Below are 56,640 nucleotides of genomic sequence, written 5' to 3' on the forward strand. Positions count from 1 at the left end.
GGGGGGGCGGAGGGGGGGGGGGGGTGGGCGGGTGGGGGGACCGGGGTCAGTCGCGCGGGGAGAGGAGGTAGCGGTTCAGGTCGGCGGTGAGGGCGTGGTCGACCGGGAGGGCCTCGCCGTCGACGGCGGTGATGGCCGCGGCGAGGCGGACGCTCGACACCAGCCATGCGGCATCCGCCGTGGCCAGATCCGTCGCCGGGATGCGGTCGTATCCGACCTCGAAGCCCTGGTCGGCGAGATGCTCGTACACGCTGAGCTGCGTCGTGCCGTGCAGGATGCCGCCGTTGGGAGCGGGCGTGACGAAGCGATCACCGAAGCGGAGGATCAGCGAAGCCGTCGGCGCCTCCAGCACGAAGCCGTCGCTCGACAGGAAGATCGCATCATCCGCGCCGCGCCGTCGGGCCTCCCGCAGTGCAGCCATGTTCACCGCGTACGACAGCGTCTTCGCTCCCAACAGCAGCCACGGCGCCCGCTCGGCCGCGCCCAGGTCGTACCCGCGGTCGAGGGTGACCACGCGCACGCCGTTCTCGCGCACAGCGGAGAAATCGGATGCCGGCGCCGCCGTCACCCATGCCGTCGGTGTGGGCCCGTGCTCGACGCCCCGGCTGAGGATGAGCTTGATCACCGATTCCCCCGCACCCAGTTGTGCAGCCGCTCGGTCGATGGCCTGACGCCATTGCGCGAGGTTCGGCACCGGCAGGTCGCACAGGCGTGCCGAGTGCGCGAGACGCTCGAGATGCGGGACGACCTCCTGCGCGTGGCCGTCGACCACACCGATCGACTCGAACACGCCGTCACCGCGCTGCGTGCTCAGCTCCCCCACACTGAGCGCGGGAGCGGCGGCATCCACCTGGGTGAACGTGTCGGCATAGTCGGAGCGCGGCTCCTCGGCGGCCACGGGATCGATCATGAGTGCGAAACGCCCGGTCATGATCCGAGCCTAGAGGGCGGGAATACCCATGGCCGCATCGCGTTACAATTGAACGGCCGGGCCGCATAACCCCGGGCTCCATTTTTCGCCGCTACGAGCGGCCTTCCGCCGAGAGGCGTTTTTGCGGCCCGGTCTTTTCTTGCCCGGTTGCTTTCTGCCCGGCCGGGCAGATGCCGGTCTCAGCTCAGTGCGCCCGTGCGCCACAGCACGGCGGCGGCCGCCAGATCCTGCGCGTAGCTGCTCAGTCGCAGCGCTCGCGCCGTCAGCTCGCTGGCCCGCGCCGGTTCGGTCGGCTCGTAGTCATCGGCGGTGTGGGTCGCCCCCGAGGCCTGCACGCGACAGAACGCGGCGGCCCGGTCGAGAGCCACGGCGAAGTCACCGCGGAACGCCCCGCGCAGAATCGTGTCGATGAGCGCGACGAGCTCGTCCGGGCTCGCCGGCACCGGGGCTCCGGCGATCACGACGTCGGCAGAAGCCAGCTCCACCCGCCCGCGGTCGTACAGCAGGGCGGCGGTGCGGGAGTCGGCGTGGATCGCCAGCTGCAGCACGTACAGGCGCCACAGAGCCCCCGGAAGCGTGCGAGACGGCGCCTTGGACCAGAGCTCCGCGATCTCGTCGATGCCGTGCTCGGAGGTGAAAGCGACGAGCCGCTCCGCGCTGGCGCCGCTCTCGTCCGCGCGCACGCGGGTCAGCAGAGCGGATGCCGTGGCGTGCGCGACCCGGGTCTCCTCGGCGGGATCGTGCGCGCCGACGATGTTGTCGAAGGAGGAGGTCGGTCGACGCACAGGGCGGTGGTGCTGCTCGGGCATCCCTCCAGGGTACGCGCGATCAGCGGCGTTCAGGCCGTGGGGATGACGATCACCGGGTCGGACGTCGGCTGCCCCGTCGGCGATCCGCCGGCCTGCTCGACCGTGACCGCGATCGCATCGCCCGCCTGCATGTCGCCGTCGAGCAGGGCGGTCGCATCTCCGCCGTCGACATCGAACACGCCTGCCGAGACGGGAGCGTCACCGCGCACGAACCAGAGTTCGTAGGTCTCGCCCTCCCCCGGACTCGGGAGCCCGTCGGCCACGAGCACGGCCTTTCCGACCGAGCCCGACCAGTGCGCCGTCGCCGTCCCGCCGTCATCGAGCTCGACCGTCGCCTGCTCGGCGTCTCCGGCCGCTTCGATCTCCTGCAGGGCGACCACGCTCGCGGGGCGGTTGAGCTGTTGGTTCAGGGCGACCGCGCCGACGCCGACACCGACGAGGACCGCGAGGCATGCAGCCAACGCGAAGACCGCGCGACCCCAACGGCGCGGCTTCCGCGTCGGAACCTCGTCGACGGACTCTTCCGCCGCACGACTCTCGGCCGCGGGTGCGGGCGCGGGCGCGGGTATGGGTTCCGGTGCAGGAGCGGCCGCACGCGGCTCGTCTGCGTCCGGTGCGCTCCCCTGCGGCGTCATGGCGATCTGGGCGAGCAGAGCCGATCGGATGCTCGCGGGTGGATCGACCGTCGCGGCCGTCTCGGCGAGCAGACCGGCCGCAGCGGCATCCGCCTCGACGATGGTCTGCCACTCGGGGTGTGCCGCGAGCGCATCACGGAAACGGCGCTCGTCTTCTGCCGAAAGCGCGTGCAGGGCGGCACCTGCCGCGAGCTCTGCGAATTCGTTCTCGTTCATGCCGTCACCCCCATCGCCGTGCGCAGACGGGTCAGCCCGTCTCGCATCCGTGTCTTTATCGTCCCCAGCGGCGCGCCCACCAGGGCCGCGATCTCGTTCTGACTGTAACCGCCGTAGTAGGCGAGGACGAGTGCCTCGCGCTGCACCTCAGGAAGCCCCGAGAGAGCGTCGACGACCTTCTCGCCTTCGATCCCCAACTCCACCTGCTCTGCCACGCTGTCGTGTGCCACTCCGATGTCCTTGAACCCGGCCCGCACATCGCGGTCGGCGCTCGACTGCGATGCCCGCACCCGGTCGACGGCCCGACGATGTGCGATCGTCATGACCCACGTTCGTCCTTGACCTCTGTTCGGAGCGAAGCGGGAAGCGGATTGCCAGATCTCCAGGAAGACCTCCTGCAGGACCTCCTCGCTCTGAGCCCGGTTCACCAGCACGCGGAGGATCAGCCCGAAGGCACGGGAGGAGAGGGCGTCGTAGAGCGCCGCGAACGCAGCCTGATCACCGTCGGCGACGCGCACGAGGAGGTCGCCGACGGCATCCTGCGTCGCACCGTCCTCCGGGACGTCCATTCCGTCGATGACCATCTCCACAAGCATGCCGCATCTCCTCTCCTTACCCGCGCAGACGTCACCCGAATGTGAAGGAATAGACCTGGATCCCCGGTGGCACGTCGAGCGTGAGGGTGCCTTCGTCGATGTCGTCCTGCTTCAGCAGCTCGTAGGAGCGTGGAGTCCCGTCGACCGCGATGGTCTCCGTCGAGCCGTCATCGCGGCGGAGCTCGATGTCTCCCGTCCCGGCGACCACGACCCGCACCTCGGCGGCGTGATACTCGAGGCTGATCCGGCCGTCGTCGCCCTCGGGCGTCGCGAACTGCGTCTCGATCGTCCAGTCGCCGTCGAGCGCGAAGCTGTCGGCCGGCTGATCCTTCGGGATCGTGTACGCATTCGTCCCGGCGCGGTAGTCGCCGTCGCCGCCGTAGTTCACGTCTTTCGACGAGCCGAGGAAGGTCTCCCTCGTCGTCGACCCCACATCGGGCGTGTCATCCTCGACGTCCGTCGCATCGGGCAGATCGACGGACGGATCCGCATCCTTCAGCAGCTCCCGGATCATCGACTCGGTCGCGGCGTAGTTGCCCTCGCCGAACGAGATGTGGCGCACGGTTCCCTCGGCATCGATCAGGTAGTGGGCGGGCCAGTAGCGGTTGCGGTAGTTCGTCCATGTCGACAGGTTGTTGTCGAGGGCGACGGGGTACTCGATGCCGAAGTCACGGGCTCCGGCTGCCACGTTGCCCGGATCCTTCTCGAAGGCGTACTCCGGAGAGTGGATGCCGATCACCTGGAGCCCCGCATCGCGGTATGTCTCATCCCAGGCCACGACGTGCGGAAGGGAGCGCTGGCAGTTGATGCACGAGTACGCCCAGAAGTCGATCAGCACCACCTGACCGCGCAGATCCTTCAGGTCGAGGGCCTCGCCGTTCGGCGTGTTCTGCCACTCCTGGATGCCCTTGATCGACGGGGCCGTGCCGCACGATTCCAGCTCTTCCGCGCCGTTGGTGCACTTGTCGAGGTCTTTGTTCTCGTCGTTGACGAGTCCGCCGAGATCGAGGGCGTCCTTCACCTGGTCGGAGTCGGCGATCTGCTCCTGCAGGGGCGCGGTGTAATCCGGGAGCAGACGTTGCAGGGCCTGGGGCACGTTGAACACGAGGCCGACGGCCAGCGCGATCATCGCGACACCCGCGGCGATGCGCAGTCCACGCTCCTTCGAGCGGAACGAGCGGATGCGCTCGACGACGCTGCGACCGGCGAGCGCGAAGATCAGCAGCGGCACAGCCACCCCGATCGAGAAGGACACGGTGAGGAGCACGGTTCCGATGCCGATCTGTCCGGTGGAGCCCGCGACGATGATGGCGGCCAGGACGGGGCCGGCGCAGGGCACGAACACCGCACCGAGCGCGAGGCCGACCCCGAAGCCACTCCCCCGGTTCTTCACCTCGCGCTGGCCGAACCGCTGGAACGGCCGCTCGAGGATGTGCTGGAACCGCGGCACGATGAGCCCGACGCCGATGATGATCAGCACCGCGATGCCGACCCAGCGGATGATGTCCTGCGGCAGGTTCAGCAGACCGAGCAGCAGGGAGCCGCCGAGCGTGACGAGCGTGAAGCTCAGCACCAGTCCGGCGATCACGAAGTAGGGGCGGCTCCGCTTGGCGGGCACCACCTCGTCTTCGTAGCGTGCCGACTGCGCGCCCCCGGTGAGGAAGATCACGGGCAGCACGGGCAGGATGCACGGCGAGATGCCGGTGATGAGCCCGCCGAGCAGGCCGATGATGATCAGGTCCATGAGGTCCCCACTTCTGTCGGGAGCTGTTCGCTCCGGGGACGACAACGGATTGGATTCCGTCGATCTGAGAGAATTCTGAGATTTCTCCCATCCGATCTCGAAGGTGCTCCGAACAGCCCTCGACGCCACGGAGAGGCCGTGGCTCAGTTCTGAAGGAGCTCGACATGTTCAGCACCAAGAAGAAGGTCACCGCAGCCATCACCCTCGGCCTGGCGAGCGCGTTCCTGCTCTCCGCCTGTTCGATGGGCAGCGGCAGCACCGCGGAGGAGTCCACCGAGCCCAAGACTCCGGAGACGTCGGAGTCGACGCCGATGGAGGAGATGGACCCGGCGGCGAACCTGGTCGGACCCGGTTGCGCCGCCTACGCGGAAGCCGTTCCGGAGGGCGCAGGCTCGATCCAGGGCATGTCCCAGGACCCGGTCGCCGTCGCCGCATCCAACAACCCGATGCTCACCACCCTGGTCGCGGCCGTGAGTGGACAGCTCAACCCCGATGTGAACCTCGTCGACACGCTCAACGGAGACGAGTTCACCGTGTTCGCACCGGTGGATGACGCTTTCGCGAAGATCGACCCCGCCACGATCGAGGCACTCAAGACCGACAGCGAGACGCTGAGCTCGATCCTGACGTACCACGTGGTCCCCGGCCAGATCGAGCCGGCCGACATCGAGGGCATGCACACGACCGTGCAGGGTGCCGACGTCGAGGTCACCGGCAGCGGCGACGAATGGATGGTCAACGACGCCAAGGTCGTCTGCGGTGGAGTCCAGACCGCGAACGCGACCGTGTACCTGATCGACACGGTCCTGATGCCCCCGGCTTCCTAAGCACGGGATGGCCGGGAGGAGGACCCGGCCGACGACCTTCCCGGGGTAGGGGGAGCCACCCGGGAAGGAAAAGGGGCCGTCGGCGACGTTCTGTCGCCGACGGCCCCTCGTCGTGCGCACTAGACTTTGGGGAGGGGCCTCTAGCTCAGTTGGCAGAGCATCGGACTTTTAATCCGCGGGTCGTGGGTTCGAGCCCCACGGGGCCCACCGTGAACGCCGCACCTCGGCATCCCTCTCAGGATTCGCCGTCGTGTGTGCCTGCCAGCAGTTCCTCGCGGATGTCGGCCACCCCACTGGGCAGGGACTCGCCTTCGAGTTCGAATGTCGGTGCTTTCGGGGTGCCGCCGATCGCGCACACCGCGACGGTGTCCTGGTCGTCCAGCGTCTTGGGGATGACCACGAACCAGAGGGACTTCTCCCCGAGCCATTCGGTGGTTGCCATGTCGGCGAAGTAGGTCGCGTCCGGCGCGAGGCTGCGCGTCCTCTCGGTGCAGAGTTTCACGAGCTGGGAGCCGGTGAACTCCGAGGCGGCCTCCGTCGGGTCCGGCGTCGGCGTGGCCGTCTGCGACGGCGCGGGAGTCGGCGACTCCGTGCCGGATGTCTCCGATGCCGACGGCGACGGGCTCGGGGCCGGCTCAGGGGCGCAGGCAGCGAGCAGAACGAGCATCGGCAGGAGGACGAGAGCAGGACGAACGCGCATGTCTGGATGCTACTGCCGGAGCAGCGGAATGCGACGGGAGCGCTCCGGAGACGCGGGCTTCTCCTGTATCACCGGCGCTACATCCCGGCCACCCCCTTCACACTTCGAAGCGTTCGGGCGAGGGTCGACTCATCCGCGATCCGCGGACGACTCTCCACGAAAGGACGACGAACCATGGCTCTCACCGGCAACCGAGTGGCATTTCTGGCGACGGACGGATTCGAGGACAGCGAGCTCACCAGCCCGTGGGATGCGGTGACGGCCGAGGGAGCCAGCGCGACGCTGATCGCTCCCGACGGCGCGGCGATCACCGGGAAGAACGGTCATGAGCAGGCCGTCGATCTGCTCGCCTCCGAGACGACGGCCGATCAGTTCGATGCGCTCGTACTGCCCGGCGGCGTCGTGAACGCCGACCACCTGCGCCTCGACAAGCCGTCGATCGCCCTGGCGCGGGCCTTCTTCGAGCAGCACAAGCCGGTGGGTGTGATCTGCCACGGCGCCTGGATCCTCATCGAGGCCGGGGTCGTGGACGGGCGGACGCTCACCAGCTACCCGAGCCTGACGACAGACCTCCGCAACGCGGGGGCGACCTGGGTGGACGAAGAGGTCGTGGTCGACGAGGGCCTCGTCTCCAGCCGCACGCCCGACGACCTGCCCGCCTTCAACGCGAAGCTCGTCGAGGAGATCGGCGAGGGGAAGCACTCCGGGCAGACCGCCTGACGGGGGTCTCAGTCAGCCGGCTCCACGGTGGGCGGAGTCCAACCCGACAGCTCGTCGAGCCGCGGCCGGTACAGACGGATCAGCAGATTCCACCCCTCCGGCGTAGGGACCTGGTTGGGACGGTCGTCGTCGAAGTCTCCGAGCCAGACGGTCAGACCCCCATCCGGGTCCTTCACTCCGAACACGTCGTTGACGTTGGTGGCACCCGAAGGTCCGGGCTCGAAATAGCCGTCGCCGTTGTAGACGCTGACGGAGTAGAACGCGTCCGCCGGCACGTCGCGAAGGGTGATCCGGTACCGCCCCGGCGGGAGGTCCGGAAACACGGATACGTACTGAGCCTCGTCGTCGGGCAGACCGCCCCAACCGGACGCGGTTCCCAGCAGGTGGTGCACGGGGTCGACCTGATCGACGCTCCCGAAGCTCCTCGAGTACCCGGGAAGACCCCGCGCCAGCGCCAGCAGTAGATCCCGCGTCGTCTTGTGCGTGTTCGCGTCGAAGCCCGACGACGTGAAAGGCCTCGCCGACGCGGCTTCGAGCCGCATCCCATCCTGGATGGCGTGGACCTCGGCGATGTCATCGGAATCGGACGGATCGAACAGGGTTCGCGCGGCGACGACCACGAAGTCGGAGCCGAACTCCTCCGTCGTCAGGTCGTACGTTCCCGACTCGTGCAGCACTCGATTGATGTAGTGGTCCTGGTTGATGACCATGACCGAGACGTACCGGTCGCCGACCGGCGGAAGCGTGAACCGCGCCCCCTGGGAGATGTCGACGATCGCGAACGAGTACAGTGTGTCGCGGTTCTGCCGGATCACGGGCTGGTTCTCGAGCGGGGCGAGCTGCCGATCGTGATAGATCTCGTTCACCGCTCCGGATAGCTGCAGCATGCGGCTGATCATCGCGTCGGTCTCCGCGCGGGCGAAGTTGTCCACATTCACGATCACGTCGGTCACATCGTCTCCTCGTCTTTCCGGCAATCCTGGCAGAGGACGCAGCCGCGCGGTGTGGCCGAAAGTCTCGATCCCTCAGACGCGCGCCCGGTGGCGCCGGACGGCGGCGCGGTTGGCGCAGCGCACGGAGCAGAAGCGCTGGCGACCGTTGCGGGTCACGTCGGCGACGACGTTCGTGCACGGCTCCGCCTGGCACCTGCCGAGCCTGTTCATCCCCCGCGTGACGAGGTGGAGCGACGTGCCGAGGCTGATGATCGCCCGCAGCACGTACGGCAGCGACGGCACGTCGTCACGGTAGTGCAGGTGCCAGCCTTCGCCGTCGTGGTTTGTGAGCCGCGGATAAGCGGCCGCGGCCGCGAGCTGGCCGTTGAGCAGCAGAGCGCGGGCGTCGGGGTCGGGCTCATCGACGATTGCGAGCCAGTCGTCGATGACCACCCTGACCTGCTCGTGGTCGTCGTCGGCCGGCGGGAAGGTCTGGGTCATGCCCAGTTCGAGGGTGCGCTCCTCGATCCCGGCACGATCGGCCGGCCAGTCGTTGGCCAGCGAAGCAGCCAGCAGCACCGCGTATTCGCCGTAAGGGTTGAGATGCATAAGACCATTACATCACGCTGGAGGCATGACCTCGCAGAACACGCTCCCGATCCCCCGCGTCCGACCCTCGGCAGAGACGCACGAGCATTCCTGGGTCGTCGAGTCCCGGCATCCGACGAGTGAGGGCGTCGTCCTCTACGTGCGGTGTGGGGACTGCGGCATACGCCGCGTCGACCTGCAGTCACACCCGCACACACCGCCGGCCGCGCTGAGTACGGAGGCGGGCGCGGGACGGGGCTGAGACTCAGGCCTCGACGATCTCACCGTTCCGCGGAACCCACCGGCCACCGCCGAGCCGAGCGAACAGGATCGGGACGCCCCGGGCGCCGCGCGCGAGCGTGTCGGAGACCTGAACGTGCACGTGCGGTTCGGTGCTGTTGCCCGAGTTCCCGCACTCGCACAGCTGCTCGCCGATCGCCACGTTCTGCCCCACCCTCACGCGGATGCTCCCTCTGCGCAGATGGGCGAGAAGCACGAGTCCGCCGCCCACGCGGACGACCACATGATTTCCGGCGATCGCCGGAGCACCCCCGCGGATGCGCGACGACTGAGTGAGCGCGTACGGGATCAGCGACAGCGGGGAACGACGCGCGACGTGGTCGATCTCGCCGTCGTGGACAGCCACGACCTCGCCCTCCACCGGGCTGAGGATCGGGCGGCCGAACCCCGCGAATGATTCTGGAGCCTCCGTGCCGGTCAGACTCGCGAGTGTGCGGGGCGCGCTGCGCCCGTCCGGATCGACAGGCACGAAGTCGATCGCGTGCGATGTGCCGAACAATTCCGTGCCGTGGCTCGGAACGCGGGATGCGGGACTGTTCTGAACCAGCCACCGCCCCGTGAACGGCAGAGCCAGCTCGACGGCATCCGGTGCGATCACGCCGTCAGCTCGATGAGCTTCCGTGTCGTGCGGAGGTTACGGGCGGTCCCGGAGACTCCCAGCGCCCGATCGAGCACGGCCTTGGTGAGCTTGGTGGAGTGCACGCCGCCGCTCCCGTAGTCGATCCACAGGTCGCGCCCGACCAGCGCTAGACGCTCCTCGGGCAGGAGCCGCTCCTCCAACGCCTCGACCGCTCCGTCGGACGGCGGCCCCTCGAGGAACATCGCGTGCACGAACTTCACGTCACCCTCGGGGAACGGCTGGGTGGACTCCGACGCGACCAACTGCGCGTGCGTGCGATGGATGACCGGGGTGTCGACCCCGAACTCCTCCTGGATCGCGGCGCGCACGGCCGCGCATGCGGCATCCGGGTTCTTCGGGGTCGCGCAGATGATGTTGCCGCTCGCGATGTAGGTCGACACGTCGGCGAGTTCGGTCTCGGTCGCCAGAACCTCCCGCAACCGCACCATCGGAACGCTGTTGCGCCCACTGACGTTCACGGCTCGGAGCAGCAGGACGCTGCGGCTCACGCGTCGGCGCTCTCGACCAGTTCCGCTCCCGCGTGCACGAGTTCGGCGAGGGCCGCTTCGCTCGGTTCCGGAGCAACCCCGGCGATGAGGTCGGTCAGGATGCGGACGCGCACGCCGTGTGCGATCGCATCCAGTGCAGACGCGCGCACGCAATGGTCGGTGGCGATGCCGACCACATCGGCGCTGAGCACTCCCGCGGCAGTCAGCAGGGCGCCCACGGTCTCCCCCGTCTCCGTCTGTCCCTCGAACATCGAATACGCCGGCTTTCCCTGCCCCTTGCGGACGTGGTGGGTCACGGCATCCGTCGCCAGGAGCGAGTCGTAATCCGCGCCTTCGGTGCCGGCGACGCAGTGCACCGGCCACGAGTCGACGAAGTCGGGAGTCTCGGCGAAGTGCCCGCCGTTGTCGCCCTCCGCGTCGTGCCAGTCCCGCGAGGCGATGATCACTGCGTAGTCGGAGGAATGCGCGGCGAGGAAGCCCGTGACAGCGGCAGCGACCGCATCACCGCCCGCGACCGCGAGTGCCCCGCCCTCGGTGAAATCGTTCTGGACATCGACGATGAGAAGCGCTCTGCTCATGCTTCGAGGGTACGCCGCAGGAACGGGAAAGGCCCCGTGATGTTCTTCGCATCACGGGGCCTTCGGAGCCGCTTGTCAGAATCGAACTGACGACCTTTTCATTACGAGTGAAATGCTCTGCCGACTGAGCTAAAGCGGCGTGCGACGCGTGAGCGGCGCGATCACCGATATTACCCTGTCTCGTGCTCGCTCGCGAATCGAGCCCGCTTCACTCGCAGCGCAGGCCGTCTTCGGGCACCACGTCGTCGAGCAGGAACGCCTCGACGGCGTCGTCCACGCACACGTTGCCCTTGTTGTAGCCGGTGTGTCCCTCGCCGACGCGGGTGATGAGGACGCCTTCTTCGAGCTGGTCGGCCAGCGACTCGGACCACTCGTACGGCGTTGCAGGATCGTTCGTCGTGCCGATCACGAGGATGGGGCCCGCGCCCTCAGCCGTGATCTCCCCGCGCGTGCCGGTCGGCGGGTAAGGCCAGACCTCGCAGGAGTCGGGTCCGGTCCAGTACGGGGCGATCGTCGGAGCACCCTCGGCGATCTTGGCCTCGGTCGCGGCTTCGGCGGCCGGGTCGTCTTCGACCGGGTAGTCCATGCAGTTGTATGCCCGGAAGGCCTCGGTGGAATTGTCGGTGTAGACCCCGTCGTCGCCGCGCTTGTTGTAGAAGTCGGCGAGCAGGAATGCGGTGGTCGGGTCACCCTGAAGCGCCTCGTCGAGGGCCTGGGTGAGGATCTCCCAACTCTCCTGCGCATACAGCGCGGCGATGATGGCCGTCAGCAGGGAGTCCGCACCCATCATCCGTCCGTCACCGTTCTCGAGCGGCGTGCGGTCGACGCTCGCCAGCAGCGCCCCGAGGTCGGCCATCGCCTCATCGACGGTGCCGTTGAACGGACAGCTTCCCGAGTCGAGGCAGTTCTGCATGTAGGCGCGAAGCGCCGACTCGAAGCCCAGCGCCTGAGTGGCGCCCACCTCGAGTCCCGGAACCGCGGGGTCGATCGCACCGTCGAGCACCAGGCGTCCGGCCTTCGCGGGGTACAGCTTGGCGTAGGTCGCGCCGAGGAACGTGCCGTAGGAGTACCCGAGGTAGTTCAGCTGCTTGTCGCCCAGCACGGCGCGGATCAGGTCCATGTCGCGGGCGGAGTTGACCGTGGTGATGTGGGGCAGGATGCCTTCACTGTTCGCCTCGCACGCCTCGGCGAACGACTTGTGCGCGTCGAGCAGCTCGGCCTCCCACTCGGCGGTGCCGCGGGCTGCGGAGGGGATGCCGTAGAGGTAGTCGTCCATCTCGGACGCGTCGTAGCAGGTCACCGCGGTCGAGCCGCCGACTCCGCGCGGGTCGAAGCCGATCACGTCGTAGTTCTCGATGAGATCGGGCCCGACGGCGAAGTCGAGGCTGCTCTGGACGAGCTCCACACCGCTCGAGCCGGGGCCGCCCGGGTTCGTCAACAGGGAGCCGACGGGGGTCCCCTGCGCTCGGTGCCGGATCACCGACAGGCTGATGTCACCGGCTCCCGGGTTCTCCCAGTCGAGCGGCGCCGTCACGTCGGTGCAGTCGAAGCCGGGACCGCAGTCCGTCCACTCGAGCTCCTGCGAGTAGAAGGGCAGCAGGTCCTCGGCGACACCCTCGGTGTCGGGGACGATGGTGGTCGCCGGCCGCGAGGACTGCTCGGGGATCATCGCGTAGAGGCAGCCCGAGAGGGCGACGGATGCCGCGGCGATGCCGGCGATGACCGCGGCGGCGCGACGGAAGCGGGAAGTCGATCGGTGATTCACGGTTTCCTCCCGCTCGTGATCGTCACGAGCAAGCTCTCCAGCGCGAGCAGCGGAGCGACGTTGCGCTCCAGCGACTGCCGCGTCTCGGCAAGGTGGTCAAGTACGACAAGGGTACGGGCCTCGGGCCAGGCCGATGCCAGGCCCTCCAGCTCGGAGCGCAGCTCGCTGTTGATGAGGTCGTCTCCGCGGCCGAACTGGAGCATGATGACGTCGCGGAACAGCGACTGCATGTCGGTCAGCACGCGGTCGATCCCGTCACGCAGGCTACGCGTGGCACGCTTCTTCTGATCGTCTTCGAGGGCCGAGAGCTGCGTGCGCAGCGCCGGAGGTACGGCCTGCCCCTCGGCGATGCCGATCGTGCGCAAGAGCGAAGCCCGTTCCTGCGCGTCGCGCTCCGCGGTCAGTGCTTTCGCGTCGTCGGTCGCGGCCTGGATGATCCGCCCCGCCACGTCGACCGCATCGCCGACACCGCGGACGCCGATGACCGCGCGAAGGGTCTCGTCGCGCCGACGCCGCGCCGCATCATCGGTGGCGAGTCGCTGCGCCATGCCGATGTGGCGCTGCGCGTGCCGAGCGGCCTGCTCGGCGACGGCTTCGTCGACCCCCGTGCGCAGGCTGATGAGCCGGGCGACATCGGCGACATCCGGCTCACGCAGTCGCAGGGAGCGCACCCGCGAGCGGATCGTCGGCAGCAGATCGGCCTCGCTGGGCGCGCACAGGATCCACACCGTCTGCTCGGGCGGCTCCTCGAGGGCTTTCAGCAGCACGTTGGAGGTGCGTTCGACCATGCGATCGGCGTCTTCGACCACGATGACGCGGTATCGACCGGCGGAGGGTGCGAAGTAGGAGCGCTCGACGAGAGCGCGGGCCTCGGCGATCGTGATGATGACCTTGTCGGTGCGGAGCGCCGTGACATCCGGATGGGTGCCCGCGAAGACCTGGCGCATCACCGCCTCATCGTCGGGGTGGTCGGCGATCAGCGCCGCCGCGAACGCGTAGGCGAGAGTCGAACGGCCGGATCCGGGCGGACCCGTGATCAACCAGGCGTGCGAGAGCGCAGCCGGATCGGATGCGGCCGCACGGAGCGTGTCGACGGCGGCATCCTGCCCCCACACATCCGCCCACGGGAAAGGAGCAGGAACGGTGGGAGGCATGCACTCAGCCTAATCGGGACCACCGACGCCGAACGGCACGGGTGTCGTTCGACCCGGTCAGCCCAGAAGAGCGGCGACCCGAGCGCGGATCTGCTCCGCGATCATCGACGGCGCTGCGGCGGCGTCGAGCACGAGGAACCTGTCGGGCTCGGCCGCCGCGAGGGCGAGGTACGCATCGCGCACGCGGCCGTGGAACTCCGCCTGTTCTGCTTCCAGTCGGTCGAACGGCTTGTCGGCGGAGTCGAGGCGGGTACGAGCCACCGTGGGGTCGAGGTCGAGCAGCACGGTCAGGTCGGGCAGCGCGCCTTCGGCCGCCCACAGGGACAGGTCGCGGATCTCCGTCGCATCGAGCACACGGCCGGCGCCCTGGTAGGCCACGGACGAGTCGAGGTAGCGGTCCTGCAGCACCACGTCGCCGCGGTCGAGTGCGGGCCGCACGACCGTCGAGACATGATGAGCGCGGTCGGCCGCATACAGCAGCGCCTCGGCGCGCGGCGCGATGTCACCGCGATGATGCAGCACGATGTCGCGGATGAGCTGCCCGACTTCGGATCCGCCGGGTTCCCGCGTGCGCACGACCGTTCGGCCCGTGCTTTCGAGCCACTCCGCGAGAAGGTCCGACTGCGTAGTCTTTCCCGTGCCGTCGCCGCCTTCGAGCGTGATCCACACCCCGTGGCCCGGGGTCACGAGCCCGCCTTCTCCGCAGCCTTCGCGGCGGCGTTGGCGGCACGCGTGGCCGCAGCCTTCTTCGCCGCTGCCGAACGTGCGGCCGACGTCGCCGCCGTGGTCTTCTTCGCCGGAGTCTTCTTCGCGGGAGTCTTCTTCGCCGCGGTCTTGGCTGCGGGCTTCTTGGCGGGCGCCTTCTTGGCCGGCGCCTTCTTGGCTGCACCGCGCTTCGGGGCCGGGCCCTTGGCACGCTTGTCGGCGAGCATCTGCACGGCGATCTCGAAGGTGATGTCGTCGACGGTCTGGCCACGCGGGATCGTGACGTTCGTCTCACCATCGGTCACGTAGGCGCCGAAGCGGCCGTCGCGGATGCGGATCGGCTTGCCACTGACGGGGTCCGCCTCGAACTCGGCCAGTGCGCTGGATGCGCGGCGTCCGGCGCCGTACTTCGGCTGGGAGTAGATCTCGAGCGCCTGTTCGAGCGTGACGTCGAAGATCTGCGACTCGCTCTCGAGCGACCGCGAATCGGTGCCCTTCTTCAGGTACGGACCGAAGCGTCCGTTCTGCGCCGTGATCTCGTCACCGGATTCGGGGTCGACGCCCACCACTCGCGGCAGGCTCAGCAGCTTCAGGGCCGTGTCGAGGTCGATCTCGTCGACGGACATCGAGCGGAAGAGCGATGCGGTGCGCGGCTTCGGGGCCGCCTCCTTCTTCGCGCCGCGCTTCGGCTTCGGGGCCTCGACGACCTCGCCAGTCGTCTCGTCGACCGCGGCGTCCTCGGACACCGGGTCGTTCTCCTGCACATACGGTCCGAACCGGCCGTCCTTGACGACGACGATCTTGCCGTTCTCCGGGTTCTCGCCCAGCACGCGGTCGCCCGCGACGGGAGCATCGATGAGCTCCTGTGCCTTCTCGGCGGTCAGCTCGTCGGGCGCGAGGTCTTCCGGCACGTTGACGATGCGCGGCTTGGCGTCGGGGTTCTCCGGGTCGGTGACCTCGAGGTACGGGCCGTACTTGCCGAAGCGCAGCGTGGCCGTGTCGGTGATGCGAGTGGAGTTGAGGGCACGCGCGTCGATCTCGCCGAGGTTGTCGACGACCTGGCGAAGCCCCGTGTGCGAGTCGGAGCCGAAGTAGAACGACTTGAGCCACTCCACCCGGTTCTGCTCGCCGCGGGCGATCGTGTCGAGGTCGTCCTCGAGCGCGGCGGTGAAGTCGTAGTCGACCAGCTCGGCGAAGTGCTCCTCGAGCAGCCGGACCACGCTGAACGCGAGCCAGGTCGGCACGAGGGCCTGTCCGCGCTTGACCGCGTAGCCGCGGTCGAGGATGGTCTCCGGGATCGAGGCGAACGTCGAGGGACGGCCGATGCCCTTCTCCTCGAGCACCTTCACGAGCGAGGCCTCGGTGTAGCGCGGCTTCGGCGTGGTGCGATGCCCCTTCGCCTCGGCATCCGCCACCGCGAGCTGATCGCCGACGGCCACGGCGGGCAGCGACTGGTTCTCGGCGGCATCCGCATCGCCGCGCTTCTCGTCGCGCCCCTCTTCGTAGGCCTCCAGGAAGCCCTTGAAGGTGTACACGGTTCCGGACGCCGTGAACTCCGCCTTCTTCCCGGCGGCGTCGACGGCGATGGTGACCGTGGTGGTCTCGTACTTCGCGTCGGACATCTGGCTGGCGACCGTGCGCTTCCAGATCAGGTCGTAGAGGCGCTGCTCGTCACGATCCAGTTCCGACGACAGAGAGGCCGGCGTGCGGAAGTTGTCACCGGAGGGGCGGATCGCCTCGTGCGCCTCCTGCGCGTTCTTGCTCTTGGATTTGTAGACGCGCGGCTTCAGCGGCACCGCGGCGTCGCCGTACAGCGCGACCGCCTGGCTCCGCGCCGCCTGCACCGCCTGGGTGCTCAGCGACGTGGAGTCGGTACGCATATAAGTGATGTAACCCTTTTCGTACAGCCGCTGGGCCACACCCATCGCCTGCTTGGCGCCCATCGACAGCTTGCGCCCCGCCTCCTGCTGCATCGTCGAGGTCGTGAACGGCGCGTACGGGCTGCGCGTTCCCGGCTTGGCCTCGACCTTGGTCACGCTTCCGGTGCCGACGGCGTCGACCGCCTCGGCGAGCGCTGCGGCGGTGGCCTCGTCGAGGATGACGACGGCCTTCTTGAGCTTTCCGTCATCATCGAAGTCGGTGCCGCGGGCGAGCTGGCCGCCGTCGACACGCACGAGACGGATCTTGAAGGATGTGCCGGTCGCGGCCGCCTGGGCGTCGACGTCCCAGTATTCGGCAGAGGTGAACGCCATGCGCTCGCGCTCCCGGTCGACGATCAGGCGGGTGGCGGCGGACTGCACGCGTCCGGCCGAGATGCCCGTCTTGACCTTGTACCAGAGCACAGGCGAGACGTCCCAGCCGTACAGACGATCGAGGATGCGGCGGGTCTCCTGCGCGTCGACGAGGTCGTGATCGAGCTCACGCGTGTTGCCGACCGCGGCCTGGATCGCGTCCTTGGTGATCTCGTGGAACACCATGCGCTTTACGGGGACCTTGGGCTTGAGCGTCTCAAGCAGGTGCCAGGCGATCGCCTCGCCCTCGCGGTCCTCATCAGTGGCGAGCAGGAGCTCGTCGGCGCTCTTCAGGGCGCGCTTGAGTTCGGCGACCGTCTTGGTCTTGCGATCGGAGACGACGTAGTACGGGTCGAACCCGTTGTCGATGTCGATGGAGTACTTCCCATACGCCTGCTTGTCGGCGGCCGGGATGTCCTTCTTGTCAGCGAGGTCGCGGATGTGGCCGACGGAGCTGAGTACCTCATAGCCGTCGCCGAGGTATCCCTGAATAGACCGCATCTTCGTCGGGGACTCGACGATGACGAGCTTCTTGCCTTCAGCCAAGGGTGCGTCCTTTCTTCGAAGCACACCATACACACCACTGTGTGGGGTCGTTCACAGTGAGTGAGGTCGCACGGCCGTCACTGTCCCTCGGGTGGCCCGGCACGGGCTCGGGAGACGGCTGCGAGTCCAGCGTACGCCGCCTGCACCTCCACGGTCGCCACGAAGCCCTCGAGCGAGCAGCCGGTGAGCGCCGCGCCCGCCGCCTCCGCAACCCGCCCGGCGAGCGCGCAGGGCTCCGCTGCGTTCGGCACGGCGCCGCTCGCGGCATCGGCTGCGGCGAGCGCCGCGGCATCAGCCGCCCCGGCAGCGCGCTGCGCCGTCACCGCCGCTCCACCGACGGCGGCGAGCCCGAGCGAGAGCGCGGCCGCGGCCGCCAAGACCCCCGCGGCCACCGCCGTGCCCGCCATCAGCGGCCTCCGTCGAGCGCACAGCTCGACGCCTGCAGTGGCAGCCGCACCAATGCGCCGATGGAGGCCTCGAACGTCGCCGTGACGCACACCAGGTCGCCCGAGTGCGACGTCGAGATCCCGGCGCCCGAGACGGCCGCGCCCACCACGCGCTGCGCGGCGTCCGCGCCCTCGCCGCGCCCGAGGAGACGGGCCGCATCCGCCGACGCATCCTGCAGCGCCACCTGGCGCGAAGCCGCGCCGAGCGCGCCCGCACCGAGGAGGAGCGTCAGGACCACCACGGGCAGCGCGAGAGCGAGCTCTGCGGCGACGGAGCCTCGCTCCCCCACCCCGCCGCGACCCGCGCTCCTCCGGATAGGCATCACGACACGGTGAGCGCGCGCCGGACGAGATCGGTGAGGATGCCGCGAACCTCATCGGACCGCATGATCACGACGAGGAGCCCGGCGAAGGCGACCGCGGCCATCGTGGTGATGGCGTACTCGGCCGTGGCTGCACCGGTGTCGTCGCCGAACAGCGCAGCCGCGCGGCGCCGGTCGAGTCGGGGGATGTTGATCATGATGTACCTCTTTCTCTGTGTGATGGTTTCGTCTCGGTGGGTGGTCTCCGCAGGTGCACGGAGCCCGCTCACAGGGGCAGCGGTGTCGCGGCCAAGACGCTGAGCAGCATCGGTGCCACGCCGAGCAGGAGGAAGGCGGGCAGGGTGCACACGCCGAGCGGGATGAGCAGCTGCGTCGAGAGCTTCGCCGCGCCCAGTCGGCCGTGCACCCGCGCGGCATGCCGATCCTGCGCGGCGGACGCTCGGAGAAGCTCCACAGCGGGCACGCCGGCTGTGCGGGACAGCTCCAGCACCGACCGGATGCCCTCTTCGGCCCCGCCGTCGGCCGAGCTCTCGGCGACCAGACGGAGGGCACGATCGATGGATGCGCCCCCGGCGAGCGCGACGGCCACCAGTTCGGCCCGCATCCCGGGTGTGCCAGGCTCGGGCGCAGCGCGGCGGAGCAGCCGCCTGGTCCACAGCCGCGCCGCGAGCACGAGCAGCAGGCCCGCCACCACGCAGGCGGCGCCCAGCGGGTTGCCGACGATGACCCCGATGGTGTCGAAGCCGAGCGCGAAGCCGAGGAGGAGTCCGGCGAACGGCATCCACAGCAGCAGACGCGCCGTTCCCGCAGGCTCGGCGAGTGCGATGCGCACGTCGTCAGCGGCGGACGCGGCATCGCGAAGGGATTCGGCGATGATCCTGAGCACCTCCGCGAGCGGGGCTCCGACTGTCGTGGCGATCTCCCACGCGGCCGCGAGGTCGACCCAGGCCCCACCCTCGGCCTCGATGGCGTCGAGAAGGGGCACTCCCGCCTCGACTCGGTCGGTCACGGCCACCGCGTGGGGATCGCCGATGCCGGCGAGGTGCCGCCAGGCGACGACCGGCACAGCGCCTGCCTGCAGCAGCACGGCCAACGTCTGCACCGAGGTCGCGGCGTCGCTCGGTCCCGTCCCGCTCTCGCTCGTGGCAGAACGACGCCGGATCACCACGGTGTCACCTCCTCGATGTCCAGCCGGTCGCCCGCCATCACGAGTCGCCCTGCCTGACGGATCCGACGCACGCCGCCGGGGGCACGGTCGAGATGCAGCACCACGGTGAAAGCACTCACCGCCTGCCGCGCGAGGGCGACCGCGTCCATGCCGGCCAGCGCGCCGAGGGCCTCGAGCCGGGCGGGCACATCGCGGAGTCCGCTGGCGTGCATCGTGCCGGCACCGCCGTCGTGCCCGGTGTTGAGCGCGGTGAGCAGCTCGCGGACCTCTTCCCCGCGGCATTCTCCGACCACCAGCCGGTCGGGCCGCATGCGCAGAGACTCCCTCACCAGCCGAGCGAGTGTGATCCCTCCCGCTCCTTCGACGTTCGCCTGGCGTGCCTCGAGCGCGACGTGATGGGGGTGGCGCGGTCGAAGCTCGGCGACGTCTTCGATCGTGACGATCCGTTCGGTCGCGGACACCTCGGAGAGCAGCGCGGACAGGAGCGTCGTCTTGCCCGTGCCGGTGCCGCCGGTGATGAGGATGTTCGCCCGCTCGGCCACCAAGCCGACGAGCCAGGCCCGCTGGCGTGCACCGAAGGAGCCGAGCGCGGCGAGCGCCTCGAGGTCGGCTGCCCGCACCCGAGGGATGCGGATGGAGAGCGCGGTGCCGGTCGTCGAGACCGGAGCGAGGACGGCGTGCACGCGGATGCCGGAATCGAGACGGACGTCGACGCACGGAGCCTGGTCGTCGAGATGGCGTCCGCCGAGACCGACGAGCGCGACGGCGAGGTCTCGGACCTCACGCTCCGACGCCCGCCATCCGTTCACCGGCTCGGCGCCGCTGCCTCGGTCGACGAACAGGCCGCCCCCACCGTTGACGAAGACATCGGTGACGGCGTCGTCGATGTGCGGGAGGAGCGGGCCGAAGGCGGGGTCGAGCCGCAGCGGTTCGGGAGCGGCCTCCGTCGCACCAGCGAGAGGGGATGAGCCTCGGGGTTGGATGACGAAGGAATCGGACATACCGCGAAGGTAGGCGGCACGAACGGCGGGAGGGTGGGGATGCGCAACCGAACCTCGGACGCTGTGCAGAAGCTCCGCGGTGACCGGCCGGTGCAGGAGACGGACGGGCCACGACGCACCGAGAACGGGAGCGCTCCCAACGGAATGGGCGGCATCTCACGGGGGGAATGAGATGCCGCCCACGGCGATGCACGATTGGGGGAATCGGGCATGCCAAGGCCGGAATGAGATTTCGGCTGTCGTCGAGTGTACGCAAGGCAACCGTCCTGACAAAACCGGCGCGACTACCGACTTTCGGCAGTATGCGATGTGTGGCCGCGCGGATAGATTCGCCCTGACCAGGCCGTCCACCCCCACGGTCGGGCTCGAACGACCCGAATGCCGCAAAGGAGCGTCTGCCGATGAGCAGCCAGATCGACCACCTTCTCGACGAGACCCGGCGGTTCGCACCGTCGGAGGAATTCGTCGCCCAGACCATCTCATCGCCCGAGCTCTATGAGCGCGCCGCCACCGACCGCGAGGCGTTCTGGGGTGAGCAGTCCCGCGAGCTGGTGCACTGGCACAAGCCGTTCACACAGGTGCTCGACTGGACGAACCCGCCGTTCGCGAAGTGGTTCGACGACGGCGCGCTGAACGTCGCGTACAACTGCCTCGACCGTCACGTCGAGGCCGGGAACGGCGACCGCGTCGCCCTGCACTGGGAGGGCGAGCCCGGAGATTCCCGGCGCATCACGTATGCCGAGCTGACCGAAGAGGTCAAGCGGGTCGCCAACGTCCTCGAAGGGCTCGGCATCGGCCAGGGCGACCGCGTCGCGATCTACCTGCCCATGATCCCGGAGGCGATCGCCTCGATGCTCGCCGTCGCCCGTCTCGGTGCGATCCACTCGGTGGTGTTCGGCGGATTCAGCGCCGACAGCCTCCGCTCGCGCATCGACGACGCGGGGGCGAAGCTCGTCATCACCGCGGACGGCGGCTACCGCAAGGGCCGCGTCTCCGCGTTGAAGCCGGCGGTGGACCAGGCCCTCGCCGATCGCGGCGAGGGTGAGCAGCAGACCGTCGAGCACGTCCTCGTGGTCCGGCGCGGCGAGAACGAGGTGGACTGGATCGAAGGCCGCGACCTCTGGTGGCACGACGTGGTTCCGGCGGCATCCGCCGAGCACACGGCGCAGGCCTTCCCCGCGGAGAACCCGCTGTTCATCCTTTACACGTCAGGGACCACCGGAAAGCCCAAGGGCATCCTCCACACCTCCGGCGGCTACCTCACCCAGGCCGCGTACTCGCACAGGTACGTCTTCGACCTGCATCCGGAGACCGACGTCTTCTGGTGCACGGCCGACATCGGATGGATCACCGGGCACAGTTACGTCACCTACGGTCCGCTCGCGAACGGCGCCACCCAGGTTCTCTACGAAGGCACGCCCGACGCACCGCACCCCGGCCGTTGGTGGGAGATCATCGAGAAGTACAAGGTCTCGATCTTCTACACCGCGCCGACGGCGATCCGCTCGTTCATGAAGATCGGCCGCAGCGTTCCGAAGAAGTTCGACCTGTCGTCGCTGCGACTGCTCGGCTCGGTGGGCGAGCCCATCAACCCCGAGGCGTGGATGTGGTACCGCGAGGTCATCGGCGCCGGCAAGACCCCGATCGTCGACACGTGGTGGCAGACGGAGACCGGAGCGATCATGGTCTCCGCCCTCCCCGGCGTCACGGAGACCAAGCCCGGATCGGCTCAGGTTCCACTGCCGGGCATCTCGATCGACGTCGTCGACGAGCAGGGCGTCGAGGTCGGCAACGGCAACGGCGGGCTGCTCGTGATCACCGAACCCTGGCCGAGCATGCTGCGCGGCATCTGGGGCGATCCGGAGCGCTACCGCGAGACGTACTGGGAGAAGTTCGAGGATCAGGGCTACTACTTCGCGGGCGACGGCGCCCGCCTCGACGAGGACGGCGACCTGTGGCTGCTCGGCCGCGTCGACGACGTCATGAACGTCTCGGGTCACCGTCTCTCCACCGCCGAGATCGAGTCGTCGCTGGTCGCGCACGAGGCGACCGCCGAAGCTGCCGTGGTCGGCGCATCGGATGAGACCACCGGCCAGGCAGTCGTGGCCTTCGTCATCATCAAGGAGAGCTACCTCGCCGAACACGAGCCAGCAGGCCTTGCCCAGCTGCTGCGCCTGTGGGTCGGCGAGCAGATCGGGGCGATCGCCCGCCCGCGCGACGTGTACATCGTCGGCGAGCTGCCGAAGACCCGCTCCGGCAAGATCATGCGGCGACTCCTGCGCGACGTCGCCGAAGGCCGCGAGGTCGGCGACACGACGACGCTGGCCGACACCGCGGTCATGAGCATCATCTCGGCGCAGGTGAAGTAGCACTCCCCGCGTACGAAGAACGCGCCTTCCCGATCCGGGGAGGCGCGTTCTCTCATGTGCGGCACGGATGTGCCGGATGGCCGGATGGCCGGATGCTCAGGCGAGGATGAAGGTCACCTCGACCTCGACCGGGCTGCCGAGGGGAAGCTCTGCGACGCCCACGGCCGCACGGGCATGGCGCCCGGCCTCGCCGAAGATCTCGCCGAGCACCTCGCTGGCGCCGTTGATGACGCCGGGCTGACCCGTGAAGGCTTCGGCGGAGGCGACGAAGCCGCCCACGCGGAGCACCCCGCCGATGCGGTCGACGCCGCCCGCGGCATCCGCCGCCGCGGCGAGGGCGTTCAGAGCGCAGGTGCGCGCGTATGCCTTCGCGTCCTCCGCCGAGATCGCGTCTCCGACCTTGCCGACGGCGGGGAGCGCACCGGCGACGAACGGGAGCTGACCCGAGGTGTAGACGAGGCCGCCGTGCACGACCGCGGGAACGTAGGCCGCGACGGGTGCGGCGACCGCGGGCAGCTCGATGCCGAGCTCGGCCAGGCGGGCGGCGACGCTCACGCCTGGCCTCCCTCGAACTGACGGGCCGCCTGCTCCGCGGCTGCGAGGCCGGCGTTCGCCGAGGAATCCGACGTGACCGGACGCTTCAGGTAGGCGACGAGACCTCCTTCGGGACCCTGCACGACCTGCACGAGCTCCCAGCCCTGCTTGCCCCAGTTGTTGAGGATGGCTGCCGTGTTGTGGATCAGCAGCGGCGTGGTGAGGTACTCCCACGTGGTCATGGCACTCCTGTCGATCGGGGCGCGACACCGTCGTTTCGGGCCGGCTCGTCAAAGGTGGTATTCAGGGAACTCCCCTACGATCAAGCGTATGCCCCAAAAGAATCGCACGGTGAGAGGCGTGCTCGGCGGTCTCGTCGGGCTCGTCGGCTTGAGCGCCGTCGCCGGCCTCCTGGTCGCTGCCAGCGTCACGCCCGTCCTCACCATGACCGGTCTCGCCGGCACCCAGGCACTCACTCTCTTCGATCAGCTGCCCGAGAACCTCAACCCGGGCACGCCGATGGAGCAGTCGACCATCTACGCGACCGACCCCGACGGCAAAACGGTCGAGCTCGCCTCGTTCTACGAGCAGAACCGCGTCCCGGTCACGTACGAGCAGGTGTCCCCGGTGCTTTACGACGCCATCCTCTCCAGTGAGGACAAGAGCTTCTACAGCCACGGCGGCGTCAACCTCGGCGCGACCGTGAAGGCGCTCATCGACAACGTGCGCGGCACCTCCAGCCGCGGCGCTTCCACGATCAGCCAGCAGTACGTGAAGAACGTGCTGATCCAGGAGTGCGAGCAGGACGTCGACCGGGCCTCCGAGACCTACGCCGACGACCTCCGCAAGTGCTTCGAAGACGCGACCAACGCCAGCGGCAACGAGGGCATCGAACGCAAGCTGCAGGAGATGCGCTACGCGATCCAGGTCGAGAAGGACTTCTCGAAGAACGACATCCTGCTCGGATACCTGAACATCGCGAACTTCGGTGGCACGGTCTACGGCATCGAAGCCGCATCGCGGTACTACTTCAACACGACCGCCGCGAAGCTCACGGTCGCGCAGGCCGCGACCCTGGCCGGCATCGTGCAGAACCCGAACACTTACCGAATCGACATGCCGCAGGGCACCACGACGAACCAGGACGGCGAAGCGGTGAACACCGCCGAGAGCGGATACTCGCTCACGAAGGACCGTCGCCACTACGTGCTCGGACGCATGCTCGCCGACGGCAAGATCACCCAGGCGCAGTACGACGAGGCGGACGCATCCGAGATCACGCCGACGCTGAACCCGCCCACACAGGGGTGTGCGAAGGCCGGCGTCAACGCGTACTTCTGCCAGTACGTGCGATCGATCGTGCTCGACGACGAAGCCTTCGGCAAGACTCCCCAGGAGCGCGCCGACCTGCTCCGCCGCGGCGGCCTGAAGATCTACACCTCGCTGGACTACCGCATTCAGAATCCGGCGACGCAGGCGATGAGCGATATCGTTCCGGCCAACTACGACAACGACTACTTCGGCGCTGCGGGCGTCTCGATCGAGGTCGGTACCGGTCGTATCCTCTCGATCACGCAGAACACGCAGTTCGACGAGACCACCACCGATGATCTCGCGAAGACCTCGCTCGTCTTCGCCGGCGACCAGAAGCACGGCAACTCCGGCGGCTTCCAGGTCGGCTCGGTGTACAAGCTCTTCACGCTGATCGACTGGCTCGAGAAGGGCCACTCGGTCAACGAGGTACTGAACGGCCGCGTGCAGACGAACCTGAAGATCCCCGTCTGCGAGAACCCGCAGACCGCGAACACCAAGGAGATCGGCAACTTCGGCGGAGGTGGCGGATACACCGCGAGCGTCATGGACTTCACGCGACAGTCGTTGAACAGCGGCTACTTCGCGATGGCATCGAAGCTCGACATCTGCGAGATCAACGAGGTGGCGGATCGGATGGGCGTCACGCTCGCCAACGGCAAGAAGGTCACCGAAGAGAACGTCCCGTACGACGTTCTCGGCCCGAAGAACATCTCCCCCATCGCCATGGCGAACGCCTACGCAACGGTCGCGAGCGGCGGCAAGTACTGCACCCCGCGCGCGATCGACCGTGTGGTCGGCCCCGACGGCAAGGACCGCGAGCTTCCGGCGGCCTCGTGCACCGACGGCGTGATCTCCCCCGAGGTCGCCGCCACCGCCGCGTACGCTCTCAAGGGCGTGATGGACGGCGGCACCGGTCGCGACGCGAACCCGTATGACGGCACCCCGTTGATCGGCAAGACCGGAACGCACGACCGCTGGTCCACCATGATGATCGAGTCCAGCACCAAGGTCGCTACGGCGGTCTGGGCCGGGCGATGGAAGGGTCAGTCGGATATCTACCAGAAATGGGCCGGGAACTACCAGCTCAACGGCATGCGCTACCCGCTGGCCAAGGCCGCCCAGGCCGCCGCCAACGCGGCATATGGCGGAGACGACTTCCCACGTCCCGACGACAAGCTCACCCGTCGGGTGCTGGTCGACGTCCCGAACGTCGTCGGCATGACGATGGAGGAGGCGGAGTCGACCCTCAAGGGCAAGGGCTTCGGCGTAGCCGTCGGCGCCGCCGTCGACAGCGACAAGCCCGCCAACATCGTCGTCGCGCAGGACCCGCAGGGGCAGACCGCAGGGGGGTCGACCATCACGATCTCGCCCAGCAATGGCCAGGGCACGACCGTTCCCGCGGGACTCGTCGGCATGTCGCGATCCGATGCGTCGGCCGCGCTCACCGCTGCGGGATTCACGTCGATCGCCATAGATAATTCCTGCAACCCGCCGACCGCCGTCGTGTCCGCCACGGACCCGGCACCCGGCACGGCGACCAGCAAGTCCACCGCCGTCACCGTGACGTGCAAGTAAACGCTCGCGGTGCCGCGCACCCGGCCCTCATCGCGCTAGGCGCGGTGGGGGCCGTCGGTGCTGCCGCAGCGGTCTGGGGCATCGGCATCGAGCGTTACCTGTTCACGGTGCGCGAGGCGACGGCAGCCGCGCTCCCTTCCGGTTCGGCTCCCCTGCGCATCCTGCACGTGTCGGACGCGCACATGGCGCCCTGGCAGCACCGGAAGCAGGACTGGCTGGCCTCACTCGCCGAGCTGAAGCCGGACCTCGTCGTCAACACGGGCGACAACCTCGGGCATGAGAGCGGCCTGGACGGCATCCGCCGCGCATTCGACCCGCTCGCGGGCATCCCCGGTGTCTTCGTACACGGGTCAAACGACGTGACCGCTCCCTCTCCGCGCAACCCCCTTCGCTACTTTCTCGGGCCGTCCAAGAAGCAGCCCGAGCCGGAGCACCTCGACACCGCGGCCATGGACCGGTACTTCACCGACGAGCTCGGGTGGACCGATCTGAACAACGCGGCGGCACGGCTCACCATCGCCGGCGCCACGGTCGACCTCTTCGGTGTGAACGACGCTCACCGCGACTGGGACCGCCTCGATGTGCTGCCGGATGCCATCGGCTCGCTCGGTCCGCGCGACGCCTCCACACCGATGCTGGGCGTGACCCATGCGCCGTACCAGCGCGTGCTCAACGGATTCATCGGCCTCGGCGCGGACGCGATCCTCGGCGGTCACACGCACGGCGGCCAGGTGTGCCTTCCCGGCTACGGCGCCCTCGTGGCCAACTGCGACATCCCCCTCAAGCAGGCCAAGGGACTGAGCACGTGGTCGCACGACGGCCACACGGTGCCGCTCAACGTGAGCGCCGGCTGCGGACACTCGATCTACGCGCCGGTCCGCTTCGCCTGCCGCCCCGAGGCGACGCTGCTCACGCTCACCGCGCGGGACTGATCGCCGGCTCGATTCGGCGCAGGGAGCATTTCCCTGTAGACTCGGAGGGTTGCAAACGGGGTGTGGCGCAGCTTGGTAGCGCGCTTCGTTCGGGACGAAGAGGTCGCAGGTTCAAATCCTGTCACCCCGACCAGTGACACCGGAAGGCCGCCCCCACAGGGGCGGCCTTCTCTGTAGGGGGAACACGCACGAAGGGGGAACGGACGCATGGGGTCTCTGCTTCCGCCGCCGCGCCGATTCACCCGGGCGTGGGCATCGGCTCTCGGCATCCCGTTCCTGCTCGGACTCGCGGCTCTGACCCTCACGCCGTCGCGGATCGAACAGGTCATGCCCAATCTCCTCGATCTGACCCTCCACACCGCGCACCGCCTCGGTTGGGACTCGCTCGACTTCACCCGACTCGAGATCATCGCGAACATCCTGGTGTTCGTGCCCGTCGGCATCCTCGCCTTCCTCCTGCTCCCCCGCCGGGTGTGGCCGCTCGCTCTGCTGGTCGGGCCGTTGCTCTCGCTCGGCATCGAGACCGCGCAGCGTGTCGCCCTCCCGCACCGGGCAGCGACGGTGACCGACGTCGTGGCCAACTCGACCGGCGCGCTCGTCGGCGTCGTGTTCGCCGTCCTCTGCACGCTACTGCTCGCTTCACGATCCTCTCAGCGGCCACCTTCTAGGCTGGAGACACCATGACCGCGCCCACACTCGTCGCCTTCGACCTCGATGACACGCTCGCCCCATCCAAGGGCCTGATCGATCCGCGCATCGCGTCGCTGCTGCGCAGCCTGCTGCGATCGGTCGACGTCGCCATCATCTCCGGCGGCAACGAAGAGCAGTTCCGCAATCAGGTCCTCGCGCGCCTCGGCGATGCGGATGCCGCCGACCTCGCCCGCCTGCACCTGCTCCCGACCTGTGGCACGCGCTACCTCCGCCACGACGGGTCCGACTTCTCTCCGGTGTACGCGCACGACCTCAGCGACGAGGACAAGCAGGCCGCGTTGACGGCACTGCGCGAGGAGGCCGAGCGCCTGGGACTGTGGGAAGCCGAGCCCTGGGGCGAGATCCTCGAAGACCGCGGCTCGCAGATCACGTTCTCTGCGCTGGGTCAGCGCGCGCCGCGCGAAGCGAAGCACGACTGGGATCCCACGGGAGACAAGCGCGCGGCTCTTCGTGCCGCCGTCGCCGCGCGACTCCCCGGACTCGAGGTGCGCTCCGGCGGATCGACGTCCATCGACATCACCCGGGCCGGCATCGACAAGGCCTTCGGGATGCGACAGCTCGCCGAGCACACCGGCATCCCTCTCACCCAGATGCTGTTCTACGGCGATCGCCTCGACGAGGGCGGGAACGACTACCCGGTCCTTGCCATCGGCGTGCCGTCCGTGGCCGTCGACGGCTGGGAGGACACGGCGGACAAGCTCGATGAACTCCTGCTGACGCTCTGACGCTCTGACGTCGGAAGCGTCCTGCGGCGCACTGTCGCGCCCTGGTCCTAACATGGCGTCATGGATGCCCTGCTGATCGTCATCATCACCGCCGCGGCCGCCAGCGTCGCGTGCTGGATCCTCTCCCTGATCACGCGCGACACCTCATGGGTCGATCGGGCGTGGTCGATCGTTCCCGTGGCCTACGTGTGGATCTTCGTGGCCGGCGCCTTCGCGAACGGCGACGGTTCCGTGCGCGTCGTGCTCATGGGAGTGCTCGCGACCGCCTGGGGCGCCCGCTTGACCTTCAACTTCGCGCGCAAGGGCGGCTACACCGGCGTCGAGGACTACCGGTGGGCGATCCTGCGCGGACGCATGCGCCCGTGGCAGTTCCAGGTCTTCAACGTGCTGTTCATCATCGGCTACCAGATGACGCTGCTCCTGCTCATCACACTGCCCGCCCTGGTCGCGGCGGAGCATCCCGCAGCCCTCACCGGATGGGATGCACTCTTCGTCGCCGCGTTCCTCGGATTCCTCGTCGGCGAGACCGTGGCCGACCAGCAGCAGTGGAGCTTCCATCAGCGCAAGAAGCAGGCAGGGGGCACGCTCGCCCCGGGGTTCCTGACGACGGGGCTGTTCCGCTTCAGCCGCCACCCGAACTTCTTCTTCGAGCAGGCGCAGTGGTGGGCCTTCTATGCGCTCGGCGCGACCGCGGCGGTCGCGGGCGGTGCAGGCTTCGCCGGCGGCGCGCTCAACCCGACGATCATCGGACCTGCCCTGTTGACCCTGCTGTTCATCGGTTCGACCATCTTCACGGAGTCGATCACCGCATCCAAGTACCCGGCCTACGCGGGGTACAAGCGCTCGACCTCGATGCTCATCCCGTGGCCGCCGCGCGTCCGCGCCGTGGCCCCGCAGTCCTGAGACGCCGAGGCCACGGTACGGCCGACGCGATCAGCGCGTGCGCACCTCGGCGCCCGCGCGGGCGACCGGCACCAGACGGGTGAGCTGGGTGACGTGGCCCGGCTCCAGCTCGGCCAGCGAGGAGACACCCAGCAGCCGCATCGTACGCTCGATCTCGCTGCGCAGGATGGCGATCGTGCGGTCGACGCCCTGGCGTCCACCGGCCATCAGGCCGTAGAGGTAGGCGCGGCCGATGAGCGTGAAGTCAGCCCCGAGTGCGACGGCCGCGACGATGTCGGCGCCGTTCATGATGCCGGTGTCGATCATGACGGTGAAGTCCTCGCCGGCAGCCCGCCGGACCTCGGGCAGCAGGTGGAACGGGATGGGCGCGCGGTCGAGCTGGCGTCCTCCGTGGTTCGACAGGACGATGCCGTCGACGCCCGCATCGCGCAGGCGCACGGAGTCCTCGACGTTCTGCACGCCCTTGATCACGATCTTGCCGGGCCAGATGTCGCGGATGACGGCGAGGTCGTCATAGCTGATCGTCGGGTCCATCGCCGCGTCCAGCAGTTCGCCGACCGTGCCGCCGGTGGTGCTCAGGGACGCGAATTCGAGCTTGGGCGTCGTGAGGAAGTCGAACCACCACCACGGGCGCGGGATCGCGTTGATGATCGTGCCGAGCGTGAGCTGCGGCGGGATGCTGAAGCCGTTGCGCTTGTCGCGCAGACGAGCACCGGCGACGGGAGTGTCGACCGTGAACTGCAGCGTGTCGAAGCCGGCCGCGGCCGCGCGGCGGGTGAGCTCGTAGGAGATCTCGCGATCACGCATCACGTACAGCTGGAACCAGTTGCGGCCGTGCGGGTTGGCGGCCTTGACGCCCTCGATCGACGTGGTGCCCAGCGTGGAGAGGGTGAACGGGATGCCGGCGGCGGCCGCAGCACCGGCTCCGGCGACCTCTCCCTCGGTCTGCATCAGCCGCGTGAACCCGGTGGGCGCGATGCCGAACGGCAGGGCCGACGAGCCACCGAGGATCTCGGTGCTCGTGTCGACGTCGGGTGCCGGACGCAGGATGCCGGGGTGGAACTCCACGTCCCGGAAGGCCTGGCGGGCACGGGTGAGGGAGAGCTCGCCCTCGGCCGCGCCGTCTGTGTAGTCGAATGCCGCCTTGGGCGTGCGCCGCTTGGCGATCAGACGCAGATCATCGATGGTCAGCGCGGCGTCGAGGCGGCGCTTGCGACCGTCGAGTTCCGGCTTCTTGAACTTCATGAGGTCGAGGAGTTCGACGGGATTCGGGAGCTGGCGCTGCACCATGATGTGCCTCTCAGTTCTGGGGATGGATGTCGCGGGTGAGTCCCGCGGATGTGTAATAGCCGGTGATGTGCGTGCGGACGAGGGTTCGAGCAGCCTCGACATCGGCGGCATCGATCGCGGTGACCAGTGCGTGGTGCTCGGCGCGGAGCCTGTCCGCCATCGTCTCCCAGTCCGGGATCGCCGCAGCCCCCGCCTGCACGTACGACTCGATCGAGGAACGCAGGCCCGCCATCATCGCGGCGATGACAGTGTTCCCGCTGGCTTCCGCCAGTGAGAGGTGCAGCTGGGCGTCGAGCGCGAGGAACTCCTCGGCGGAGAGGCCGTCGGCATCCATCGCGGCGAGCAGCTCGTGAGCGCGTGCGGTGTCGCGATCGGGGGATGCGGCCAGGGCGGCGACGACAGCGTCTTCGAGGACGAGGCGCGTGCGGACGACATCGTCCAGCGGAAAGCCCTGCGCCGCCACCTGCAGTCTCAGCAGCGCCGACATGCCGCCGGTCGGGGTGGCGATGACGATGGCACCCGACTGCGGGCCGGAACCGGTGGCGGTGCGGATGAGCCCCATCACCTCGAGCACACGGAAGGCCTCGCGCACGCTGGACCTGCCGACGCCGAGCTCGGTCGCGAGATCGCGCTCCGACGGCAGGCGGTCACCGGGTCCGAGTCGACCGTCGAGCAGATCGCGCTCGATGTGCTCGAGCACGAGCTGCCATGCGCGCGCCGGCTGGTCGCTCATCCATCCTCCTGTGGTCTGACCACAGGTTAGCGCGTGTGGTCAGACCACGCAAACGGGCTCGCGTATGCGAAGCGTCGCGTCGAGCCTGCGCCGCCGCCGAGCCCTGCGCCGCCGAGCCGCCCTTTTCTGTGCGAGCCAGCCCCTTGCGCGCGTCCGAAACGGGGCCGCTCGGGCGAAAGGGGGTGGCTCGACGGGAATCGAGTGCGCGGCTCGTTCGGGCGAGGGCACGCGGACTCAGCCCAGGCGGCCGCCGGACTCCTCGAGATAGCAGGTGCCGCACAGTGACTCGTAGGTCGTCAGTTCCGGCGAGGGCGATCCGATGGCGCCCTCGTCGATGGCGACCTGGTCACCGTCGAACACGAAGCCCCCGCCCACGACGCGGCCGTTGAACACGGCTTTCCGCCCGCAGCGGCAGATCGTCTTGAGCTCCTCCAGCGAGTGCGCGATCGCGAGAAGCCGCGCGGATCCGGGAAAAGCGTGGGTGAGGAAGTCGTTGCGGATGCCGTAGGCCATGACCGGGATCCCGTCCTCCACCGCGATCCGGAAGAGATCGTCGACCTGAACCGGCGTGAGGAACTGCGCCTCATCGATGAGGAGACACGCGACATCTGCGGGTCCCGCGGGGAGCAACTCGTCGTCCGATGCATGCTGCATGCGCGCGCGGTGCTCCGCGAAGAGCGCGCGGGCGTCGTCGTCGGGGCCGATCAGGAAGTCGACCTGACGGGTGACACCGAGCCTGCTCTCGATCTCGGAGGCACCCTTGGTGTCGATCGCCGGCTTCGCGAGCAGCACGTGCTGGCCGCGCTCCTCGTAGTTGTACGCGGCCTGCAGCAGAGAGGTCGACTTGCCCGAATTCATCGCGCCGTAGCGGAAGTAGAGCTTCGCCACGGTGCGGACTCAGACGTTGATGCCGAGGGTGGCGGCGGTCGCCTCGGTGGACTTCTCCGCGAGTGCGGCATCCGTGTTCAGCTTCTCGCCGAACGTGGGGATCAGGGCCCGGAGTTCGGGCTCCCAGCCCGGGTACTCCTCCGGGAAGCAGGCCTTGAGCAGCTCGAGCATGATCGGCACCGCGGTCGATGCACCGGGCGATGCGCCCAGGAGACCGGCGATCGATCCGTCTGCCGACGAGACGACCTCCGTACCGAACTGCAGGATGCCGCCCTTCTTCGGGTCTTTCTTCATGACCTGGGCGCGCTGACCGGCGTCGATGAGAGTCCAGTCCTCGTCCTTGGCGGTCGGCATGAAGGTGCGCAGGCTGTCGACCTTCTTGGCGTGGTTCTTCAACAGCTCGCCGACCAGGTACGTGATCAGGTCGGGGTTCTTCACGGCCACCTGCAGCATCGGCAGCAGGTTGTGCGTGCGCACCTGCGAGACGATGTCGAGCATCGATCCGTTCTTGAGGAACTTCGGGCTGAACGTCGCGAAGGGCCCGAACATGAGCGAGGACTCGCCGCCGACGACGCGGGTGTCGAGGTGCGGTACCGACATCGGCGGAGCACCGACGGATGCCTGCGAGTACACCTTCGCCTTGTGCTGGGCGACGACCTTCGGGTTCGTGGTCTTGAGGAACTGGCCGCCGATCGGGAAGACGCCGTAGCCCTTGATCTCGGGAATGCCAGAATTCTGCAGCAGCTTGAGAGCCCAGCCGCCCGCACCGACGAACACGAAGCGCGCCTTGACCTCGTTCGGGGTGCGACCGATGGTCGTGCGGTACTTGACCAGCCAGCCGCCGTCCTTCTGCTTCTTGAGACTGCGTACCTCGTGGTTCGTGCGCAGCGTGACACCCGACTCGGTCAGGTGGTCGAAGAGCTGGTGCGTCAGGGCTCCGAAGTCGACGTCGGTGCCGGCCGGCACGCGCGTCGCGGCGAACGGCTCACCCTTGCGACGCTGCTGCATGAGAAGCGGCGCCCACTTGTTGATGACGCGGGAGTCCTCGCTGTACTCGATGCCGGCGAACAGCGGCTGCTCCTTGAGCACCTCGTAGCGGGCCTTGAGGTACGCGACATCCTTCTCACCGCGAACGAACGTCATGTGCGGGGTCGCGTTGATGAAGGTCGACGGCGCGTCCAGCACACCCTTCTCGACCAGCGACGACCAGAACTGGCGGCTCTGCTGGAACTGCTCGTTGATCGACACGGCCTTGGCGGGGTCGAGCGGAGCATCGCCCTGCTGCGGCATGTAGTTCAGCTCGCACAGGGCGGCGTGCCCCGTGCCGGCGTTGTTCCACGGGTTCGAGCTCTCCTGAGCCACATCCGAGAGTCGCTCGAAGGCGACGATCTTCCACTCCGGCTGCAGCTCGTGCAGGAGAGTACCCAGGGTGGCGCTCATGATGCCACCGCCGATCAGGACGACATCGACGTTTTCTGTCACCGAACCAGTCTAGGTGGCGGGCACGCGCTCGCAGACCATGTGCACCGCCCCTGCCAGAGCGGTTCCACATCGCGGGGATACCGTCAGGCTATGACCAGACGCTCCGCGAGGACCTCGGCGATCTGCACGGCGTTCAGCGCAGCCCCCTTGCGCAGGTTGTCGTTGCTGATGAAGAGGACGAGCCCCTTGCCCTCGGGCGCGGACTGATCGGCACGGATCCGTCCGACGAAGCTCGGGTCCTTGCCTGCGGCCTGCAGCGGCGTCGGCACCTCGTCGAGTACGACGCCGGGCGCCGCGCTCAGAACCTCGCGGGCACGCTCGGGCGTGATGTCACGGGCGAACTCGACGTTGATCGACAGCGAGTGACCGGTGAAGACCGGGACGCGCACGCAGGTGCCCGCGACACGGAGGCCGGGGATCTCGAGGATCTTGCGGCTCTCGTTGCGGAGCTTCTTCTCTTCGTCGGTCTCGTTGTCGCCGTCGTCGACGAGGTTGCCGGCGAACGGGATCACGTCGAACGCGATCGGCGCGACGTACTTCTCGGGCTCCGGGAAGTCGACCGCCGAGCCGTCGTGCACGAGACGCAGGGTGTCGCCCTGGGCGAGCACGCCCTCGACCTGACCGAGCAGCTCCTGCGCACCGGCGAGACCGGAGCCGGAGACGGCCTGGTAGGTGGAGACGATCAGACGCTCGAGGCCGGCTTCGGCATCCAGCGCCTTCAGCACGGGCATCGCGGCCATCGTGGTGCAGTTCGGGTTCGCGATGATCCCCTTGGGGCGCTCGTCGATCGCGTGCGGGTTCACTTCGCTGACGACGAGCGGGACCTCGGGGTCCATACGCCAGGCGCTGGAGTTGTCGACGACCACGGCACCGGCTGCAGCGAAACGCGGAGCGTAGGCGCGGCTCGCCGTGGCCCCGGCGGAGAACAGGGCGACGTCGATGCCGGCGGCATCCGCCGTCTCGACGTCTTCGACGATGACCGTCGCGCCACCGAACTCGATCGCCGTGCCGGCGGAACGCGCGGAGGAGAACAGGCGCAGATCGCGGATCGGGAACGACCGCTCGGCGAGAATCTCGCGCATGACGGTGCCCACCTGGCCGGTGGCGCCGACGATGGCGACGGAGAGTCCTGATTCGGAGATGCGGGTCATGATGTTCCTTGGCGTCGTGCGGTGCTGCGTACGAGGCTTCGGGCGCGGCGTCGGGATGCGGATGCTGCGCCTGGCGCCGGTGTCAGGGTTTCGGTGAGTCTACCGTGGTCCGAGGCGAGGCGGACGATTCACGGTGCGGGTGACGATACGCCGACGAATTCGTGGAATCCCTCCGCGAATCGTCCATCTCTCGGTCAATCGTCGGGCAGCCGCCAGAGATCAGCGGCCGGTGCCGGCGTGGACCGTGGCGTCGGACTCCCCGTCGAGCCCGTAGGCGGTGTGCACGGTGCGTGCGGCCTCGGTCAGGTCGGTGTCGCGCAGGACCACGGAGATGCGGATCTCGGACGTCGAGATCATCTCGATGTTGATGCCGCCGGCCGAGAGCGCCTCGAACAGCGTCGCGGAGACACCGGAGTGCGTGCGCATCCCCGCGCCGACGACCGAGAGCTTGCCGATCTGGTCGTCGTGGATCAGGTTCTGGAAGCCGACCTCGGCCTGGTCCCCCGCCAGCGCCTTGAGCGCGCCGGCGGCATCCGCCTTGGGGACCGTGAAGGAGATGTCGGTGCGCCCGGTGGCCGACACGTTCTGCACGATCATGTCGACGTTGGCGCCGGACTTCGCGACGATCTTGAAGATCTCGGCAGCCTTGCCCGGGACGTCGGGCACGCCCGCGACCGTGATCTTGGCCTGGCTGAAGTCGGTGGCGACCCCGGCGACGATCGGTTCTTCCATGACTGCTCCCTCGGCTTCGCGAGGGTTCTTCATACCCTCGCCCAGAACGTATGTGCCCTCGGCCGACGAGAACGTCGACCGAGCGTGAATGAGGACGCCATGACGGCGTGCGTACTCTACGGCGCGGATGTAGAGCACCTTGGCGCCGTTGGCGGCGAGCTCGAGCATCTCCTCGCTCGAGACGTGATCGAGCTTCTGCGCCTTCGGGATCACGCGCGGATCCGCGGTGAAGATGCCGTCCACGTCGCTGTAGATCTCGCAGACGTCGGCGTCGAGAGCGGCGGCGAGGGCGACGGCAGTGGTGTCCGAGCCGCCGCGGCCGAGAGTGGTGATGTCGCGGGTGTCGCGGTTGAAGCCCTGGAATCCGGCGACGATCACGATCGCGCCCTCGTCGAGCGCTTCGCGCAGACGCACCGGGGTCACATCGACGATGCGAGCGGCACCGTGCTGCGAGTCGGTGATCATGCCCGCCTGGCTGCCCGTGAACGACCGCGCCTCGAAGCCCATCGAGTGGATCGCCATCGCCAGCAACGCCATCGAGATGCGCTCTCCGCTGGAGAGGAGCATGTCGAGCTCTCGCGGCGCCGGGATCGGGGCGACCTCGTTCGCCAGTTCGAGCAGCTCGTCGGTGGTGTCGCCCATGGCGCTGACCGCCACGACGACGTCGTGACCGGCACGACGGGTGTCGACGATGCGCTTGGCGACGCGCTTGATGCTCTCTGCGTCGGCGACGGACGAGCCGCCGTACTTCTGCACGATGAGGGCCACGATCACTCCCTGGGATGTCGGGCGGATCCGCCCACGCTCATTCTACGATCGGCGCGTATGCCACGTTGCGCATGTGTCATCCACGCCCCGCGCATCTCCCCCGCATGTCCCGCGGGTGCCCCGCGGGTGCCGAGTGCATGGGAAGCTGCCGAGTGCACGGGACGTCGGCGTCGACAGGCCGTGCGCTCGGCGACAAGCCGTGCACTCGGCGAATGCGACAGCGCGAGTGGGGGCGGAAGCCGACTACGGGGAGGAACGCGGGTCAGAGGGCGGGAGGGAGCGCTGTGGGAGATGCCGGACGCAGACGGCCGCCCGTGGCGGCGAACCAGCAGCCGATGATGATCAGCGGGAAGCCGAGCAGCAGCCCGGGCGTCAACGGCTCGGCGAGGACGATCGCGCCGAGGATGATCGCGACCACCGGATTCACGTAGGTGAACAGCGGTGCGCGCACCGGGCCCACCTCGCGGATCAGGGCGAAGAAGGCGAGGAACGCCACCGCGGTGCAGATCACGGCGAGCGCGAGGAGGGCCGCGATCGACGGCAGCGTGGGGACCTCGTGCTGCGTGAGAAGACCGATCGGGAGGTAGAAGACACCGATCATCAACAGCGACAGGGTGATGGTGCCCAGCGAAGGGACGTCGTTCAGCTTGCGCGCGACGATGAACGGGGCGATCGCGTAGAGCACGGCCACCAGCAGCACCTCCCCCGCTGCCAGCAGGCTGACCTCGCCGCCGAAGAGACCGGGACCGGCAACCACGACCGCGACGCCGAGGAAGCCGACGAGAAGTCCGATCCCGCGGACGGGCCGCAGCACTCCGCGGTCGCCCCCGCCGAGCGCGATCAGCGCGGCGAAGAGCGGAACGGTCGCCACCAGCAGTCCGGTCATGCCGGACGGCAGCGTCATCTCGGCGTGCCCGAGCAGCAGGAAAGGGCCGGCCATCTCGACCGCACCGAAGGCCAGCACCCACGGCCAGTTCTTCAGCGCAGCCCGGAGCGCTCCGCTGCGGATGGCGAAAGGCAGGAGCAGCAGTGCGGCGATGAGAGTGCGCCCGGCGACGATCGCGGGCGGGGAGAACGACTCGACCGCGACGCTGATGAACAGATACGGCACACCCCACAGCAACGCCATGGCCCCGAAGAGAAGCCAGCCGCGACGCGAGAAGCCCGCATTCGGGGTCACAGGATGCGCCGGCCCTCGAAGGCACGACCGAGGGTGACCTCGTCGGCGTATTCGAGGTCGCCGCCGACGGGCAGCCCGGAGGCGAGCCGGGACACCGTGATCTGCATCGTCGTGAGCAGCCGGCTCAAGTAGCTCGCGGTCGCCTCCCCCTCGAGGTTGGGGTTGGTGGCGAGGATGACCTCCTGCACCGTGCCGTCGGCGAGACGCGTCATGAGCTGCGTGATGCGGAGGTCGTCGGGGCCGATGCCGGCGATGGGACTGATGGCCCCGCCGAGCACGTGGTAGAGCCCGCGGAACTCACGCGTGCGCTCGATGGCAGCGACGTCTTTCGCGTCTTCGACCACGCAGATCAGCGTCTGGCTGCGGCGCGGGTCGCGGCAGATGGCGCACCGCTCCTGCTCGGCGACGTTGCCGCAGATCTCGCAGAACCGCACCCGGATCCGGATCTCGCTGAGAAGCTCCGCCAGGCGCGCGACGTCGAACGTCGGCGTCTGCAGGATGTGGAACGCGATCCGCTGGGCGGACTTCGGGCCGATGCCGGGGAGCCGACCGAACTCGTCGATCAGCTCCTGAACGATGCCGTCATACATCAGTTGAACCTCGTCGGGGGCTCGTAGGGCTCTTCGCGCAGGAACGTCGCGCCGAGCACCTGGCGGATCACGGCCTCACCGTAGCGCTGCACTCCCCCGACCGAGGGGGCGCGCTCGATGACGACCGGCGGGGCTGCCGCACGCTGCATCTGCGGGGCAGGTGGCTGCGGAACCTGCGGAGCGGTTCGCTGCGGCGCAGACTGCTGCGGGGAAGACTGCCGTGAGACCGGCGGCTCGTACGAAGGATCGTAGGGCGGCTCGTCATCGAGGGCCGGAGCATCGTCGTCGCCGGGAAGCGGAGGCTCATCGCGATCGATCGCTCCATCGGACGGCGGGACGGGCGCGGATGCCGCCGCCTCGACCTCTTCGGGCTCTTCGTCGACGGGCAGCGGCGAAGCCGACACAGGCGGAGCACTCGCCGGTTCTTCTTGCGCGGTGGGGATCGGTGCGACCGCCCACTCCGTCACGGCGGAGGCCGACGCGCCACGGACCTGCGAGCGGGGAGAACCCGCTGACGCAGGCTCCGATGCGGGAGCGGAGTCGGCAGGCGCCGAGGGACCGGATGCCGCGGACTGGCGCGGAGCACCACCCGCGGGCATCGGCGCGGGAAGGTACTTCACCCGCACTCCGAGCTCATGCTCGATCGCGGACCGCAGGTGGTCCGAAGGCCCGGAACCCGGAGTGGTGCCCTTGAACTTCGCGACGTCATGCTGGCTCGTGAAGCCGAGCGTCAGCACCTCGGTGTCGGTGACGTACGCCAGCGGCTGCACCGCCGTGGCCAGCAGCCAGGACGTGCGGCTGATGCCCTCGAGCCTGGTGAGGACAGCGGGCCAGGATGCACGGATGGCGTCGAACGTGACCGGCCCTCGCGGGGCGGCGGGCTCGGGTGCGGCCGGCGCGGTCTCCTCCGGAGCGGGCGCCTCGGCCTCGGTGGTCGGGGTCTGACCCGTCGCAGCGGGAGACGAAGCAGCAGCCGCCGGCGACGTGGGTGAGGCGGCGGCAGCCGGCGCCTCGGCTGGCGTGTCCGACTCCGATGAGGCAGCGGCTGCAGGCGTCGAGGGCGCAGGTGCCGCGGGCCCCGAGGACGCCACGGGCCGCGCGGGCGCTGCTGCCCGCTCGGCAGCGGGAGCCGCCGGCGCCGCAGCGGCAGCATCCGTCGCGCCGGCGAGGACGCGCGCCACCATGAGCTCGAGGTGCAGGCGCGGAGACGTCGCCCCCGACATGTCGTCGAGGGCCGCGCTCACCACGTCGGCGGTGCGCGAGAGACGCGCGGCGCCGAAGGTCTCTGCCTGGCCGCGCATGCGCTGCAGGTCGTCTTCGGCGATGCCGCGCAGGACGGCCGAAGCGCCGGCGCCGACGGCCGCGATGACGATCAGGTCGCGCAGCCGTTCGAGCAGGTCGTCGACGAAGCGCCGCGGGTCTTGACCGGTCTGCACGACGCGGTCGATCGCGGGGAACGCGGCCGCGGCGTCTCCGGCGGCGAGCGCGTCGACGATCTCGTCGAGGAGGGCGCCGTGCGTGTATCCGAGCAGAGAGACGGCACGCGCATAGCCGACCGTCACGGTCTCGGAGCCGGCGGGCGCGTCGGACCCGGCGATGAGCTGGTCGAGCAGCGAGAGCGTGTCTCGGGGAGAGCCGCCACCGGCGCGGACGACGAGCGGCAGCACACCCTGCTCGACGATCACGCCCTCTTCGGCGCAGAGCTTCTCGACGTACTCGAGCATCGCCGCGGGCGGCACGAGACGGAACGGGTAGTGGTGCGTGCGGGAGCGGATCGTGCCGAGGACCTTCTCGGGCTCGGTCGTCGCGAAGATGAACTTGACGTGCTCCGGCGGCTCTTCCACGAGCTTGAGCAGCGCGTTGAACCCCTGCGGGGTGACCATGTGCGCCTCGTCGAGGATGAAGATCTTGTACCGGTCGCGGCTGGGCGCGAAGGTGGCGCGCTCACGCAGGTCACGGGCGTCGTCGACGCCGTTGTGGCTGGCCGCGTCGATCTCGACGACGTCGAGGGACCCGCCACCGGCGCGCGACAGCTCGACGCAGCTCGGGCAGACGCCGCAGGGCACGTCGGTCGGCCCTTCGGCGCAGTTCAGGCAGCGCGCCAGGATGCGCGCGGAGGTCGTCTTGCCGCAGCCGCGAGGGCCGGAGAACAGGTACGCGTGGCCGACCCGATCGCCGCGCAGCGCCGTCATGAGCGGGTCGGTCACCTGGGACTGCCCGATCATCTCGCCGAACGTCTCGGGTCGGTAGCGGCGGTAGAGGGCTGTGGTCACCTCAACAGCCTACGGCGTGCCACCGACCTTCGGCGGGTCGGCGGCTCCCCGGCGTCCCGGCCCACCCCTTTGCGTGCGAGCCACCCCTTTGTGTGCGCACGGAAAGGGGTGGCTCGCACAGAAAGGGGTGGCTCGGCGGCGACGAAGCTCGGCGGCGACGAGACTCAGTCGATCGACTCGATCACCGGAATGGCCGTGGTGATCACCGGGACGGATGCCGACATCCGCGTGCCGTCCTCGCGACGGGCGTCGGCGAACTGCCGCAGCGTCGGGCGCCCGGGGATCAACGGACCCTGATCCGCCAGCGGCACCACGACCTCGTCCTCGACCGTCGCGAAGTACGCGGTGTCCCGCACGCTGAACGGCACCGGGGGGCCGCTGCGCACCTGCACGCGCAGCTCGTCCTTGGTGACCGTCACCTGCAGCGTGGATCCCTGCCACTGCAGCGGGAAGGACAGCGACGGCCAGTCGGCCGGCAGCCGTGGGTCGAAACTCAGGTCGCCGGCATAGTCGCGCATGCCGCCGAAGCCGCACACCAGCGCCGTCCACACTCCGCCGGCGGAGGCCACGTGCACTCCGTCGGCCGCGTTGTGGTGCAGGTCGTGCAGGTCGACGAACAGCGACTGCTCGAAGTATCTCTGCGCGAGATCCTGGTACCCCACCTCGGCGGCGAGGATCGACTGCACGACCGCCGAGAGCGTCGAGTCGCCCGTGGTCAGCGGATCGTAGTAGTCGAAGTCGGCCTTCTTCTCCTCGGGCGAGAAGTGGTTGCCCTGCAGGAACAGCGCCAGCACGACATCCGCCTGCTTGAGCACCTGGAACCGGTAGATCACCAGCGGGTGGAAGTGCAGCAGCAGCGGTCGCTGCTCGGCGGGCGTGTTGGCGAGATCCCAGACCTCGCGCTCGAGGAACAGCGAATCCTGCGGATGGATGCCGAGGCCCTCGCTGTAGGGGATGTACATCGCCTCCGCCGCGCGGTCCCACGCCTCAGCCTCGCCGACGCCGAGCCCCGTGCGATCGACGAGCTTCACGTAGTCCTCGGGGTGGTTCTCACGGATCTCGCGGACGATCTTGGCCGCGTAACGGAGGTTGTAGCGTGCCATGACGTTCGTGTACAGGTTGTCGTTGACGACCGTGGTGTACTCGTCCGGCCCCGTGACGCCGTGGATGTGGAAGGTCTCGATCCCGTCGCCGGCATCCGTCTCCTCCACCAGCCGGGAGGCGCGCCAGAATCCGAGGGTCGCCCACAGCCGGGCCGTCTCGATCGCGATGTCGGCGCCCTCGCGCCGCAGGAACTCCTCGTCACCGGTCGCGCGCACGTACTTGCCGAGCGCGAAGCTGATGTCGGCGTTGATGTGGTACTGCGCGGTGCCGGCCGCGTAGTACGCGGATGCCTCCTCGCCGTTGATGGTGCGCCACGGGAAGAGCGCCCCCGCCTCGTTGAGCTGTGCAGCCCGGCGACGCGCAGCGGGGAGCATCTTCACCCGCGCCCGCAGTGCGTTGTACGCCCACCGCGGCGACGTGTAGGTGAGGAACGGGAGCACGTAGATCTCGGTGTCCCAGAAGTAGTGTCCGCTGTAGCCGGAACCGGAGACGCCCTTCGCCGGGACGCCGGCGCCGTCTGCGCGGGCGGAGGCCTGGGCGAGCTGGAACAGGCACCAGCGGGTGGCCTGCTGCAGGTCGTCGCGGCCGCCGATCTGCACGTCGCTGCGCTCCCAGAACGCATCGAGCCAGGCCCGCTGACGCTGGAAGACGGTCTCGACGCCCTCAGCGGCCGCGCGGTCGAGCGAACGACGGCAGCGGTCGACGAGCTCGCGCGGCGGCACGCCTCGGGAGGTGTGGTAGCTGACCAGCTTCGTGACCGTGATGGGGACGCCGGCCTTGGCCTGCACGCGGAACACGTTCTTCGCGATGTCGGGCTCCACGAGCGTGCGGGCGTTGTACTCGTTCTCGGTCTCGACCACGTGGTCGGCCACGACGGCGACCGTCATCCCGGAGTCCGCGACGCGGTATGACAGCGCGGAGCGCATCCCGTCCTGCCAGTGCTCGGCGGGCTCCAGCACGCGGTCGGCGATCTTCTCGGCCTTGCGGGGGTCGAACGCCGCTTTGGTCCCGATCGGAGTGCCGGCGTACACGCCCGCGCCGTCCTGGCGGTTCAGCAGCTGGCAGCTGATCGTGACCGGCGCGTCGGCGTTCTCGACGACGACCTCGAGCCGCAGCACCGCGAGGTGCCGCTCCTCGAAGCTCACGATGCGCTCGTCGCGCATCCGGACGCGCTTGCCCGACGGGGTCTCCCAGACGACGTGACGCTCGAGGACCCCGGTGCGCAGGTCGAGCGTGCGGCGGTACTCGCGCACATCGGCGTCGTCGAGCGAGATGGGCTCGTCGTCGACGTAGACGCGCATGACCTTGGCGTCGGGGGCGTTGACGATCGTCTGCCCGACCTCGGCGAAGCCGTAGGCCTGCTCGGCGTGGCGGATCGGCCAGGTCTCGTGGAGCCCGTTGATGAACGTGCCGTGCTCCTGGGCGCCGCGACCCTCGATGTGGTTGCCGCGCAGGCCCAGGTAGCCGTTGCCGACGGAGAACAACGTCTCGCCGACGCCCTCCTCCGAGTAGTGCGTGTCGATCAGACGCCACGGGTCGACGGGGAAGCGGTCGCGGTCGATCATGCGGTCTCCGGGGTGTCGGTGCGGGAATCGGGGGCGAACACGGCCAGGTCGTCGACGACGACGGTCGCGCCGGCGGCTCGGAGGGCGTCCGCTCCGGTTCCCCGGTCGACACCGATCACGGACGCATAGCCGGCTGCGGCGGCGGAAGCGGCACCGGAGGTGGCATCCTCCACGGCGACGGAGCGGGCCGGATCCACTCCGAGGGCTGTGGCACCGGCGGCGAACATGTCGGCTGCGGGCTTCGAGGCGAGGCCGTCACGCTCGGCCACGACACCGTCCACGACGACCCGGAAGAAGGAGCGGATGCCGGCGGCGGCCAGCACCTCCTCGGCGTTCTTGGAGCTCGACACCACACCGAGCGGGATACCCGCGGCATGCAGAGCCTCGACGAGGGCGAGCGAGCCCGGGTACGGCGCTATCCCCTGCCCGCGCAGCGACTCCGCGAAAGCGGCGTTCTTGCGGTTGCCGATCCCGCAGATGGTCTCGGCCGAGGGGTCGTCGTCGACCGCGCCCCAGGGCACTTCGACGTTGCGGCTGTGCATCAGACTCGCCACTCCGTCGTAGCGCTTCTTGCCGTCGACGTAGTCGTAGTAATCGGCGTCGGTGTAGGGCGGCGCGATCCCCCAGCGGGCGAACACGTCGTCGAACACGACCTTCCAGGCCCGCATGTGCACCTCGGCGGTCGGGGTGAGCACGCCGTCGAGGTCGAACAGTACGCCTTCGGCGTGGAACAGGTCGGGCAGTGCTTCTGGCACAGAGCCTCCAGGAGAAGGGCGATCGTCGGGCCGGCACCGCTCCGTGCCACTGTGCAAGCGTAATGCTGTGGCGCGCCGGGAGGTAACCCCGGCGGGCCGATCAGAGCAGTTCGGCCGTCTGGCGCGCGATCTGCAGTTCCTCGTCGGTGGGCACCACGAGCACCGCCACCGGAGAGGAATTCGTGGAGATGCGACGGATGCCCCGCTCCCTGACCTCGTTGCGGGCGGCATCCAGCTCCACACCGGCGAATCCGAGGGTCGCCATTGCGGCCGCCCGCACCGCCGCCGCGTTCTCGCCGACGCCGGCGGTGAAGGAGATGACATCCACTCCCCCGAGCTGCGCGATGTACGCGCCGGCGTAGGCGCGCAGGCGGTGCACGTACACGTCGAAGGCCAGCATCGCCGCGTCGTCTCCCGCCTCCACTCCGGCGAGGATGTCGCGCATGTCGCTGCGCCCGGTGAGACCGGCCAGGCCGCTGCGAGTGTTGAGCAGCGAGTCGAGGTCGTCGATCGAGAGGCCGGCACGACGCGACAGGTGCACGAGCGCCGCGGGGTCGAGGTCGCCGGAGCGGGTGCCCATGACCAGACCCTCGAGCGGGGTGAGTCCCATCGAGGTCTCGACCGAGCGACCGCCGTCGATCGCCGTCACGGATGCCCCGTTGCCGAGGTGGAACACGAGCTGTCGGAGGCTGCCGAGGTCGCGGCCGAGGAACGCTGCCGCGGCCTCGCTCACGTACTGGTGGCTCGTGCCGTGGAAGCCGTAGCGGCGCACCCGGTGCTCCGCGGCGAGCGCGGCATCGATCGCGTAGGTGTACGCGGCGGGCGGGAGCGTCTGGTGGAAGGCGGTGTCGAACACGGCGACGTGCGGCACCTGATCGAACACGGCGCGAGCGGCGCGGATGCCGGCCAGGTTCGCGGGGTTGTGCAGCGGCGCGAGCACCGCGAGCTCGTCGATCTGCCGCTCCACATCGGCGTCGATCAGCGTCGGGGCGTAGAAGCGGGCACCGCCGTGCACCACGCGGTGTCCGACGGCGACCGGGCGATGCTCCTCGAGCGACGGCCCGTGCGCGGCGAACTGCTCGCGCATGATCTCGAAGGCGGCGGCGTGATCGGCGATCGGGCGCTCATCGCGGTAGGTCGCATCGAGCATCGTCGGCATGGCCGTCCCGTCGGTCTCCGGACGGACGGTGTGCGCGACGGGACTGGCGTCCTGGCCGATGCGCTCGATGAGACCGCTCGCCAGCAGGTTCTCCTGCTCGATGTCGATCAGGCTGTACTTCAGCGACGACGACCCGCTGTTGATGACCAGGATCGCGCTCATGCCGAATCTCCCTGCGCCTGGATCGCGGTGATCGCGACGGTGTTGACGATGTCGGCGACCAGCGCGCCGCGGGACAGGTCGTTGATGGGCTTGTTGAGCCCCTGCAGCACCGGTCCGATGGCGACGGCACCGGCCGAACGCTGCACCGCCTTGTAGGTGTTGTTGCCGGTGTTGAGGTCGGGGAACACGAACACCGTCGCGCGCCCGGCCACGGCCGAATCGGGGAGCTTGGCCTTCGCGACCGCGGCATCCGCTGCCGCGTCGTACTGGATCGGGCCCTCCACCGGCAGCTCGGGCGCCCGCTCGCGCACGAGGGCGGTCGCGGCGCGTACCTTGTCGACGTCGGCGCCGGTGCCGGACTCGCCCGTCGAGTACGACAGCATCGCCACGCGCGGGTCGATGCCGAACTGACGGGCCGTCGTCGCCGAGGAGATGGCGATGTCGGCGAGCTGCTCGCTCGTCGGGTCGGGGATCACGGCACAGTCGCCGTACACGAGCACGCGGTCGGCGAGCGCCATCAGGAACACACTCGAGACGACGTTCACTCCCGGCTTGGTCTTGATGATCTCGAACGACGGACGGATGGTGTGCGCTGTCGTGTGCGCGGCGCCGGAGACCATCCCGTCGGCGAGGCCGAGGTGCACCATCATCGTGCCGAAGTACGACACATCGGTCACGGTGTCTGCCGCCTGGGCGAGCGTGATGCCCTTGTGGGCGCGGAGTCGCGCATATTCCGCGGCGAAGCGCTCGACCAGCTCGGGGTCGGTGGGGCTGAGCACCTGGGCCGCGGCGATGTCGACGCCGAGCTCGACGGCGCGAGCGCGGATGGATGCCTCGTCGCCCAGGATCGTCAGGTCGGCGACCTCTCTGGCCAGCAGAGTGGCGGCGGCACGCAGGATGCGGTCGTCTCCGCCCTCCGGCAACACGATGCGTCGGCGGTCGGCTCTGGCGCGTTCGATGAGTCCGTACTGGAACATCAGCGGCGTCACGACCCGCGACTCGGCGAGCCCGAGCTGCTCGGTCAGCTCGGCGATGTCCACGTGCGCCTGGAACAGGCCGAGCGCCCGGTCGTACTGGCTGCGGGAATCGGCGGAGATCCGGCCGCGGGCTCCCATCACCCGCACCGCGGTGTCGTACGTGCCCAGGTCGGTGGTGATGATCGGAACCGTCGACGCGAATCCGTCGAGCAGCTGCAGGATCGGCTCCGGCAGCGGGAAGGGGCCGTTCAGGATGATGCCGGCGATGCGCGGGAACGTGCCGGACGAGTCGGCCAGCAGCGCGGCGAGCAGAACCTCGGTGCGGTCGGCCGGGATCACCACGACCGCCTCCTCGGTGAGCCGCGGCAGCACGTTGACCATCGACATCCCCGCGACCACGATCGTCAGTGCCTCCGCCGCCAGGCGGTCGTCGTCGCCCTTGAGCAGCTCCCCGTCGACGGCCGAGAGGATGCCGCGGATCGAGGGGGCGACGAGGGCGCGGTCCTCCGGAATCGCCCACACCGGCGTCCGGTCGTCGTGCAGCACCGAGCGCACCGCAGCAATCACGGCCTCGAGTGCGTCGGGATCGGCCCGGTTCACGGCGACCGCGAACAGCTCGGCGCGCTCTGCCGCGAGCTCGGACAGCGCCAGTTCCGCGATCTGCCCGACGGCAGCGGCGGCGCGAGCGGTCGTCGTGCCCAGCTGCTCGGCCTGGCGCTGCTGATCGCGACCGCTGAGGACGAGCAGCACCGGGGCGCCGAGGTTGGCGGCGATCCGCGCGTTGAAGCCCAGCTCTGCGGGGCTGGCGACATCCGTGTAATCGCTGCCGATGATGACGACGGAGTCGCACTGCGCCTCGACGGCCTTGAACCGCGCGACGATCGTCGACAGCGCCGCTTCCGGATCGCTGCGCACGTCGTCGTAGGTGACGCCGATGCAGTCCTCGTAGTCGAGCTGCACGCCGTCGTGCGCCAGCATCAGCTCGAGGATGTCGTCGCGTTCGGTGACCGAACGTGCGATCGGGCGGAACACCCCCACCCGCGGCGACACACGCATCAGTGCGTCGAGCGCCCCGAGGGCGATCGTCGACTTTCCGGTATGGCCTTCGGCCGAGGTGATGTAGATGCTCTGCGCCACGGCTTCAGCTTAGGCGCGGCATCCGTGAACCCGCCCGGCGTCGTACCGGGACTATTGCTTCGGCATCACTCGCACGGCCCCGACAGCGCGTCGACGACCGCCGTGGCATCCGCCTGGAACTGCGAGTAGTAGTCGCGATCCATGTTGATCTGCACACGGTGGATCGCGTGCGAGGGCACCATGGCCTGCCAGCCGGGAAGCCGGCCGAGGCGGTCGAAGAACAGGGTCGCGGCGGTCGCGGGATCCATCCGCTGCTCGGCACTCCCCCACCAGTCCTGCTGCTGGAACAGTCCGATGCTCGTCGTGCGCGAGCCGTCGGGGTTGGTGAACCCGCGCGTCTCCCAGTCGCCGTAGTCGATGTTGCGGAGGCTGCTCTCGCCCATCGCCGTCATCACCCCGAGGATCTGTCCGTCGCGGTCGAAGCCGAGGCCGGCCGCCGTGCGCACGATCGTCGCCGCGTTCTCGAGCTGCTCCCCGCTCCATCCCTCGATGCCCGCCGCAGGGAACGTGCGCGGCTCGTCGATGCAGATCGGGGCCGGGTCGCGCGCGAGGCCGAGCGGGATGAGCACGAGAAGCCCGGCGGTGAACACGACGGCTCCGACGGACAGGAGCACACGCTGCAGGATCTTCCGGCGGCGGAGCCTGATCGCGGCCTGCCGACGCGCGCCCGGCTTCCGTCGCCTCCGCGTGTTCCCGCGCCTGGTCACGGGCCTCTTCGCCGCGGGCTTGCGTTTCGCACGAGGTGCCGCACGCCCCGGAGTCATGGGGCGAGGGCTCCGCGCTCTGTTCGCGGGCGGCGGCCGATCAGTGCAGCGATCGCGCCGCCGATCGCACCGAAGAGATGACCCTGCCAGGAGATGCCGTCGGCGACGCCGAACACTCCGGCGAGCATGGTGGCGCCGTACAGGGCGAGCACGATCAGCGCGATGACGGCGTAGAGGATCCGGTGGGCGACCCGGCCCGGCGCGAACACCCGCATCACGACGTACCCGAAGTAGCCGAACACGAGTCCGGAGGCGCCGACCGTCAGGGTTCCCGGCGCGTTGAACACCCAGGTGCCGATGCCGCCGACGATCGCGACGATGGCCGTGACCGCCCAGAACCGACGCGTGCCCTCGACCGCGACGAGGCAGCCGAGCACGAGGAACGGCACCGAGTTCGCGATGAGATGCTGCCAGTTCGCATGCAGGAGCGGACCGAGCACGATGCCGCCGAGGCCCGAGACATCCCACGACCGCAACCCGAAGCCGGTGAACGAACCGGGAAGGATCGCATCGGCGAACTGCACGACCCACATCGCGACGAGAAGGAGCACCGGCGAGGCGAATCGGCCGAGCGGATGCTGCGCCTTCGGCGGCTGGGTGACGGTCACCGGACGATTGTCGCAGGTGCAGCCGACGAACGGCTGGGCGGCGGGGAGGTCGTCACTGTGAGTGACATTCTACTGTGTAGCATTCAGCAGACGCACCCGCATCGGTGCATGTTCCAGTTCGCGCTCTCCTCCACGAAAGGACCGTCGATGTCGACGCCCTCTGCTCCCCTGAACCTCCGACGGTCCGTCTCGAACACGCTGAAGGGCTCGGCCGGCAATCTCGTCGAGTGGTACGACGTCTACGTGTATTCGGTGTTCGCCACCTATTTCGAGTCTCAGTTCTTCGACGAGGACGACCAGAACTCCACCGTCTACATCTGGGCGATCTTCGCGGTCACGTTCCTGATGCGCCCGGTCGGCGCCTGGTTCTTCGGGCGCTTCGCCGACCGCCACGGTCGCCGACTGGCCCTGACGATCTCGGTATCGCTCATGGCCGCGTGCTCGTTCGTCGTGGCGATCACGCCGACCGCTGCCAGCATCGGCGCTGGCGCGGCGGCCATTCTCGTGATCTGTCGGCTGATCCAGGGGTTCGCGACCGGAGGCGAGTACGGGACGAGTGCGACCTTCATGTCCGAGGCCGCGCTTCCGGGCCGCCGCGGGTTCCTCTCGTCGTTCCACTACGTCACTCTGGTGGGCGGGCATGTGCTGGCCCAATCCACGCTCCTCGCCATGGTCCTGACCTTGTCGTCGGCGCAGATCTCGGAGTGGGGATGGCGCATCGCGTTCGGCCTCGGCGGGGTCGCTGCGCTGGTCGTCTTCTGGCTCCGCCGCACGATGGACGAATCGCTCGACACGAGCACGATCGCAGCGGCGCGGTCCGGGTCGTCGCCCGCGGCGGGTTCGATGCGAGAGCTTCTCGTGCATCAGTGGCGACCGCTCTTGCTCTGCTTCCTGGTGACCATGGGCGGCACCGTCGCCTTCTACACCTACTCGGTCACCGGTCCGAACATCGTGAAGACCGCTTTCGCCGCCGGCGACGTGGTGACGGGGACGGTCATCAACCTCATCGCCCTGACGATACTGATGCTCCTGCAACCGGTCGGCGGCTGGCTCTCCGACATCGTCGGACGCAAAACCCTCCTCGTCTTCTTCGGCGTCGGCGGAGTGCTCTACACCTGGTTCCTGCTCGTCTTCCTCCCCCAGCAGACCTCGGCGATCTCGGCGTTCGCCATCCTCGTCGGCGGGTTCGTCATTCTCACCGGATACACCTCGATCAACGCCGTTGTGAAGGCCGAACTCTTCCCCATGCACATCCGCGCCCTGGGCGTGGGTCTCGGATACGCTCTCGCGAACTCCGTCTTCGGCGGCACCGCGCCACTGCTCTACACAGCAGCGACCGGTGCGGGAACGGTGGATCTGTTCGTCGCTTACGTGACGGTCGTGATCGGTGCTTCGCTGATCGTGTACGTGTTCTTCCTCAAGAACAGAGGACGCAACTGGCTCGACGATGCCGAGGAGCTGAACGCAGCGCACAGAAAAAGAAAGTGACTCTCCGCGCACCCAGCAGAGCCCGGTTACCCTTGCTGCGTTTCCGCCCTGGGGGAATTGGCCTGGATGCCGCCACGCGGAGAGCCGTCAACCATCCTAACCCGATGCAGCATGTGGTCTGAACCGTCGGCAGCTCCCCGCATCCTCTGGGGAACCTGCCAGAGCGATACCCCCGCCACAGGGTTACGATCGAGTAACGCGCACCGCAGCGCCGATGTGAGAGGGAACGCATGCCCGAGAACGCCCCCCTGGTCCCGGTGATGATCGACGCCGAGCGGTTCGCCGCGCAGACCTCAGCGATCCTCGGCTCCATCGGTCAGGTCATCGACGGCAAGCCGGATGCCGTGCGCAGCGCTCTCGTGTGCCTGCTCGCCGAGGGGCATCTGCTCATCGAAGACGTGCCCGGTGTCGGCAAGACGATGCTCGCCCGGGCACTCGCAGCGAGCGTGGACGCGACGGTGCGCCGCATCCAGTTCACGCCCGACCTGCTTCCCGGCGACGTCACCGGCGTCTCGGTGTACAACCCGGTCGATCGGGAGTTCGAGTTCAAGCGCGGTGCGGTGTTCGCCCACATCGTGATCGCGGATGAGATCAACCGCTCCTCGCCCAAGACGCAGTCCGCGCTGCTCGAGGCGATGGAGGAGGGTCAGGTGACGGTCGACGGTGCGACGCATCTGCTGCCGAAGCCGTTCCTGGTCGTCGCGACCCAGAACCCGCTCGAGATGGAGGGCACCTACGCCCTGCCCGAAGCGCAGCGCGACCGCTTCATGATGCGCATCTCGATGGGCTACCCGGACGCCGCAGCCGAAGCTCTCATGCTCCGCCAGCGCGATGTCGTGAGCCCGCTGGCCGCGGTGACACCCGTCGCCGATGCGGCATCCATCTCACAGCTCATCGCGTGGGCGCGCTCCGTCCACGTGGCTCCTGCGCTCGAGGAGTACACGGTCGCCCTGGCACAGTCGACCCGCTCCGACCCGAACCTCCACCTCGGGGCGAGCCCCCGGGCGACGCTGCAACTGATCCGGGCGGCGAAGGTGTGGGCCGCCCTCGACGGACGCGACTTCGTCATCCCCGATGACATCACCGCGCTGCTGATCCCCGTGCTGGCGCACCGCCTGCTTCCCGCGCGCGGCGCCCACCGTGCGGGAGCGCAGCCCGTCGAGGCCGCGCTGAGCCAGATCGTCGAACGGGTGCGCGTGCCCGTCGCGACCCGTTCCTGACCGAGACCCTCATGCGACGACGCCGATCCCTCACCAGCCGCGGCGCCGGTGCGCTCATCGCCGCGCTGTGCTGCATGATCGCCGCCAACGTGCTCGGCGCCCGCATCCTGCTCTACATCGGGGTGCTGCTCGCCACCCTCACCCTCTTCTCGCTCCTCGCCGTCCGCCTCCCCCGCCGATCCGGGACGGTCACGCGTCAGATCTCCACCGATCTGCTGACGGTGTCGGAGACCTCGCGGGTCACGGTGCGCTTCACCTTGCGCGCCCTCCGCGTACCGCGAGGGCTGTGGCACGACGTGCTGCCCGACGCCGTCACCGGCGACTCCGGCGGCGAGTACCCGGCAGAGAAGGGTCAGCTCAGCTACCTGATCACCGGCGTACGACGCGGCGTCTGGCCGCTGGGGCCGCTCATGCTGCGCACGGTGGATCCGTTCGGGCTGGCCCAGCGCGAACAGTCGTTCGGCGACACCCGCAGCATCACCGTCGTGCCCGAGGTCTTCGCCCTCGCGCCTCTCGCGGTGCGGGTCGGGGCCGCCGGCGGAACCGCGCACACCTCCTCGACGAGGCTCGGGCAGGGCAGCGACAACCTGTCGCCGCGGGGTTACATCCCCGGCGACTCGATGCGCCGCATCCACTGGCGGGCGACCGCGCACCGCGGGCAGCTCATGGTGCGGCAGGAGGAGGAGGAATCGAGCCCCGACGCGGTCGTCGTGCTCGACCGCAGCAGCCGCCACTGGGACGCGCCGGGCGTCGACGCCGATCCGGCCTTCGAAGCCGCCGTGTCCCTGTGCGCATCCTCCGCCATCCATCTCGCGGGCGAGGGTTACAGCGTCGACGTGATCGACGGCGCGGGAACCCTGCTCGGCGCTCTGCGCGGGCACGAAGACGACCGCGACGGTCTGCTCGTGGCGCTGGCGATGGTGACGCCCCGGGGTGAGAGCCGGGATCTCGCGTCGCTCATCGGCGGGACGCCTCCGGGCCCGCTGGTCTACATCACCGGGCGCCTCGACGAGGAGGATGCCGCGCTGCTGCGTCCGGCGGGAGCCACTGCTCCGATGCTGTTCAGCACCGAACTGCTGCCCGGCGCCGTCGAGGCCTCCGCGCCGCACGGCTGGACCGTCGTCGAGCTCGGAGGGGACATCGCCGAGGCGTGGGAGGATGCCGTCTCGGCGCGGATCGGAGTCGGCGATGTTCCGCGCTGAGCAGTCGCCCCCGACCGCGGCCGCCCCCGCGCCCACCGCGCCGCAGTGGCACCGCGACCGCGACGAGAGGGAGGGCGTCGTGGGGCCCGGGGTGCTCGCGGCCGCGGCGACACTCGTGGCGACGTGGCCGTACACGTCGGTCATCTCTCCGGGCACCTGGTCGGGCACGGTCCTCGTCGTGGTCATCGTCGTGGCCGGGACGGGCATGCTGTTGCGCCACCTCCTGCGCCGGCGGGCGGCATGGGTGCAGGACACCGGCACCCTCCTCGTTCAGATCCTCGTGGCCATCGGCGTCGTGACGCTGCTCGTCGCGGGTGACACCGCGATCTTCGGAGTGATCCCGACGCCCACCACCATCGCGGTGTTCGGGGCTCTCGGAGCCGCCGCCTTCGAGGAGGTGGCGTTCGGTTCCGCACCGCTCGATGCCTCGCCCGGGCTCGCCGCCACGATGGGCGCGGGCTTCGCGATCGTCGCGATCCTCGTCGATCACCTCGTGGCGCACCGGTCGGCCGTGCTGGCGGCGCTGCTGACCGGAGCCATCGGCGCGGTGCCGATGATCATCACCCTCGGTGACACCAACGTGGTCTGGTTCGTGCTCTACGGCGTGATGGCCCTGCTCCTCTTCCGGTACACCGCGCGCCGGCATCCGGAATCGCCGCGGCGGTCGTCGACCTCGCTCGCTGTTGCGATCGGAGCCGCCGCGCTCGTCACGACCGTCGCCATCGCCCCCGCGCTGCCCGTCGCCACCAGCATGGCCGGCACCGGCGTCGGCGTCACGGTCGATGCGTCGCTCCGGCTCGGCGACGATCTGCGTCAGCCGAACCCGGTCGAGGTGCTGACCGTGGCGGCGGACGGCGACACGGCGCCCTATCTCCGGCTGACGACGCTCTCCCGATTCGACGGACGCGTCTGGCAGCCGGACCGGGGCGATCTGCAGTCGCAGGACGACGGCTTCGGCGCCCCCGAGTGGAGCGAGGAGATCGCGACGGAGGAGCAGAACACCTCCATCCGGGTGCTGCGCATGTCGAGCTCGTGGCTTCCGGTGCCGTACCCCGCCACCGAAGTGCAGGGCCTCAGCGGCTCGTGGCGGGTCTCTCCCGACAACCGCACGCTCTTCTCCCGCAGCGCGGATGCCGTCGGCAACGACTACACCGTCACCTCGTCCCGGCTGATCCCGACGCTCGAGCAGATCCGCGCGATCGACGCGGCCGCACCCGTCGTGGACCCCGACGCCGAACCGGTTGAGCTGCCGGGCATCATCGCCGAGACGGCCACCGACGTGACCGCGGCCGCGAGCACCGACTACGACCGACTCGTGGCTCTGCAGAACTGGTTCCGCTCGCAGTTCGCGTACTCCCTCGAGACGCCGGTGCAGGACGGCTTCGACGGCACCGGCGCCGACGCCGTGGCGCAGTTCCTCGAAGCGCGCCAGGGGTACTGCGTGCACTTCGCCGGAGCGTTCGCGCTGATGGCCGAGAGCCTGGGGATGCAGGTGCGCATCGTCGTCGGCTACCTGCCGGGGTCGCTCACCGACGAGAAGCGCGGCGCGGAGTCGGTCTTCTCGGTGACCAGCGATCAGCTGCACTCCTGGCCGGAGGTGCTCTTCCCCGGAGTCGGTTGGGTTCCGTTCGAGCCGACCGCTTCGCTGGGCGTGCCGACCGCGTTCCGCGCGGGAGTGTCGCAGGGCGGTGGACCCGGAGATCCTTCCGTCCCCGTGCCCACCACGGCCCCGCAGAGCGAGGAGACCTCGGGGCCGGAAGTGGACCGCGAGGATGCCGGCGGAGACTCCGCGGACGGCGGTGCACAGCGCAGCCTGGATACGACACCGGTCATGCTCACGGCACTCGGAGTCGTCGTGCTGCTCCTGCTGCCGGCGCTCATCCGCGTCGTCGAGCGCCGCGGCCGTCTGAGCCGAGCGCGCGACGGGGACCCCGCCGCGGCCTGGGCCGAGCTCCGCGACACCCTGATCGACCTGCAGCTGGACGTGTCCGACGCCGAGACACCGCGCGTGCGTGCGGCGGGGCTCGTGCGGGAGCGTCACGTCGACGCGGCGGCGATGCGGCGACTCACGGATGCCGTCGAGCAGTCCAACTACGCCCGCTCCGGTGAGGCATCGGCTGACCTCTCCGAGCCGCTGCGCGTGGTCCTGGGGCAGTTGCGCGCCAGCGTCGACCGACCGACCCGAGTGCGCGCCGCGCTGCTGCCGCGCTCGCTGTACGCGCCACGGGCCGCCGAGCCGGGTGCCGCGGTCTGACGGCGGTCCGCCGCGAGGCGGGGGCTGGTGGGTGCCGTTCAGGCGGCGTGCGCCGAGCAGGGCACGGCGACGCAGGCCTCGCACACCACGAACTGCGAGCGGCACGAGAGGTCGGGGCAGTTGGCGGTGCGCTTGGTGGGCGCCCCGCACCCGACGCATTCGCCGATGACGCGGGCATGGTCCGAGAAGTCGACCGAGCCCCGGCCGTCGAACACATAGAGCGACCCGTCCCAGAGTCCGTCGTCGCCGTACTTCTCGCCGTACCGGACGATGCCGCCCTCGAGCTGGTAGACCTCGCCGAAGCCGCGCGCCGTCATCAGGCTCGACAGCACCTCGCAGCGGATCCCGCCGGTGCAGTAGGTGACCACTGGCTTGCCCTTGAGGTCGTCGTAGGCACCGGAGTCGAGGAGCTGCACGAAATCCCGGGTGGTCTCGGTGTCGGGCACGACCGCGCCGCGGAAACGCCCGATCTGCGCCTCGAGGGCGTTGCGGCCGTCGAAGAACACCACGTCGTCGCCGCGCTCCTCGATCAGCCCGTGCAGTTCCTCGGGGGTGAGGCGCGTCCCTCCACCGACGACGCCGTGTTCGTCGACCCGCAGCTCGCCGGGGGCCCCGAACGACACGATCTCGTCGCGCACCTTGACGCTGAGCTTGGGGAAGTCGAGGCTGCGGCCCTCGGCATCCAAGCCGGTCCCCTCGCTCCACTTGATGTCGGCGTCCGCGAACGGCGCGTACGAGCGGAAGGAACGGAGCCACTTCTTGAGGACCGTGATGTCGCCGCCCAACGTGCCGTTGATCCCGTCCTTCGAGATGAGCAGTCGTCCGCGCAGCCCGAGCGCCTCGCCGAGATCGCGCTGCCAGACGCGCACGGCGTCGGGGTCGGCGAGGGGCGTGAACGCATAGAAGAGGACGATCTTGGGGGTTGCCACCCAGGAATCCTACGTCGGGGATAGGCGGTGGGTGGAACTCGCTCAGAGCCGCTACTTCACGTCGCGCTTCAGGAACGCCACGGCACCGGCCGCGAGCGCCACCACCACCCACCCTGCTGCCACCAGCACGGCCAGGGAGGTGTCGAGGGCGTCTTCCGGTGCCAGTCCCACGGTGGTGAGGTCGAACTGAAACGCCTCGAGCATCGCGAGCAGCGGGAAGTAGGCAGCGCCGACGCTCCAGAACGGCGCGACCAGCAACGCCACCGCCATGGACATGGAGGCGACGAACAACGCCACCAGATGGGCCTGGATGACGATCCCCAGCCCCAGACCCCAGAGGCTGGCGACAGCACCGAGCGCGACGGCGGTCCCGACCGATGACCACTGCACCGGGATGCCGCCCATGGCGATCGTGAGCGCAACGTGACCTCCGACGACGCCCGCGAGCGCGACGACCGCCCCACCCAGGGCGGAAGTGGGCAGCCGGACGAGGAGGATCGCCCAGCGAGGCTGCAGCATCAGCCGCTGCGCGATGACACCATCTCGCCGGTCGACGGTGTATCGGAACGAGCCGTAGACAGCGGCGAGAACTGCTCCATAGGTCGTGAGCACGGCCGCGAAGGGCGCGATGAGCGCCTCGCGAGCATCAGCAGGGGCGTCCGCGAACTCCGGCGGGATGTTCGTCGCAAGGGAGAGCGACACCACGATCGCCGCCACCGCGCTCCAGAGGAGGACGACGTCAGACCTGAAGCTGCGGGCCTGTGCTCGGAGAGCCCGCCGGATCACGCGACCGCCCTTCGCCGTCGGTGCCATGCGAGTGCGACGAGGCCGAGAGTCCATGCGAGCGCGACGCCGAGGGCAGGCACGAGCTCGAGCAGTCGGTCCTGGTATCCGGGAACGCTCAGCGCGGCGAGAGCCAACCCGGGCGAGAACCTCGCCACCTCGGGCACGTTGCGCAGCAGCGCGAACTCGACCGCCATCGGAACGGCGAGCACGAGTGCCGCAGTCACGTAGTAGTTACGGGTGATCCAGCCGATGGCGCCTCCCACGAGGGCGCCGAGCA

At 69.2% G+C, this 56,640-nt stretch carries 53 protein-coding genes, 3 tRNA genes and 1 other RNA gene (1 of these 57 only partly in view); 15 read left to right on the forward strand and 42 right to left on the reverse strand.

The features are described from left to right. Positions 1-46 precede the first annotated feature (46 nt). The 5 genes from AC6CHX_RS13375 to AC6CHX_RS13395 form a co-directional block, all read right to left on the reverse strand. On the reverse strand, positions 47-931 hold the full coding sequence (locus AC6CHX_RS13375; RefSeq protein WP_498273212.1) for an aminodeoxychorismate lyase: 885 nt from the start codon (positions 929-931) through the stop codon (positions 47-49). A 179-nt stretch (positions 932-1,110) separates the two neighbouring features. After that, positions 1,111-1,740, reverse strand: coding sequence for a DNA-directed RNA polymerase subunit beta (locus tag AC6CHX_RS13380; RefSeq protein WP_136040579.1), 630 nt, complete (start codon positions 1,738-1,740; stop codon positions 1,111-1,113). 29 nt (positions 1,741-1,769) lie between these two features. Continuing rightward, positions 1,770-2,591 carry an anti-sigma factor gene (locus AC6CHX_RS13385; protein WP_498273213.1) on the reverse strand — a complete coding sequence of 274 codons (822 nt, stop codon included), beginning with the start codon at positions 2,589-2,591 and terminating at the stop codon, positions 1,770-1,772. Continuing rightward, positions 2,588-3,187 carry an ECF RNA polymerase sigma factor SigK gene (sigK, locus tag AC6CHX_RS13390; protein WP_029262786.1) on the reverse strand — a complete coding sequence of 200 codons (600 nt, stop codon included), beginning with the start codon at positions 3,185-3,187 and terminating at the stop codon, positions 2,588-2,590. Before sigK ends, AC6CHX_RS13385 begins: the two co-directional genes overlap by 4 nt. Before the next feature lie 31 nt (positions 3,188-3,218). Further along, entirely contained in the window at positions 3,219-4,931 is a 1,713-nt protein-coding gene (locus AC6CHX_RS13395) for a cytochrome c biogenesis protein DipZ (RefSeq protein WP_498273214.1), read from the reverse strand. 164 nt (positions 4,932-5,095) lie between these two features. Here AC6CHX_RS13395 and AC6CHX_RS13400 point away from each other — a divergent pair, with 164 nt between their 5' ends. Both AC6CHX_RS13400 and AC6CHX_RS13405 read left to right on the forward strand, forming a co-directional pair. Further along, positions 5,096-5,758: a fasciclin domain-containing protein gene (locus AC6CHX_RS13400; protein WP_498273215.1), complete on the forward strand. Its 663-nt coding sequence runs from the start codon at positions 5,096-5,098 to the stop codon at positions 5,756-5,758. Between the two features lie 134 nt (positions 5,759-5,892). Next, a tRNA-Lys gene (locus AC6CHX_RS13405) sits at positions 5,893-5,965 on the forward strand. Positions 5,966-5,993: 28 nt separating this feature from the next. Here AC6CHX_RS13405 and AC6CHX_RS13410 read toward each other — a convergent pair. Continuing rightward, complete coding sequence (locus AC6CHX_RS13410; RefSeq protein ID WP_498273216.1) at positions 5,994-6,458, reverse strand: hypothetical protein; 465 nt, start codon at positions 6,456-6,458, stop codon at positions 5,994-5,996. A 174-nt stretch (positions 6,459-6,632) separates the two neighbouring features. Here AC6CHX_RS13410 and AC6CHX_RS13415 point away from each other — a divergent pair, with 174 nt between their 5' ends. Further along, the gene (locus tag AC6CHX_RS13415) at positions 6,633-7,178 is read left to right on the forward strand and encodes a type 1 glutamine amidotransferase domain-containing protein (RefSeq protein ID WP_376100474.1); all 546 of its coding nucleotides are present in this window, start codon (positions 6,633-6,635) and stop codon (positions 7,176-7,178) included. 8 nt (positions 7,179-7,186) lie between these two features. On the opposite strand, the gene AC6CHX_RS13420 is transcribed toward AC6CHX_RS13415, so the two are convergent. Further along, positions 7,187-8,131 carry a DUF1254 domain-containing protein gene (locus AC6CHX_RS13420; protein WP_498273217.1) on the reverse strand — a complete coding sequence of 315 codons (945 nt, stop codon included), beginning with the start codon at positions 8,129-8,131 and terminating at the stop codon, positions 7,187-7,189. A 72-nt stretch (positions 8,132-8,203) separates the two neighbouring features. Further along, positions 8,204-8,719 carry a CGNR zinc finger domain-containing protein gene (locus AC6CHX_RS13425; RefSeq protein WP_498273218.1) on the reverse strand — a complete coding sequence of 172 codons (516 nt, stop codon included), beginning with the start codon at positions 8,717-8,719 and terminating at the stop codon, positions 8,204-8,206. Positions 8,720-8,744: 25 nt separating this feature from the next. Here AC6CHX_RS13425 and AC6CHX_RS13430 point away from each other — a divergent pair, with 25 nt between their 5' ends. Next, positions 8,745-8,960: a hypothetical protein gene (locus AC6CHX_RS13430; RefSeq protein WP_498273219.1), complete on the forward strand. Its 216-nt coding sequence runs from the start codon at positions 8,745-8,747 to the stop codon at positions 8,958-8,960. Between the two features lie 3 nt (positions 8,961-8,963). On the opposite strand, the gene AC6CHX_RS13435 is transcribed toward AC6CHX_RS13430, so the two are convergent. The 13 genes from AC6CHX_RS13435 to AC6CHX_RS13495 form a co-directional block, all read right to left on the reverse strand. Continuing rightward, a complete protein-coding gene (locus AC6CHX_RS13435) occupies positions 8,964-9,596 on the reverse strand; it encodes a M23 family metallopeptidase (RefSeq protein ID WP_498273220.1) in 633 nt (210 codons plus the stop codon). Continuing rightward, complete coding sequence (locus tag AC6CHX_RS13440; protein WP_498273221.1) at positions 9,593-10,126, reverse strand: DUF1697 domain-containing protein; 534 nt, start codon at positions 10,124-10,126, stop codon at positions 9,593-9,595. The genes AC6CHX_RS13435 and AC6CHX_RS13440 overlap by 4 nt, the downstream gene beginning before the upstream one ends. Beyond that, positions 10,123-10,704: an isochorismatase family protein gene (locus AC6CHX_RS13445; protein ID WP_498273222.1), complete on the reverse strand. Its 582-nt coding sequence runs from the start codon at positions 10,702-10,704 to the stop codon at positions 10,123-10,125. Before AC6CHX_RS13445 ends, AC6CHX_RS13440 begins: the two co-directional genes overlap by 4 nt. 66 nt (positions 10,705-10,770) lie before the next feature. Further along, positions 10,771-10,843 (reverse strand) — tRNA-Thr (locus AC6CHX_RS13450). A 69-nt stretch (positions 10,844-10,912) separates the two neighbouring features. Continuing rightward, positions 10,913-12,469, reverse strand: coding sequence for an alpha/beta hydrolase (locus tag AC6CHX_RS13455; RefSeq protein ID WP_498273223.1), 1,557 nt, complete (start codon positions 12,467-12,469; stop codon positions 10,913-10,915). After that, the gene (locus AC6CHX_RS13460; RefSeq protein ID WP_498273224.1) at positions 12,466-13,623 is read right to left on the reverse strand and encodes a DNA polymerase III subunit delta'; all 1,158 of its coding nucleotides are present in this window, start codon (positions 13,621-13,623) and stop codon (positions 12,466-12,468) included. The genes AC6CHX_RS13455 and AC6CHX_RS13460 overlap by 4 nt, the downstream gene beginning before the upstream one ends. Before the next feature lie 57 nt (positions 13,624-13,680). Next, positions 13,681-14,310, reverse strand: a complete 630-nt coding sequence (gene tmk, locus AC6CHX_RS13465) for a dTMP kinase (protein ID WP_498273225.1) — start codon at positions 14,308-14,310, stop codon at positions 13,681-13,683. Continuing rightward, positions 14,307-17,165, reverse strand: a complete 2,859-nt coding sequence (gene topA, locus AC6CHX_RS13470) for a type I DNA topoisomerase (protein WP_498273226.1) — start codon at positions 17,163-17,165, stop codon at positions 14,307-14,309. Before topA ends, tmk begins: the two co-directional genes overlap by 4 nt. Positions 17,166-17,242: 77 nt before the next feature. After that, the gene (locus AC6CHX_RS13475) at positions 17,243-17,572 is read right to left on the reverse strand and encodes a helicase (RefSeq protein WP_452326575.1); all 330 of its coding nucleotides are present in this window, start codon (positions 17,570-17,572) and stop codon (positions 17,243-17,245) included. Further along, entirely contained in the window at positions 17,572-17,934 is a 363-nt protein-coding gene (locus AC6CHX_RS13480; RefSeq protein WP_498273227.1) for a TadE family type IV pilus minor pilin, read from the reverse strand. The genes AC6CHX_RS13475 and AC6CHX_RS13480 overlap by 1 nt, the downstream gene beginning before the upstream one ends. Then, on the reverse strand, positions 17,934-18,131 hold the full coding sequence (locus AC6CHX_RS13485) for a DUF4244 domain-containing protein (protein ID WP_136040625.1): 198 nt from the start codon (positions 18,129-18,131) through the stop codon (positions 17,934-17,936). The genes AC6CHX_RS13480 and AC6CHX_RS13485 overlap by 1 nt, the downstream gene beginning before the upstream one ends. Positions 18,132-18,199: 68 nt before the next feature. Beyond that, the gene (locus tag AC6CHX_RS13490; protein ID WP_498273228.1) at positions 18,200-19,102 is read right to left on the reverse strand and encodes a type II secretion system F family protein; all 903 of its coding nucleotides are present in this window, start codon (positions 19,100-19,102) and stop codon (positions 18,200-18,202) included. Beyond that, complete coding sequence (locus tag AC6CHX_RS13495; protein ID WP_498273229.1) at positions 19,096-20,103, reverse strand: TadA family conjugal transfer-associated ATPase; 1,008 nt, start codon at positions 20,101-20,103, stop codon at positions 19,096-19,098. The genes AC6CHX_RS13490 and AC6CHX_RS13495 overlap by 7 nt, the downstream gene beginning before the upstream one ends. A 401-nt stretch (positions 20,104-20,504) precedes the next feature. On the opposite strand from AC6CHX_RS13495, the gene acs reads away from it, so the two are divergent. Beyond that, positions 20,505-22,472, forward strand: a complete 1,968-nt coding sequence (acs, locus tag AC6CHX_RS13500) for an acetate--CoA ligase (protein WP_498273230.1) — start codon at positions 20,505-20,507, stop codon at positions 22,470-22,472. Between the two features lie 96 nt (positions 22,473-22,568). Here the strand turns inward: acs and AC6CHX_RS13505 are convergent, their stop codons facing one another. Together AC6CHX_RS13505 and sp36 are read right to left on the reverse strand one after the other, a co-directional pair. Further along, the gene (locus AC6CHX_RS13505) at positions 22,569-23,027 is read right to left on the reverse strand and encodes a RidA family protein (protein WP_498273231.1); all 459 of its coding nucleotides are present in this window, start codon (positions 23,025-23,027) and stop codon (positions 22,569-22,571) included. Continuing rightward, positions 23,024-23,248, reverse strand: a complete 225-nt coding sequence (gene sp36 / locus AC6CHX_RS13510; RefSeq protein WP_376100509.1) for a Sp36 family protein — start codon at positions 23,246-23,248, stop codon at positions 23,024-23,026. Before sp36 ends, AC6CHX_RS13505 begins: the two co-directional genes overlap by 4 nt. A gap of 88 nt (positions 23,249-23,336) precedes the next feature. On the opposite strand from sp36, the gene AC6CHX_RS13515 reads away from it, so the two are divergent. The 6 genes from AC6CHX_RS13515 to AC6CHX_RS13540 all read left to right on the forward strand — a co-directional run bounded on the left by AC6CHX_RS13515 (position 23,337) and on the right by AC6CHX_RS13540 (position 29,166). Next, the gene (locus AC6CHX_RS13515) at positions 23,337-25,895 is read left to right on the forward strand and encodes a transglycosylase domain-containing protein (protein WP_498273232.1); all 2,559 of its coding nucleotides are present in this window, start codon (positions 23,337-23,339) and stop codon (positions 25,893-25,895) included. Then, entirely contained in the window at positions 25,886-26,827 is a 942-nt protein-coding gene (locus tag AC6CHX_RS13520; protein ID WP_498273233.1) for a metallophosphoesterase, read from the forward strand. Before AC6CHX_RS13515 ends, AC6CHX_RS13520 begins: the two co-directional genes overlap by 10 nt. Before the next feature lie 56 nt (positions 26,828-26,883). Beyond that, a tRNA-Pro gene (locus AC6CHX_RS13525) sits at positions 26,884-26,960 on the forward strand. Between the two features lie 74 nt (positions 26,961-27,034). Next, a complete protein-coding gene (locus AC6CHX_RS13530) occupies positions 27,035-27,511 on the forward strand; it encodes a VanZ family protein (protein ID WP_498273234.1) in 477 nt (158 codons plus the stop codon). Continuing rightward, on the forward strand, positions 27,508-28,263 hold the full coding sequence (locus tag AC6CHX_RS13535; RefSeq protein WP_498273235.1) for an HAD-IIB family hydrolase: 756 nt from the start codon (positions 27,508-27,510) through the stop codon (positions 28,261-28,263). Before AC6CHX_RS13530 ends, AC6CHX_RS13535 begins: the two co-directional genes overlap by 4 nt. Before the next feature lie 60 nt (positions 28,264-28,323). Next, positions 28,324-29,166, forward strand: a complete 843-nt coding sequence (locus tag AC6CHX_RS13540; RefSeq protein ID WP_498273236.1) for a DUF1295 domain-containing protein — start codon at positions 28,324-28,326, stop codon at positions 29,164-29,166. 30 nt (positions 29,167-29,196) lie between these two features. On the opposite strand, the gene AC6CHX_RS13545 is transcribed toward AC6CHX_RS13540, so the two are convergent. The 15 genes from AC6CHX_RS13545 to AC6CHX_RS13615 form a co-directional block, all read right to left on the reverse strand. Beyond that, the gene (locus tag AC6CHX_RS13545) at positions 29,197-30,456 is read right to left on the reverse strand and encodes an alpha-hydroxy acid oxidase (RefSeq protein WP_498273237.1); all 1,260 of its coding nucleotides are present in this window, start codon (positions 30,454-30,456) and stop codon (positions 29,197-29,199) included. Positions 30,457-30,466: 10 nt separating this feature from the next. Next, positions 30,467-31,189, reverse strand: a complete 723-nt coding sequence (locus tag AC6CHX_RS13550; RefSeq protein WP_498273238.1) for a FadR/GntR family transcriptional regulator — start codon at positions 31,187-31,189, stop codon at positions 30,467-30,469. Between the two features lie 234 nt (positions 31,190-31,423). Continuing rightward, entirely contained in the window at positions 31,424-32,077 is a 654-nt protein-coding gene (locus AC6CHX_RS13555; protein WP_498273239.1) for a thymidine kinase, read from the reverse strand. A gap of 9 nt (positions 32,078-32,086) precedes the next feature. Next, positions 32,087-33,559, reverse strand: coding sequence for a malate:quinone oxidoreductase (locus AC6CHX_RS13560; protein ID WP_498273240.1), 1,473 nt, complete (start codon positions 33,557-33,559; stop codon positions 32,087-32,089). Between the two features lie 83 nt (positions 33,560-33,642). Beyond that, complete coding sequence (locus tag AC6CHX_RS13565) at positions 33,643-34,710, reverse strand: aspartate-semialdehyde dehydrogenase (RefSeq protein WP_498273241.1); 1,068 nt, start codon at positions 34,708-34,710, stop codon at positions 33,643-33,645. Positions 34,711-34,929: 219 nt separating this feature from the next. Further along, entirely contained in the window at positions 34,930-36,210 is a 1,281-nt protein-coding gene (locus AC6CHX_RS13570; protein WP_136040640.1) for an aspartate kinase, read from the reverse strand. 262 nt (positions 36,211-36,472) lie between these two features. Continuing rightward, on the reverse strand, positions 36,473-37,390 hold the full coding sequence (locus AC6CHX_RS13575; protein ID WP_498273242.1) for a DMT family transporter: 918 nt from the start codon (positions 37,388-37,390) through the stop codon (positions 36,473-36,475). Next, entirely contained in the window at positions 37,387-37,980 is a 594-nt protein-coding gene (gene recR / locus AC6CHX_RS13580) for a recombination mediator RecR (RefSeq protein ID WP_136040642.1), read from the reverse strand. Before recR ends, AC6CHX_RS13575 begins: the two co-directional genes overlap by 4 nt. Beyond that, a complete protein-coding gene (locus AC6CHX_RS13585) occupies positions 37,980-40,253 on the reverse strand; it encodes a DNA polymerase III subunit gamma and tau (RefSeq protein ID WP_498273243.1) in 2,274 nt (757 codons plus the stop codon). Before AC6CHX_RS13585 ends, recR begins: the two co-directional genes overlap by 1 nt. Before the next feature lie 164 nt (positions 40,254-40,417). Further along, positions 40,418-42,922 (reverse strand): glycoside hydrolase family 65 protein, encoded by a 2,505-nt coding sequence (locus AC6CHX_RS13590; protein ID WP_136040731.1) that lies wholly within the window; start codon positions 42,920-42,922, stop codon positions 40,418-40,420. Further along, positions 42,919-43,677 (reverse strand): HAD family hydrolase, encoded by a 759-nt coding sequence (locus tag AC6CHX_RS13595; RefSeq protein WP_498273244.1) that lies wholly within the window; start codon positions 43,675-43,677, stop codon positions 42,919-42,921. The genes AC6CHX_RS13590 and AC6CHX_RS13595 overlap by 4 nt, the downstream gene beginning before the upstream one ends. 100 nt (positions 43,678-43,777) lie before the next feature. Further along, complete coding sequence (locus AC6CHX_RS13600; protein WP_498273245.1) at positions 43,778-44,998, reverse strand: acetate/propionate family kinase; 1,221 nt, start codon at positions 44,996-44,998, stop codon at positions 43,778-43,780. Further along, positions 44,995-47,112, reverse strand: a complete 2,118-nt coding sequence (gene pta / locus AC6CHX_RS13605; RefSeq protein ID WP_498273246.1) for a phosphate acetyltransferase — start codon at positions 47,110-47,112, stop codon at positions 44,995-44,997. Before pta ends, AC6CHX_RS13600 begins: the two co-directional genes overlap by 4 nt. A gap of 65 nt (positions 47,113-47,177) precedes the next feature. Next, positions 47,178-47,819: a hypothetical protein gene (locus tag AC6CHX_RS13610; RefSeq protein ID WP_498273247.1), complete on the reverse strand. Its 642-nt coding sequence runs from the start codon at positions 47,817-47,819 to the stop codon at positions 47,178-47,180. 53 nt (positions 47,820-47,872) lie between these two features. Beyond that, positions 47,873-48,484, reverse strand: coding sequence for a rhomboid family intramembrane serine protease (locus tag AC6CHX_RS13615; protein WP_498273248.1), 612 nt, complete (start codon positions 48,482-48,484; stop codon positions 47,873-47,875). 147 nt (positions 48,485-48,631) lie between these two features. On the opposite strand from AC6CHX_RS13615, the gene AC6CHX_RS13620 reads away from it, so the two are divergent. After that, on the forward strand, positions 48,632-49,972 hold the full coding sequence (locus tag AC6CHX_RS13620) for an MFS transporter (RefSeq protein ID WP_498273249.1): 1,341 nt from the start codon (positions 48,632-48,634) through the stop codon (positions 49,970-49,972). Here AC6CHX_RS13620 and ffs read toward each other — a convergent pair. Beyond that, positions 49,965-50,061: signal recognition particle sRNA small type (gene ffs, locus AC6CHX_RS13625), an RNA gene on the reverse strand. The two genes, AC6CHX_RS13620 and ffs, sit on opposite strands and share 8 nt — an antisense overlap. Positions 50,062-50,202: 141 nt before the next feature. Between ffs and AC6CHX_RS13630 the strand changes: the two genes are divergently transcribed. Genes AC6CHX_RS13630 through AC6CHX_RS13640 form a run of 3 tightly spaced genes read left to right on the forward strand, consistent with a single transcriptional unit; the run spans position 50,203 to position 54,648 of the window. Continuing rightward, positions 50,203-51,192 carry an AAA family ATPase gene (locus AC6CHX_RS13630; RefSeq protein ID WP_136040742.1) on the forward strand — a complete coding sequence of 330 codons (990 nt, stop codon included), beginning with the start codon at positions 50,203-50,205 and terminating at the stop codon, positions 51,190-51,192. An 11-nt stretch (positions 51,193-51,203) separates the two neighbouring features. After that, a complete protein-coding gene (locus tag AC6CHX_RS13635; protein WP_498273250.1) occupies positions 51,204-52,394 on the forward strand; it encodes a DUF58 domain-containing protein in 1,191 nt (396 codons plus the stop codon). Next, a complete protein-coding gene (locus AC6CHX_RS13640) occupies positions 52,381-54,648 on the forward strand; it encodes a transglutaminase TgpA family protein (RefSeq protein WP_498273251.1) in 2,268 nt (755 codons plus the stop codon). Before AC6CHX_RS13635 ends, AC6CHX_RS13640 begins: the two co-directional genes overlap by 14 nt. Before the next feature lie 38 nt (positions 54,649-54,686). On the opposite strand, the gene trhO is transcribed toward AC6CHX_RS13640, so the two are convergent. The 3 genes in view from trhO to AC6CHX_RS13655 are tightly spaced (at most 51 nt apart) and all read right to left on the reverse strand, a layout consistent with a single transcriptional unit that may run on beyond the window. Further along, on the reverse strand, positions 54,687-55,577 hold the full coding sequence (trhO, locus tag AC6CHX_RS13645) for an oxygen-dependent tRNA uridine(34) hydroxylase TrhO (protein WP_498273252.1): 891 nt from the start codon (positions 55,575-55,577) through the stop codon (positions 54,687-54,689). Positions 55,578-55,628: 51 nt separating this feature from the next. Then, a complete protein-coding gene (locus AC6CHX_RS13650) occupies positions 55,629-56,363 on the reverse strand; it encodes a hypothetical protein (RefSeq protein WP_498273253.1) in 735 nt (244 codons plus the stop codon). Continuing rightward, positions 56,360-56,640, reverse strand: the final stretch of a protein-coding gene (locus tag AC6CHX_RS13655; RefSeq protein ID WP_498273254.1) for an ABC transporter permease. The gene runs 448 nt beyond the window's last position; 281 of the gene's 729 nt are visible here — the last part of the coding sequence; its start codon lies beyond the right edge, outside the window — the gene reads right to left on this strand; its stop codon occupies positions 56,360-56,362. The genes AC6CHX_RS13650 and AC6CHX_RS13655 overlap by 4 nt, the downstream gene beginning before the upstream one ends.

The sequence above is a fragment of the Microbacterium sp. GQ128 genome (assembly GCF_059758615.1).

Excerpts from the sequence above, each read along its gene's own strand:
- AC6CHX_RS13530 (WP_498273234.1), top strand. The coding sequence starts at position 27,035 with ATGGGGTCTCTGCTTCCGCCGCCGCGCCGATTCACCCGGGCGTGGGCA.
- AC6CHX_RS13475 (WP_452326575.1), bottom strand. The coding sequence starts at position 17,572 with ATGGCGGGCACGGCGGTGGCCGCGGGGGTCTTGGCGGCCGCGGCCGCG.
- AC6CHX_RS13515 (WP_498273232.1), top strand. The coding sequence starts at position 23,337 with ATGCCCCAAAAGAATCGCACGGTGAGAGGCGTGCTCGGCGGTCTCGTC.
- AC6CHX_RS13535 (WP_498273235.1), top strand. The coding sequence starts at position 27,508 with ATGACCGCGCCCACACTCGTCGCCTTCGACCTCGATGACACGCTCGCC.
- AC6CHX_RS13430 (WP_498273219.1), top strand. The coding sequence starts at position 8,745 with ATGACCTCGCAGAACACGCTCCCGATCCCCCGCGTCCGACCCTCGGCA.
- AC6CHX_RS13460 (WP_498273224.1), bottom strand. The coding sequence starts at position 13,623 with ATGCCTCCCACCGTTCCTGCTCCTTTCCCGTGGGCGGATGTGTGGGGG.
- AC6CHX_RS13620 (WP_498273249.1), top strand. The coding sequence starts at position 48,632 with ATGTCGACGCCCTCTGCTCCCCTGAACCTCCGACGGTCCGTCTCGAAC.
- AC6CHX_RS13640 (WP_498273251.1), top strand. The coding sequence starts at position 52,381 with ATGTTCCGCGCTGAGCAGTCGCCCCCGACCGCGGCCGCCCCCGCGCCC.
- AC6CHX_RS13600 (WP_498273245.1), bottom strand. The coding sequence starts at position 44,998 with ATGAGCGCGATCCTGGTCATCAACAGCGGGTCGTCGTCGCTGAAGTAC.
- AC6CHX_RS13385 (WP_498273213.1), bottom strand. The coding sequence starts at position 2,591 with ATGAACGAGAACGAATTCGCAGAGCTCGCGGCAGGTGCCGCCCTGCAC.
- AC6CHX_RS13415 (WP_376100474.1), top strand. The coding sequence starts at position 6,633 with ATGGCTCTCACCGGCAACCGAGTGGCATTTCTGGCGACGGACGGATTC.
- AC6CHX_RS13565 (WP_498273241.1), bottom strand. The coding sequence starts at position 34,710 with ATGACCCGCATCTCCGAATCAGGACTCTCCGTCGCCATCGTCGGCGCC.
- AC6CHX_RS13590 (WP_136040731.1), bottom strand. The coding sequence starts at position 42,922 with ATGATCGACCGCGACCGCTTCCCCGTCGACCCGTGGCGTCTGATCGAC.
- AC6CHX_RS13545 (WP_498273237.1), bottom strand. The coding sequence starts at position 30,456 with ATGGTGCAGCGCCAGCTCCCGAATCCCGTCGAACTCCTCGACCTCATG.
- AC6CHX_RS13445 (WP_498273222.1), bottom strand. The coding sequence starts at position 10,704 with ATGAGCAGAGCGCTTCTCATCGTCGATGTCCAGAACGATTTCACCGAG.
- AC6CHX_RS13380 (WP_136040579.1), bottom strand. The coding sequence starts at position 1,740 with ATGCCCGAGCAGCACCACCGCCCTGTGCGTCGACCGACCTCCTCCTTC.
- AC6CHX_RS13480 (WP_498273227.1), bottom strand. The coding sequence starts at position 17,934 with ATGCCTATCCGGAGGAGCGCGGGTCGCGGCGGGGTGGGGGAGCGAGGC.
- acs (WP_498273230.1), top strand. The coding sequence starts at position 20,505 with ATGAGCAGCCAGATCGACCACCTTCTCGACGAGACCCGGCGGTTCGCA.
- AC6CHX_RS13540 (WP_498273236.1), top strand. The coding sequence starts at position 28,324 with ATGGATGCCCTGCTGATCGTCATCATCACCGCCGCGGCCGCCAGCGTC.
- AC6CHX_RS13400 (WP_498273215.1), top strand. The coding sequence starts at position 5,096 with ATGTTCAGCACCAAGAAGAAGGTCACCGCAGCCATCACCCTCGGCCTG.
- AC6CHX_RS13375 (WP_498273212.1), bottom strand. The coding sequence starts at position 931 with ATGACCGGGCGTTTCGCACTCATGATCGATCCCGTGGCCGCCGAGGAG.
- AC6CHX_RS13630 (WP_136040742.1), top strand. The coding sequence starts at position 50,203 with ATGCCCGAGAACGCCCCCCTGGTCCCGGTGATGATCGACGCCGAGCGG.
- AC6CHX_RS13635 (WP_498273250.1), top strand. The coding sequence starts at position 51,204 with ATGCGACGACGCCGATCCCTCACCAGCCGCGGCGCCGGTGCGCTCATC.
- AC6CHX_RS13425 (WP_498273218.1), bottom strand. The coding sequence starts at position 8,719 with ATGCATCTCAACCCTTACGGCGAATACGCGGTGCTGCTGGCTGCTTCG.
- recR (WP_136040642.1), bottom strand. The coding sequence starts at position 37,980 with ATGTATGACGGCATCGTTCAGGAGCTGATCGACGAGTTCGGTCGGCTC.
- AC6CHX_RS13485 (WP_136040625.1), bottom strand. The coding sequence starts at position 18,131 with ATGATCAACATCCCCCGACTCGACCGGCGCCGCGCGGCTGCGCTGTTC.
- sigK (WP_029262786.1), bottom strand. The coding sequence starts at position 3,187 with ATGCTTGTGGAGATGGTCATCGACGGAATGGACGTCCCGGAGGACGGT.
- AC6CHX_RS13495 (WP_498273229.1), bottom strand. The coding sequence starts at position 20,103 with ATGTCCGATTCCTTCGTCATCCAACCCCGAGGCTCATCCCCTCTCGCT.
- AC6CHX_RS13395 (WP_498273214.1), bottom strand. The coding sequence starts at position 4,931 with ATGGACCTGATCATCATCGGCCTGCTCGGCGGGCTCATCACCGGCATC.
- sp36 (WP_376100509.1), bottom strand. The coding sequence starts at position 23,248 with ATGACCACGTGGGAGTACCTCACCACGCCGCTGCTGATCCACAACACG.
- AC6CHX_RS13550 (WP_498273238.1), bottom strand. The coding sequence starts at position 31,189 with ATGAGCGACCAGCCGGCGCGCGCATGGCAGCTCGTGCTCGAGCACATC.
- AC6CHX_RS13410 (WP_498273216.1), bottom strand. The coding sequence starts at position 6,458 with ATGCGCGTTCGTCCTGCTCTCGTCCTCCTGCCGATGCTCGTTCTGCTC.